56 protein-coding genes (2 of these 56 running past the window's edge) are annotated in these 56581 nt (G+C 68.7%); 17 read left to right on the top strand and 39 right to left on the bottom strand.

The features are described 5' to 3' along the window. The 3 genes in view from ncot_RS08375 to ncot_RS08365 are tightly spaced (at most 4 nt apart) and all read right to left on the bottom strand, a layout consistent with a single transcriptional unit that may run on beyond the window. Nucleotides 1-874, bottom strand: partial view of an MCE family protein gene (locus ncot_RS08375; protein ID WP_168617201.1) — the 5' portion only. Its footprint begins 470 nt before the window's first position; 874 of the gene's 1344 nt are visible here — the first part of the coding sequence; its start codon is at nt 872-874; the stop codon falls past the left edge of the window. Between the two features lie 4 nt (nt 875-878). After that, on the bottom strand, nt 879-1718 hold the full coding sequence (locus tag ncot_RS08370) for an ABC transporter permease (protein WP_168617200.1): 840 nt from the start codon (nt 1716-1718) through the stop codon (nt 879-881). Beyond that, complete coding sequence (locus ncot_RS08365) at nt 1718-2440, bottom strand: ABC transporter permease (protein ID WP_168619242.1); 723 nt, start codon at nt 2438-2440, stop codon at nt 1718-1720. Before ncot_RS08365 ends, ncot_RS08370 begins: the two co-directional genes overlap by 1 nt. Nucleotides 2441-2708: 268 nt before the next feature. Between ncot_RS08365 and ncot_RS08360 the strand changes: the two genes are divergently transcribed. Continuing rightward, complete coding sequence (locus ncot_RS08360; RefSeq protein ID WP_168617199.1) at nt 2709-3251, top strand: DUF1707 domain-containing protein; 543 nt, start codon at nt 2709-2711, stop codon at nt 3249-3251. Between the two features lie 23 nt (nt 3252-3274). Here the strand turns inward: ncot_RS08360 and ncot_RS08355 are convergent, their stop codons facing one another. The 3 genes from ncot_RS08355 to uvrB are packed head-to-tail and all read right to left on the bottom strand — an operon-like array spanning nt 3275 to nt 6245. Then, a complete protein-coding gene (locus ncot_RS08355; RefSeq protein WP_168617198.1) occupies nt 3275-3697 on the bottom strand; it encodes a DivIVA domain-containing protein in 423 nt (140 codons plus the stop codon). Further along, nucleotides 3694-4065: an MmcQ/YjbR family DNA-binding protein gene (locus ncot_RS08350; RefSeq protein WP_168617197.1), complete on the bottom strand. Its 372-nt coding sequence runs from the start codon at nt 4063-4065 to the stop codon at nt 3694-3696. The genes ncot_RS08355 and ncot_RS08350 overlap by 4 nt, the downstream gene beginning before the upstream one ends. A gap of 56 nt (nt 4066-4121) precedes the next feature. After that, nucleotides 4122-6245, bottom strand: a complete 2124-nt coding sequence (gene uvrB / locus ncot_RS08345) for an excinuclease ABC subunit UvrB (RefSeq protein WP_168617196.1) — start codon at nt 6243-6245, stop codon at nt 4122-4124. Between the two features lie 63 nt (nt 6246-6308). Between uvrB and ncot_RS08340 the strand changes: the two genes are divergently transcribed. Genes ncot_RS08340 through ncot_RS08330 form a run of 3 tightly spaced genes read left to right on the top strand, consistent with a single transcriptional unit; the run spans nt 6309 to nt 9023 of the window. After that, a complete protein-coding gene (locus ncot_RS08340) occupies nt 6309-7568 on the top strand; it encodes a phospholipase D-like domain-containing protein (RefSeq protein ID WP_168617195.1) in 1260 nt (419 codons plus the stop codon). A 16-nt stretch (nt 7569-7584) separates the two neighbouring features. Continuing rightward, the gene (locus ncot_RS08335; RefSeq protein ID WP_168617194.1) at nt 7585-8472 is read left to right on the top strand and encodes an SDR family oxidoreductase; all 888 of its coding nucleotides are present in this window, start codon (nt 7585-7587) and stop codon (nt 8470-8472) included. Next, the gene (locus tag ncot_RS08330) at nt 8469-9023 is read left to right on the top strand and encodes a carboxymuconolactone decarboxylase family protein (RefSeq protein ID WP_168617193.1); all 555 of its coding nucleotides are present in this window, start codon (nt 8469-8471) and stop codon (nt 9021-9023) included. Before ncot_RS08335 ends, ncot_RS08330 begins: the two co-directional genes overlap by 4 nt. Before the next feature lie 60 nt (nt 9024-9083). Here ncot_RS08330 and ncot_RS08325 read toward each other — a convergent pair whose 3' ends face one another. The 9 genes from ncot_RS08325 to ncot_RS08285 all read right to left on the bottom strand — a co-directional run bounded on the left by ncot_RS08325 (nt 9084) and on the right by ncot_RS08285 (nt 17966). Beyond that, nucleotides 9084-10184 (bottom strand): MlaD family protein, encoded by a 1101-nt coding sequence (locus ncot_RS08325; protein WP_168617192.1) that lies wholly within the window; start codon nt 10182-10184, stop codon nt 9084-9086. After that, complete coding sequence (locus tag ncot_RS08320) at nt 10181-11173, bottom strand: MCE family protein (protein WP_168617191.1); 993 nt, start codon at nt 11171-11173, stop codon at nt 10181-10183. The genes ncot_RS08325 and ncot_RS08320 overlap by 4 nt, the downstream gene beginning before the upstream one ends. Beyond that, nucleotides 11170-12255, bottom strand: a complete 1086-nt coding sequence (locus tag ncot_RS08315; protein WP_168617190.1) for an MCE family protein — start codon at nt 12253-12255, stop codon at nt 11170-11172. The genes ncot_RS08320 and ncot_RS08315 overlap by 4 nt, the downstream gene beginning before the upstream one ends. Then, nucleotides 12255-13229: an MCE family protein gene (locus ncot_RS08310; protein WP_168617189.1), complete on the bottom strand. Its 975-nt coding sequence runs from the start codon at nt 13227-13229 to the stop codon at nt 12255-12257. The genes ncot_RS08315 and ncot_RS08310 overlap by 1 nt, the downstream gene beginning before the upstream one ends. Beyond that, on the bottom strand, nt 13226-14251 hold the full coding sequence (locus tag ncot_RS08305) for an MlaD family protein (RefSeq protein WP_168617188.1): 1026 nt from the start codon (nt 14249-14251) through the stop codon (nt 13226-13228). Before ncot_RS08305 ends, ncot_RS08310 begins: the two co-directional genes overlap by 4 nt. A gap of 11 nt (nt 14252-14262) precedes the next feature. Further along, the gene (locus ncot_RS08300; protein ID WP_168617187.1) at nt 14263-15240 is read right to left on the bottom strand and encodes an MCE family protein; all 978 of its coding nucleotides are present in this window, start codon (nt 15238-15240) and stop codon (nt 14263-14265) included. A gap of 47 nt (nt 15241-15287) precedes the next feature. After that, nucleotides 15288-16103, bottom strand: coding sequence for an ABC transporter permease (locus ncot_RS08295; RefSeq protein WP_168617186.1), 816 nt, complete (start codon nt 16101-16103; stop codon nt 15288-15290). Between the two features lie 3 nt (nt 16104-16106). Then, complete coding sequence (locus ncot_RS08290; protein WP_168617185.1) at nt 16107-16952, bottom strand: ABC transporter permease; 846 nt, start codon at nt 16950-16952, stop codon at nt 16107-16109. 111 nt (nt 16953-17063) lie between these two features. Next, nucleotides 17064-17966, bottom strand: a complete 903-nt coding sequence (locus ncot_RS08285; protein ID WP_168617184.1) for a DNA-3-methyladenine glycosylase 2 family protein — start codon at nt 17964-17966, stop codon at nt 17064-17066. A gap of 122 nt (nt 17967-18088) precedes the next feature. Between ncot_RS08285 and ncot_RS08280 the strand changes: the two genes are divergently transcribed. After that, nucleotides 18089-18781 carry a TetR/AcrR family transcriptional regulator gene (locus ncot_RS08280; RefSeq protein WP_168617183.1) on the top strand — a complete coding sequence of 231 codons (693 nt, stop codon included), beginning with the start codon at nt 18089-18091 and terminating at the stop codon, nt 18779-18781. 127 nt (nt 18782-18908) lie between these two features. On the opposite strand, the gene ncot_RS08275 is transcribed toward ncot_RS08280, so the two are convergent. Next, nucleotides 18909-20207 (bottom strand): acetyl-CoA C-acetyltransferase, encoded by a 1299-nt coding sequence (locus ncot_RS08275; RefSeq protein WP_168617182.1) that lies wholly within the window; start codon nt 20205-20207, stop codon nt 18909-18911. A gap of 178 nt (nt 20208-20385) precedes the next feature. Here ncot_RS08275 and ncot_RS08270 point away from each other — a divergent pair, with 178 nt between their 5' ends. Both ncot_RS08270 and ncot_RS08265 read left to right on the top strand, forming a co-directional pair. After that, entirely contained in the window at nt 20386-21714 is a 1329-nt protein-coding gene (locus tag ncot_RS08270) for a 3-oxoacyl-ACP reductase (RefSeq protein WP_168617181.1), read from the top strand. A gap of 1 nt (nt 21715) precedes the next feature. Next, the gene (locus ncot_RS08265) at nt 21716-22597 is read left to right on the top strand and encodes a MaoC/PaaZ C-terminal domain-containing protein (protein WP_168617180.1); all 882 of its coding nucleotides are present in this window, start codon (nt 21716-21718) and stop codon (nt 22595-22597) included. A gap of 113 nt (nt 22598-22710) precedes the next feature. Here ncot_RS08265 and ncot_RS08260 read toward each other — a convergent pair whose 3' ends face one another. The 3 genes from ncot_RS08260 to ncot_RS08250 all read right to left on the bottom strand — a co-directional run bounded on the left by ncot_RS08260 (nt 22711) and on the right by ncot_RS08250 (nt 25855). Then, nucleotides 22711-23934 carry a peptidoglycan DD-metalloendopeptidase family protein gene (locus tag ncot_RS08260; protein WP_168617179.1) on the bottom strand — a complete coding sequence of 408 codons (1224 nt, stop codon included), beginning with the start codon at nt 23932-23934 and terminating at the stop codon, nt 22711-22713. 135 nt (nt 23935-24069) lie between these two features. Beyond that, on the bottom strand, nt 24070-24930 hold the full coding sequence (locus ncot_RS08255) for an acyl-CoA thioesterase II (protein WP_168617178.1): 861 nt from the start codon (nt 24928-24930) through the stop codon (nt 24070-24072). A gap of 13 nt (nt 24931-24943) precedes the next feature. Next, nucleotides 24944-25855 (bottom strand): PAC2 family protein, encoded by a 912-nt coding sequence (locus ncot_RS08250; protein ID WP_168617177.1) that lies wholly within the window; start codon nt 25853-25855, stop codon nt 24944-24946. Nucleotides 25856-26056: 201 nt separating this feature from the next. On the opposite strand from ncot_RS08250, the gene ncot_RS08245 reads away from it, so the two are divergent. Next, nucleotides 26057-26800 carry a L,D-transpeptidase family protein gene (locus ncot_RS08245; RefSeq protein WP_168617176.1) on the top strand — a complete coding sequence of 248 codons (744 nt, stop codon included), beginning with the start codon at nt 26057-26059 and terminating at the stop codon, nt 26798-26800. A gap of 136 nt (nt 26801-26936) precedes the next feature. On the opposite strand, the gene ncot_RS08240 is transcribed toward ncot_RS08245, so the two are convergent. From ncot_RS08240 to ncot_RS08210, 7 genes are all read right to left on the bottom strand, one after another. Further along, nucleotides 26937-28085, bottom strand: coding sequence for a hypothetical protein (locus ncot_RS08240; protein ID WP_168617175.1), 1149 nt, complete (start codon nt 28083-28085; stop codon nt 26937-26939). A gap of 100 nt (nt 28086-28185) precedes the next feature. Then, nucleotides 28186-30090, bottom strand: a complete 1905-nt coding sequence (gene dxs, locus ncot_RS08235) for a 1-deoxy-D-xylulose-5-phosphate synthase (protein WP_168617174.1) — start codon at nt 30088-30090, stop codon at nt 28186-28188. Between the two features lie 123 nt (nt 30091-30213). Then, nucleotides 30214-31137 (bottom strand): SMP-30/gluconolactonase/LRE family protein, encoded by a 924-nt coding sequence (locus tag ncot_RS08230; RefSeq protein WP_168617173.1) that lies wholly within the window; start codon nt 31135-31137, stop codon nt 30214-30216. After that, entirely contained in the window at nt 31134-31580 is a 447-nt protein-coding gene (locus tag ncot_RS08225; RefSeq protein WP_168617172.1) for an NUDIX domain-containing protein, read from the bottom strand. Before ncot_RS08225 ends, ncot_RS08230 begins: the two co-directional genes overlap by 4 nt. Before the next feature lie 159 nt (nt 31581-31739). After that, nucleotides 31740-32111 carry a hypothetical protein gene (locus ncot_RS08220; protein WP_168617171.1) on the bottom strand — a complete coding sequence of 124 codons (372 nt, stop codon included), beginning with the start codon at nt 32109-32111 and terminating at the stop codon, nt 31740-31742. Between the two features lie 38 nt (nt 32112-32149). After that, nucleotides 32150-32773, bottom strand: a complete 624-nt coding sequence (locus ncot_RS08215; protein ID WP_168617170.1) for a DUF3105 domain-containing protein — start codon at nt 32771-32773, stop codon at nt 32150-32152. Then, nucleotides 32770-33075 (bottom strand): thiamine-binding protein, encoded by a 306-nt coding sequence (locus ncot_RS08210; RefSeq protein WP_168617169.1) that lies wholly within the window; start codon nt 33073-33075, stop codon nt 32770-32772. The genes ncot_RS08215 and ncot_RS08210 overlap by 4 nt, the downstream gene beginning before the upstream one ends. Nucleotides 33076-33238: 163 nt before the next feature. Between ncot_RS08210 and ncot_RS08205 the strand changes: the two genes are divergently transcribed. Further along, nucleotides 33239-33475, top strand: a complete 237-nt coding sequence (locus ncot_RS08205; RefSeq protein ID WP_168617168.1) for a hypothetical protein — start codon at nt 33239-33241, stop codon at nt 33473-33475. 5 nt (nt 33476-33480) lie between these two features. Next, a complete protein-coding gene (locus ncot_RS08200) occupies nt 33481-34431 on the top strand; it encodes a hypothetical protein (protein ID WP_206065242.1) in 951 nt (316 codons plus the stop codon). 159 nt (nt 34432-34590) lie between these two features. Here ncot_RS08200 and ncot_RS08195 read toward each other — a convergent pair whose 3' ends face one another. The 4 genes from ncot_RS08195 to ncot_RS08180 form a co-directional block, all read right to left on the bottom strand. Then, nucleotides 34591-37422 carry an aconitate hydratase gene (locus ncot_RS08195; protein ID WP_168617166.1) on the bottom strand — a complete coding sequence of 944 codons (2832 nt, stop codon included), beginning with the start codon at nt 37420-37422 and terminating at the stop codon, nt 34591-34593. A gap of 228 nt (nt 37423-37650) precedes the next feature. After that, the gene (locus tag ncot_RS08190) at nt 37651-38814 is read right to left on the bottom strand and encodes an acetyl-CoA C-acetyltransferase (protein ID WP_168617165.1); all 1164 of its coding nucleotides are present in this window, start codon (nt 38812-38814) and stop codon (nt 37651-37653) included. 39 nt (nt 38815-38853) lie between these two features. Further along, entirely contained in the window at nt 38854-39651 is a 798-nt protein-coding gene (locus ncot_RS08185; RefSeq protein WP_168617164.1) for an SDR family oxidoreductase, read from the bottom strand. Beyond that, complete coding sequence (locus tag ncot_RS08180; protein WP_168617163.1) at nt 39648-40829, bottom strand: acyl-CoA dehydrogenase family protein; 1182 nt, start codon at nt 40827-40829, stop codon at nt 39648-39650. The genes ncot_RS08185 and ncot_RS08180 overlap by 4 nt, the downstream gene beginning before the upstream one ends. A gap of 122 nt (nt 40830-40951) precedes the next feature. Here ncot_RS08180 and ncot_RS08175 point away from each other — a divergent pair, with 122 nt between their 5' ends. Genes ncot_RS08175 through ncot_RS08160 form a run of 4 tightly spaced genes read left to right on the top strand, consistent with a single transcriptional unit; the run spans nt 40952 to nt 45076 of the window. Next, a complete protein-coding gene (locus ncot_RS08175) occupies nt 40952-41833 on the top strand; it encodes an enoyl-CoA hydratase (protein ID WP_168617162.1) in 882 nt (293 codons plus the stop codon). After that, a complete protein-coding gene (locus tag ncot_RS08170; RefSeq protein ID WP_168617161.1) occupies nt 41830-42996 on the top strand; it encodes an acyl-CoA dehydrogenase family protein in 1167 nt (388 codons plus the stop codon). The genes ncot_RS08175 and ncot_RS08170 overlap by 4 nt, the downstream gene beginning before the upstream one ends. Before the next feature lie 2 nt (nt 42997-42998). Further along, nucleotides 42999-43997 carry an acyl-CoA dehydrogenase family protein gene (locus tag ncot_RS08165; RefSeq protein ID WP_168617160.1) on the top strand — a complete coding sequence of 333 codons (999 nt, stop codon included), beginning with the start codon at nt 42999-43001 and terminating at the stop codon, nt 43995-43997. Continuing rightward, nucleotides 43982-45076: an acyl-CoA dehydrogenase family protein gene (locus ncot_RS08160; RefSeq protein ID WP_168617159.1), complete on the top strand. Its 1095-nt coding sequence runs from the start codon at nt 43982-43984 to the stop codon at nt 45074-45076. The genes ncot_RS08165 and ncot_RS08160 overlap by 16 nt, the downstream gene beginning before the upstream one ends. 53 nt (nt 45077-45129) lie before the next feature. On the opposite strand, the gene ncot_RS08155 is transcribed toward ncot_RS08160, so the two are convergent. Beyond that, nucleotides 45130-45756, bottom strand: coding sequence for a TetR/AcrR family transcriptional regulator (locus ncot_RS08155; protein ID WP_168617158.1), 627 nt, complete (start codon nt 45754-45756; stop codon nt 45130-45132). A 116-nt stretch (nt 45757-45872) separates the two neighbouring features. Between ncot_RS08155 and ncot_RS08150 the strand changes: the two genes are divergently transcribed. Beyond that, nucleotides 45873-47465 carry an AMP-binding protein gene (locus ncot_RS08150; protein WP_168617157.1) on the top strand — a complete coding sequence of 531 codons (1593 nt, stop codon included), beginning with the start codon at nt 45873-45875 and terminating at the stop codon, nt 47463-47465. A gap of 24 nt (nt 47466-47489) precedes the next feature. Here the strand turns inward: ncot_RS08150 and ncot_RS08145 are convergent, their stop codons facing one another. Then, nucleotides 47490-48440 (bottom strand): formylglycine-generating enzyme family protein, encoded by a 951-nt coding sequence (locus ncot_RS08145; protein ID WP_277345795.1) that lies wholly within the window; start codon nt 48438-48440, stop codon nt 47490-47492. A gap of 255 nt (nt 48441-48695) precedes the next feature. Here ncot_RS08145 and ncot_RS08140 point away from each other — a divergent pair, with 255 nt between their 5' ends. Together ncot_RS08140 and ncot_RS08135 are read left to right on the top strand one after the other, a co-directional pair. Next, nucleotides 48696-49676, top strand: a complete 981-nt coding sequence (locus tag ncot_RS08140; RefSeq protein WP_206065240.1) for a zinc-binding dehydrogenase — start codon at nt 48696-48698, stop codon at nt 49674-49676. Continuing rightward, on the top strand, nt 49673-50863 hold the full coding sequence (locus ncot_RS08135) for an alpha-hydroxy acid oxidase (protein ID WP_168617155.1): 1191 nt from the start codon (nt 49673-49675) through the stop codon (nt 50861-50863). Before ncot_RS08140 ends, ncot_RS08135 begins: the two co-directional genes overlap by 4 nt. On the opposite strand, the gene ncot_RS08130 is transcribed toward ncot_RS08135, so the two are convergent. The 7 genes from ncot_RS08130 to ncot_RS08100 all read right to left on the bottom strand — a co-directional run. Continuing rightward, the gene (locus tag ncot_RS08130) at nt 50856-51452 is read right to left on the bottom strand and encodes a TetR/AcrR family transcriptional regulator (RefSeq protein ID WP_168617154.1); all 597 of its coding nucleotides are present in this window, start codon (nt 51450-51452) and stop codon (nt 50856-50858) included. The genes ncot_RS08135 and ncot_RS08130 overlap by 8 nt on opposite strands. Before the next feature lie 132 nt (nt 51453-51584). Beyond that, nucleotides 51585-52988: an MFS transporter gene (locus ncot_RS08125; RefSeq protein WP_168617153.1), complete on the bottom strand. Its 1404-nt coding sequence runs from the start codon at nt 52986-52988 to the stop codon at nt 51585-51587. Continuing rightward, a complete protein-coding gene (locus tag ncot_RS08120) occupies nt 52985-54640 on the bottom strand; it encodes a thiamine pyrophosphate-binding protein (protein WP_168617152.1) in 1656 nt (551 codons plus the stop codon). Before ncot_RS08120 ends, ncot_RS08125 begins: the two co-directional genes overlap by 4 nt. Nucleotides 54641-54753: 113 nt before the next feature. After that, complete coding sequence (locus ncot_RS08115; protein WP_168617151.1) at nt 54754-55368, bottom strand: transferase hexapeptide repeat family protein; 615 nt, start codon at nt 55366-55368, stop codon at nt 54754-54756. After that, the gene (locus ncot_RS08110) at nt 55365-55787 is read right to left on the bottom strand and encodes a MaoC/PaaZ C-terminal domain-containing protein (RefSeq protein ID WP_206065238.1); all 423 of its coding nucleotides are present in this window, start codon (nt 55785-55787) and stop codon (nt 55365-55367) included. The genes ncot_RS08115 and ncot_RS08110 overlap by 4 nt, the downstream gene beginning before the upstream one ends. Next, nucleotides 55784-56233 (bottom strand): MaoC family dehydratase N-terminal domain-containing protein, encoded by a 450-nt coding sequence (locus tag ncot_RS08105; RefSeq protein WP_168617150.1) that lies wholly within the window; start codon nt 56231-56233, stop codon nt 55784-55786. The genes ncot_RS08110 and ncot_RS08105 overlap by 4 nt, the downstream gene beginning before the upstream one ends. Nucleotides 56234-56286: 53 nt before the next feature. After that, a protein-coding gene (locus ncot_RS08100; RefSeq protein ID WP_168617149.1) for an SDR family oxidoreductase crosses the window boundary here: on the bottom strand, nt 56287-56581 show its 3' portion. It continues 485 nt past the right edge of the window; the window shows 295 of its 780 coding nt (coding positions 486-780); its start codon lies off the right edge, out of view — the gene reads right to left on this strand; its stop codon occupies nt 56287-56289.

The following is a 56581-nucleotide window of genomic DNA, read 5'->3' as shown; positions in this document are numbered from 1 at the left end:
GCGAGTAGACGGCGAGGAGGTTGAGGATCGGCTCCGTCAGCTCGGTGACACGGATCAGGTCCGCCTCGTTGTCCCTGAGGATCCTGGTGGTGGTGTCGGCCAGCCCGGTGACGTCGGCGAAGAACGTCCCGAGGTCCTTCCTGTTCTCCAGCACCGTCTTGCTGGTGACCGTCGCGTTGCGGAGCACGTCGATCAGGTCCGGCGCCGCGATCGAGTAGGTCTGGGCGACGTCCGCCAGCAGGATCAGGTCCTGGCGCAACGTCGGCAGGTGGCTGTCGATGGCCTCGAGGTAGCTCCCGAGCTTGTCCATCGTCTCGCCGATCTCCTCACCGCGGCCGCTCAGTGCGGTGGACAGGGCACTGAGCGTGGCATTGAGGTCGGAGGGACGCACCGACCGCAGCAGCGGGAAGAGGTTGGACAGGATGCGGCTCAGCTCGACATTGGTCTCGACCCGGTCCGAGGTGATCACGTCTCCGTCCGACAATGCCTCCTGCGCCGGGGCGTCCGGGTCCACGAACGAGATGAACTTCTGGCCGAACAGCGTGGTCGGCAGGATCTCGACCGAGACGTTGGACGGAATCCTGCGCGCTGCTTCGGGCTTGAGCCCGACCTTGATCGAGGCCTGCTCGCCGTCCTGCTCGATCGAGCGGACCTGCCCCACGAGAACGCCGTGCACGCGCACGTCGCCGAACTTGGCCAGCTGCAACCCAGCACGGTCGGCCTTGATGGTGATCATCGTGACCGGTTCGAAGACCTTCTGGTAGACCGCGATCGAGGTGCCGATGAAGGTCGCGATCAGGGTCAGGAAGACGACGCCGAAGAGCATCAGGCGTCGGTGCTCCGCGGCGTTGCCGTGGTGAAGGTTGACCAGCACAGTGCTACCCCGTGATCCTCACCGTGGTGGTCGATCCCCAGATCGCGAAGCTCAGGAAGAAGTCCGCCACGACGATCCAGACGATGGAGGTCCGGATCGCCCGGCCCACGGCAAGGCCCACCCCTGCGGGGCCACCGGATGCGGTGTAGCCGTAGTAGCAGTGGATGAGGATGACCGAGACCGCCAGGAACAACAGCTTGAAGAACGACCACAGCATGTCGATCGGTGGGAGGAACTGGATGAAGTAGTGGTCGTAGGTGCCCGACGACTGGCCGTACATCAACGTGGTGATCAGGCGCGGGGAGAGGTAGGACGCGGACAGCGCCACGATGTAGAGCGGGATGACGGCGATGAACGCGGCGATCATCCGCGTGGTGACCAGGAACGGGAGCGAGGGCACCCCCATCACCTCGAGGGCGTCGATCTCCTCGGAGATGCGCATCGCACCCAGGCGGGCGGTGTAGCCGCAGCCCACGGTGGCGGCGAGCGCGATCGAGGAGACGAGCGGCGCCACTTCACGGGTGTTGAAGTAGGCCGAGATGAACGCACTGAACTTCGCCACGCCGATCTGGCTGAGCGACGCGTAGCCCTGGATCCCGACCTCGGTGCCGGCGAAGAAGGCCAGGAACGCAATCACCCCGACCGTGCCTGCGATGACCGACAGACCACCCGCTCCGAAGGTGACCTCAGCCAAGGTGTTCCAGATCTCCCGGCGGTAGCGGCGGACCGCCCGAGGCGACCAGCTGAGCGCCTTCACGTAGAACAGGAACTGGTCGCCGTACTGCTCGAGGCTGTCGCGGCGACCCCTCACGAAGGAGGATCCCAGGGAAGTCAGTGTCGCCATCACAACCCCGGCGGCGGAATGATCTGGAAGTAGATGGCAGTGATGATCGCGTTCATGAAGAACAGCAACATGAAGGCGATGATCACGGACTCGTTGACGGCGCGTCCGACACCGCTGGGGCCGCCCCCTGCGTTGAGTCCCTTGTGGGCGCCGACCACGGCGGCGAGCCAACCGAACACCGCAGCCTTGATCATCGCGATCCACAGGTCAGGCAGCGACGCCAACGCCGTGAACGACGACAGGAACGCTCCCGCAGACCCACCCTGGATGACGACGGTGAAGAAGTAGCCGCCACCGATGCCGGCGGAGATGACCAGCCCGTTGATCATCAACGCCACGAAGACCGTGGCACACACGCGAGGAGCCACCAGGCGCTCGAGGGGGTCGATGCCGAGAACCTCCATGGCATCGATCTCCTCGCGGATCTTGCGGGCACCCATGTCGGAGCAGATCGCGGATCCGGCGGCTCCGGCGATGATCAGGGCGGCGGCGATCGGTGCCGCCTCGCGGACGACCGCCAGCACTGCCGTGGCCCCGGCGAAGGACTGGGCGCCGAGCTGGCCCGTGAGGTTGCCGACCTGGAGCGAGATCACCGCACCGAACGGGATCGAGACCAGGATCGTGGGCATCAGCGTGACACTGGTGATGAACCAGGCCTGCTCGATGAACTCCCGGAGCTGGAACTTGCGGGTGAAGATGATCTTGGTGACCTGGACGACCATGGCGGTGATCTCACCGGGGCCACGGACCACGGACACAGCAGAGAACCCCACCGCTCCACCTCCCGGTCCCGATTGATCGCAGCACGACTACTTGTCCGACACATCTCTTCCGCGACACCACGTCCACGGCGCTCGGCAATATTAGAACGTGTTCTCATTCTGGGCAATCCCCCTGATCACCCGCGTGAGACCTGTAACGATTCCGAGGACGATTGGTGACGGCACCTCCCGACTCCCCCGCATGGCGCGAGCCACATAGTCTGGTCGCATGGCCGCCATCTGGGACGAGTTCGAGCACGATCCCCGACGCGCTGAGAATTCCGCGCTGAGGGCCGGGGACAGGGAACGCGACGTGATCCGGCGCGCCCTGGGGGACGCCTATGCCGACGGCCGTCTCGACCGAGAAGAGTTCGACACCCGCATCGACCAGGTGTCGACCGCCCGGACACTGGGCGACCTGCCGGACCTCGTGAAGGACCTGGTGCCCGTCACTGCGACGAGCACCACGGCCGCCACGCGCAGGGACCAGGCGGTGAACGCCTACGCGAAGGACCGCAAGGATGCCTTGTGGACGTTCCTCTCCGTCTCGCTCCTGTGCTGGGTGATCTGGGTCGCGACGAGCTTCGGTGACGGCGGGTTCGACCCGTACTTCCCGTGGCCGCTCTTCCCCATGCTCGGAACCGGCATCAACGTGGGACGGATGGTCTTCATGCGCAACGAGATCATCGCCCAGGAGGTCAGGTCGCTCGAGAAGAAGGAGCGCAAGGCCCTCGAGAGGGATGCCCGGGGCGAGCTGCGCCCGCCCGAGTGACCTGCCCCGCCGGGTGCCGTGACTCAGCGGCGGAAGAGGCGCCCGATCAGGCCGCGTTGCTCCTCGATCACGCCCGGCTCGACGGCCTGGGCCTCGGGGACCGGTTGCACAGGAACGGCCGAGTCCATCTCGGCCCCATCCGGCTCGGCGACCGGGGCGGACGGCACGGGCCCAGCGGTGGCATCGAGGGCCGGCAGGGCCTTCGAGTCGAGGACCACGTGGTCCAGGAAGCGGTCGACCTCGTGCGCCTGGTAGCCCTCTCGGAAACGCACCGTCGAGAAGCGCACCATGTCCACCAGCGGCTCAACCGGCCGTCCTTGCCGAAGGGCAACGACCAGGGCGTCGAGGAAGTCGTCGACGTGGGTCATGTCGTAGCTGCTGCGGGTGCGCACCGGCGTGAAGATGGCCGCGTTGATCTTCTCGATCAGCTCCTCGCGATCGGTCACTGGTCAGTCTCCTCTGCAGTGGGACGCAACTTCTTCGGCAGCTTCGACACCACTGTGGCATATGAGTCCTCCACGGCAGCCACCAACTCGTCGTCGGGAATGGCGCCACGGAACTGCAGGTCGTTCCAGCCGGAACGACCGATGTAGCGCATCGCCGACGCGTCGCCGGGATATCGCTGCAGCCACTCGTCGGCCACGTCCCGGTCGGCGCCGCACTTGACGCCGACACCCGATTCACCGAGGAAGGCGAAGATCTTGCCCCGCTCCCCCGGGCCGACCTTGATCACCGGGTGGTCGTGACCCCAGGGGTTGTCGGGCCAGGCTCCCGGCAGTGACAGTGCGAACTCCTGCATCTGCTCCACGTCCATGCGCCCAACCTATGCGCACGGGGACCCGGCCTCCACTCGTCACCTTGGGCGTCTGGTCACTTCGTCGCCTCCATCATTTGGCGGAGCTCCTTCTTGAGGTCGGAGATCTCGTCGCGCAGTCGGGCAGCCACCTCGAACTGCAGCTCGGCGGCCGCGTTCTTCATCTGGTCGGTCAACGCCTGGATCAGCTCCGCCAGGTCGGCGGACGGGATCCCCGAGGTGTCGGGCGCCTCGTCGTGGATCTTGGACAGCGCCGGTGTCGGTGATGCCTTGGGCTTCACCCCGCCCGCGCGTCCCTTCTGCCCCACGTCGGCCCAGGTCTGCAACAGCTCCTGGGTGTTCTCGTCCTCACGGGCCAGCATGTCGGTGATGTCGGCGATCTTCTTGCGCAGCGGCTGGGGGTCGAGGCCCCGCTCGGTGTTGTAGGCGATCTGCTTCTCGCGGCGGCGGTTGGTCTCGTCGATCGCCCGCTCCATCGACGCGGTGATCTTGTCGGCATACATGTAGACCTGCCCGGAGACGTTGCGGGCTGCACGGCCGATGGTCTGGATGAGCGACTTGTCGGAGCGCAGGAAGCCCTCCTTGTCGGCATCGAGGATCGCCACCAGCGACACCTCGGGAAGGTCGAGTCCCTCGCGGAGCAGGTTGATGCCGACGAGCACGTCGTACTCCCCCATCCGCAGCTCCCGCAGCAGCTCGATGCGTCGCAGCGTGTCGACCTCGCTGTGCAGGTAGCGGGTGCGGATGCCGGCGTCGAGGAGGTAGTCGGTGAGGTCCTCGGACATCTTCTTCGTCAGGGTGGTGACCAGCACCCGCTCGTTCTTCTCGGCACGCTCGCGGATCTCGTGGATCAGGTCGTCGATCTGGCCCTTGGTCGGCTTGACCACGACTTCGGGGTCGACCAGGCCGGTCGGCCGGATGATCTGCTCGACCACGTCGCCCTGCACCTTGTCGAGCTCGTAGTTGCCGGGCGTCGCCGAGAGGTAGATCGTCTGGCCGATCCGCTCCAGGAACTCCTCCCACCGCAGCGGGCGGTTGTCCATGGCGCTCGGCAGCCGGAATCCGTGCTCGACCAGGTTGCGCTTGCGCGACATGTCGCCTTCGTACATCCCGCCGATCTGGGGCACCGCGACGTGGGACTCGTCGACGACGAGCAGGAAGTCCTCGGGGAAGTAGTCGAGCAAGGTGTTCGGCGCACTGCCGGGCGAGCGGCCGTCCATGTGCATGGAGTAGTTCTCGATGCCCGAGCAGGAACCCACCTGGCGCATCATCTCGATGTCGTACGTCGTGCGCATGCGCAGGCGCTGCGCCTCGAGCAGCTTGCCCTGCCGCTCGAAGGTGGCCAGCTGCTCGACGAGCTCGGCCTCGATGCCGTTGATCGCCCGCTCCATGCGCTCCGGGCCGGCCACGTAGTGGGTGGCCGGGAAGACGTAGAGCTCCTGGTCGTCGGTGATCACCTCCCCGGTGATCGGGTGCAGGGTCATCAGCCGCTCGATCTCGTCGCCGAAGAACTCGACGCGGACCGCGAGCTCCTCGTAGACCGGGAAGATCTCGAGCGTGTCACCGCGCACCCGGAAGGTGCCCCGGGTGAAGGCGAGGTCGTTGCGGGTGTACTGGATCGAGACGAGCTGGCGCAGGATCGCGTCACGGTCGTGCTCCTCCCCCACGCGCAGGCGCACCATGCGGTCGACATACTCCTGGGGGGTGCCGAGGCCGTAGATGCAGGACACCGTGGACACCACGATGACGTCGCGACGCGTCAGCAACGAGTTGGTGGCGGAGTGGCGCAGCCGCTCGACCTCCTCGTTGATCGAGGAGTCCTTCTCGATGTAGGTGTCGGTCTGCGGCACGTAGGCCTCAGGTTGGTAGTAGTCGTAGTAGCTGACGAAGTACTCGACGGCATTGTTGGGGAAGAGCCCGCGCAGCTCGTTGGCGAACTGCGCGGCAAGTGTCTTGTTGGGCTGGAGCACCAGCACCGGCCGCTGCACCTGCTCGGCCACCCAGGCCACCGTTGCCGTCTTGCCGGTGCCGGTGGCACCGAGCAGCACGATGTCGTCGACACCGTCGTTGATCCGCGACGAGATCTCCTTGATCGCCGCGGGTTGGTCACCTGCGGGTTGGTAGTCGGAGACCACGTCGAAGGGGGCCACCCGGCGCTCGAGATCGGTCACTGGTCGCATGCTGTCCAGACTAACCACCGACACTGACGACGAATCCGTGCACCGAGCCGATACATTGACGCCGTGCCCCGAACAGCCCCTGGCCGGGACCGGCTATTCACCTACGCGCGGCGTGCCCTCCTGTGCTTCTTCGGGATCCCGACCCTGTTCGCGCTGGGCCTCACGCTCGTCGACTCCTACCGGCGGCGCAACAAGAAGCCGAAGCCCTTCCCGACGACCCGGCCCACGACGGTCGCGGTCGGCGACGGCAAGGTCACCACCTACACCTTCGGCCAGGACCTCTACGACGACATGCTCGACGCCATCGAGGGTGCCGAGCGCCAGATCCTCTTCGAGACCTACATCTGGAAGGGCGACGAGGTCGGTGAGCGGTTCAAGCGTGCACTGACCGCGGCCGCCGAGCGCGGCGTCGACGTGCACATCATCTATGACGGATTCGCCAACATCGTGGTGAACCCCGCGTTCAAGCACTTCCACCCCGAGCTGAAGGTGCTCCGCTTCCCGATCTACACAGCGGGCCTGAGGTTCTTCGACCTGAGCCGCTACGGCCGGGACCACCGCAAGATCCTCGTCGTGGACGACGAGGTCGGTTTCGTCGGCGGCTACAACGTGGGCTCCCCCTACGCCACCGAGTGGCGTGACACGCACTGCCGCATCACCGGTCCCGGGGTCTGGGACCTCAAGCGTGCCTTCGCCGACTTCTGGAACCTCCACCGCCGCAAGCGCTTCCGCGCCAGCGAGCGCCCCCTGCTGCTCGAGACCGCCTCCCAGTGGGAACCTCGGATCAGGTTCCAGCGCAACGTCCCCCGGCTGTGGATGTTCCCGATCCGCGCCATGTATCTCGAGGCCATCAACCGGGCCACGGACAAGATCTGGCTGACCCACGCCTACTTCATCCCCGACCAGGACTTCGTCGACGCGATCGTCGCCGCCGCACGTCGAGGGGTCGACGTACGCCTGCTGGTCCCGGCCAAGTCGAACCACATCGTCGCCGACTGGATCTCCCGCGGCTACTTCAGCCAGCTGCTCAACGCCAGGGTCCGGATCTTCCGGTTCAAGGACGCCATGGTGCACGCCAAGACCGCGACCATCGACGGCAACTGGTCGACCGTCGGCACCGCCAACATCGACCGCCTCAGCATGACCGGCAACTACGAGGTCAACGTCGAGATCATCGACCCCGGCATGGCCCGGGCGATGGAGAAGATCTTCGAGGTCGACCTCTCCAACTCCGCCGAGCTGACCCGCGACGAGTGGGACTCCCGCGACATCTACCGACGCTTCACCGAAGCCGTGCTCACCCCGCTCCGGCCCCTGCTGTGACCATCTGAGGAGACCCATGTTCCGCCGACCGTTCGACGATCTCTCCGGCGCGCGCGTGTTCATCACCGGAGCGGCCAGCGGCATCGGTCGGGCCTGCGCCGAGCTCGCGGCCGCCGAGGGTGCGTCCGTGTTCCTCACCGACCGGAACGCCGAGGCTCTCGACACGGTCGCAGCGCAGGTCAGGACCAGTGGTGGACGGGTCCCGTTCGTCGAGGCCGCCGACATCAGCGACCACTCCGCAGTCAAGGAGATGGCCGCACGCCTCACCCGCGAGCACGGCGCCATGGACGTGGTGATGAACGTCGCCGGCATCTCCTCCTGGGGCACGGTCCAGTCCCTCGAGCACGAGCAGTGGCGCAAGATGATCGACGTCAACCTGATGGGCCCGATCCACGTCATCGAAGAGCTCGTGCCGCCGATGATCGAGGCCGGGCGGCCCGGCCACCTCGTCAACGTCTCCTCGGCCGCCGGCATCATCGGCATGCCCTGGCACGCGGCCTACTCCGCCAGCAAGTTCGGTCTGCGGGGTGTCTCGGAGGTGCTCCGCTTCGATCTCCGCCGACACCGGATCGGAGTGAGCCTGGTCTGCCCCGGAGGCGTGGACACCGGCCTCACCGAGACCATCGACATCGCCGGCGTGGACAAGGCGACTCCCGCCTTCGAGAAGGCCCACAAACGCTTCCGCTCACGCGCGGTCAGCCCGGATGCCGCAGCGGAGGCGATCCTCGACGGTGTACGCCGCAACAAGTACTGGGTCTACACCTCCAACGACATCCGGCTCATCCACTTCCTGCAGCGTCACTGCTCCCCGGCGTACGTCCTCGCGATGCGGGCGATGAACTACGGCGCCAACAGGGCGCTCCCCGCCGTCGGCCGGGCCCGGCGGACAGGCGGGCAGGCATGACCGACCCGGTCGACGACGAGACTCCTCGGCTCTCCCCCGGCGGCGTCCGTGAGGTCGGTCCGTTCATCTGGGCCTTCTCCCGTCTCGCCGGCCGCGTGTCCGGGACCGAGCCGCCGGCGGTGTTCCTGACCCTGGGCCGCAACCGCCGGCTGTTCTGGGGATGGCTGCACTTCGCCGGGCGGCTGATGCCCGGCGGCCGGCTGGCGAGGCGGGAGACCGAGCTGGTCATCCTGCGTGTCGCCGCCGACGCCGGCTCGACCTACGAGTGGAGCCAGCACGAGGGCCTGGGCTGCAAGGCCGGGTTGGGCACCTCGGAGATCGAGGCCATCGCCGGAAGGGCCGAGCACACCTGGTCCGAGCGTGACGCCGTGCTGCTCGATGCCACGGACGAGCTGCTCCGCGACGCGGACCTCAGCGACGCGACCTGGCGCAGGGTCCGCGAACACCTCGACGAGCGCACCACCCTGGAGCTGCTGATGCTGGTCGGCCACTACCGCATGCTCGCCACCACGCTCCGGGTCCTGCGGGTCCGTCCCGACCGCCGCCGCTGAAGCCACGCCTCCACCGCGACGAGTCGGGGTGGAGCGCGGTCGACCAGGACCGGCGGCAGCTCAGCGGCTCAGTGGGCCGGGCGCGTGGTTGGCTCCACGCCAGGGGTACTGGCCGCACTGACCGTTGAGGTGCAGGTCACGCCCCCCGGTCCCCTCCAGCGGGCTGTTGCGGGGAGTTCCGTAGTCACACGTGTCGGTCTCCTCGAGGCTCGCCGTCACGTTCATGTAGCCGTTGTACATCACGCTCGCGAAGCGGCCGAGACCGTACGGCGTCATCGACAGCGTGGCCTGGAGGTGCGGCCCGTGCAGGGCCAGGAACCTGGTCAACGGGTTCACGCTCTTCAGCAGGCCCGGCAGCCGGTGGTCGACCCCGTCGATCAGGACCATGACATCTGCCAGGTCCCCGGGCATCCGCGACAGGATGCCGCGCAGTTGCGGGTTCCAGCTGACGAACCACGTGCCGACCGTGGCCGCCGAGGCCGCCCAGTCGACCAGGAGCTGCCGGTTGTCCGCAAAGATCTCGAGACTGGTCCTGCCCTGCTGGAGGACGCGTTCGGCGGTGGGCCACGTCTCGTCCACGGTCTGGAGCAGGGTCTCGGCGTTGTCGAGCAGCGAGCGCAGGTCGTCCCCGCTGCCCGCGAAGGCGGTGTTGACCTCGCGCAGCACGGTGCGCACCTTGTCGGGGTCGATCTGACGCATGGCAGCCTGCAGGCCGCTGACCATCTTGGCGAGGGAGACCGGAAGGTCCTCCGCCGTGGCCCTGATCGTGTCACCGTCCTCGAGGTAGGGCCCGCCGCTGCGCGTGGGCCGCAGGTCGACGTACTGCTCACCGACCGGGGAGAGCGAACGCACCTTGGCGACGAGGTCCTTCGGGACCTTGACCCCGGAGCGCAGTCGGACGGTGACCTTCACGCCGGTCCCGTCGAGGACGATGGACTCGACGGTACCGACCTCGACGCCGCGGTAGCTGGCGGAGGACCCCTCGAAGAGTCCGCCCGTCCGCGGCATGGTCACGTTGATCTCGTCGCGGTCCTGGCCGATCGGTGCCTGGAGGATCCAGCTGAACATCAGGACCAGGCACAGCACGCAGATGCCGGCAAGGATGACGGCACCGACGATCAGCTTCCTCAGCGACGCGGTGGCGGCGCTCTTGTTCTTCACCGGACCACCCCCGTGCGGGCTGCGGAGCGCGGCAACCCGAAGTCGGCGCTCAGGCGCAGGACGAGGGACAGGTTGAGGTACTCGGTGGGGACGGCACGATCGATCAGGCCGGAGAGCCGGGTGGCCTTGATCAGCATCGCCTTGGCCTGGGTGCTGTTGGTCGACAAGGTGTCGAGCACCGGCCCGATCTCCTCGGCTGTGGCCGTGACGTCGCCCTTCGTGGCCGAGACGAGCGCATCCACGTTCTCACTCATGCCCTGGAGCTCCTGGAGCAGCTCGGTCACCTCGCCACTGTTGCGGCGGATCACCTCGGACACGGGGCCGACCAGCCGGATGGCCCGGTTGATCTTGCCCTCACGCTCGTTGAGCAGCGTCGACGTGCGGGCCAGGGACGAGAGGAACTCGTCGATGTCGGCCTTGCTCGCGTTGAGCGTGTGGATCAGCGACCCGGAGTTGTTGATGAAGTCCTTGACCGTGCCCTTGCGGCCGTCCAGGGCCGTGTTCACCTCGGCGACGATCGTCTTGATCTGGCTGAGGCTGCCACCGTTGATCAGCAGCGAGGCTGCCGCCAGCCCGTCCTCGACCGTGGGAGCCGTGCGGGTCTGCGCGGACTGGACCACGGCCCCCGACGTGAGCAGCTTCTTCCGGTCTCCGCGAATCACCTCGACGAAGAGCTCACCCAGGGCGGTGGTGGGGCGCAGTCGGAACACGGTGTCGCTCGGCAGCTTCGTCTTGCCGTCCATGTTGAGCAGCACCTTGGCCTCGAAGTTCTCGGTGGTGATCTCCTCGACCCTCCCGACGGTCGCACCGTCGATCTTGACCGCGGCACCGTTGGCCAGGTTGAGCGCGTCGGGGAAGAACACCGTCACGTCATAGGGGTCCTCGACACCGGTCGAGACGGGGATGTTCTCGGCGTTGAGCACGGAGCAGCCGGAGGCGAGAAGCACTGCCGACAGCAGCAGTGACACGAGACGCACGGGTGACTTCACTGCTTCTTCCCCCCAGAGGTCAGCACGTCCAGGATCTCTCCGAGGTTCTGGGCTCCGACCAGGTCTCGGCACACCGCGTCCCCGAGGGGGCCGAGGGGCGCGCAGAGGGCATGCACCAGCTCCGTGCCTGGAAGCAGGTCCAGGACCGGGAGCCGGACGTCCAGGCGCTTCTTGTCGTTGATGGCCCGGCCCAGGTTCTCCATCGCGACCGGCATGACCTCGAGAAACTCACCGAGCGATCCCTTGTGCTTGAGGATGCGCTCCGAGAGGTCGGTGATGTTGCTGACCGCGCTGGTCATGTCGCCCTTGTGGTGCTTGACGAAGATCGCCAGCAGGTTGATCGTCTCGCTGAGGCTGTCCACGGCCGTCTGGAGGTTGATCCGTTCGTCACGGACCAGGTTCGTGGTCGCGGAGACGTTCCGGATGAACCGGCGGGCCAGCTTGTCGTTGTCGGCGATGGCGGCGGTGAGCGTGTCCAGGCTGTCGAGCGTCTCCGCGAAGTCGTCGCTGTGCTCGGCGAACGCACCGGTGCCGTCGACCAGGTTGTCGAGCGTGCGACGGACGACCTTGCCGTTGCCGTCGAGGGAGGCGGCGGTCCGGTCCAGCAGGCGACGCAAGGGCTTGCTGTTCTCGCCGTTGCCGTTGAGGCCCTCCGACAGCGTGTCGATGGCAGCCAGCACCTCGTCCCACTCGACGGGCGTGCGGGTCCGGCGCTGCTCGATCACGGCGCCGGACTTCATCGTCGCACCGCCCTTGTAGACGGGAGTGAGCTCGACGTAGCGGTCCGTGGCCATGGACCGCGAGACGACCACGGCCCCGGCGTCGGCCGGGATCTTCACGTCGGGGTCGACCTCCAGGGTCAAGGACACGTGATCACCCCGGGGCTCGATCTCGGTCACCGAGCCCACCGAGACGCCCAGGACGCCCACGTCGTTGCCCACGAACAGGCCGGCGCTGTTGGCCAGCTCCACGGTGATCGTGGTCTTCCCGCTGTCGAACGGCCCGCAACCGGTGAGCCCGACCAGCAGTGCCAGGAGCATCGCCAGCAGGCGAGCGACGTGTCCGGTGGAGATACGCGTCATCAGCAGGCTCCTTCCACGGAACACCGCAGGTTGTCCGGGGTGCCGCCGGGCATGTACTGGTCGAGCCAGGGACCGGCGCCAGTGGCGTTGGCGAAGTAGCGAGCCGTGGGGCCGAGCATCTCGGCCACCTCTCCGAGCTTCGCGTGATTCCTGGTGAGCAGCGTGATGGTGCTGTTGAGGTTGTCGAGCATCGGGCCGATCTCGTCCCGGTTCTCCTTCATGAGGCCGGTCAGCTGGGTGCCGATCGCGCGGAGGTCGGAGAGGAGGTCGTGGATGGCGGTACGCCGCGACACGATCTCGCTCATCAAGGTGTTGGCCTGCTTCATCAGGACCGTGATGTCGTCGCTGTTCCCGGCCAGCTGCTTGCTGAACTTGCTGGTCGACTCGAGGAGGGTGCCGAGGTCGTCGGAGCGCTTGGCGAACATCTCGGAGACCTCGGAGATGCCCTTCAGCGCCGGCAGGAACTCCTCACTCGACTCGTCCATCGTCCTGGCGACCGTGTTCAACGCCTTGCGGATGGTGTCCACGTCGAGCTTCTGGGAGAGGTCGCCGGTCTCGTTGATCACGTCCTGCAGGTTGAACGGGACGCGCGTGTGGTCCAGCGCGATGTTCTGGTCCGCCAGCTCTCCCCCACCCGCGGGCGAGACGAGCAGGAAGTGGGTGCCGAGCAGCGTTGCGACCTTCACCTCCGCGGTGGTCTCCTTCCCGAGGTCGAGGTCCTTGTCGACAGTGAACTCGACCCGGACGTGCTCGCCGTCGAGGTCGATCTTGCGCACCTCGCCCACACCCACACCGGCCACCTGGACCTCTTCGCCCACGCGCAGTCCGGCCGTGTGCTCGAGCTCCGCGGTGTAGGTGTCCTGGCCGAAGGGGAAGATGGTGGTCGCCATGATCAGCGCAGCGATCACGGCCACCACTGCAGCGCCCATCAGGCCGATGCGACGGTAGTTCTCGGGGGTCTTCGTGATGTTCATCGGCAGGCCTCCGAGTGGGGCTTGTCCTTGTTGCCCAGCCACGTGGTGTCCGCGCCGAACAGCTTGAAGCCCAGGCTGCAGTTGTAGACCGACAGGTGGCTGCCGTAGGACAGCGACCGGACGAAGGCCCCGACCAGCTTCGGGAGGGAGTCGAAGGACCTCTCGATGACGGGCGTGCCCCGCGCGATCGTGGCTCCGAGGCGCCGCAACGAGCGGATGTCCCGCTCGAGCGTCGGGCGCAGGTCGTTGACCAGCTCGGTGGTCGAGTCGAGGTTGGTGCCGATGGTGTCGAGGGCTCCGAAGAAGTCACCGCTGCCCTTGTTGAGCTCCGTGACGAGCTTGCGCAGCTCGACCAACGCGGTGTCGAACTCATCGGAGTTGCTGGCCAGGTTGTCGATCACCGGCGTGAGGTTGTCGACCACCTCGCCGAACACCTCGTCCTTGTCGGCGAGGAAGGAGGTGAGCTCGGCGGTCTCCCCCAGGAGTCGCTCCACGCTGCCGGCCTCGCCGTTGAGGACCGAGACGATGTTGGCGGCCAGGGTGTTGAGGTCCTTGGGCGAGAGCACGTTGAAGAGTGGCTCGAAGCCGTTCAGCAGTGCGGTGAGGTCGAAACCCGGTCGGGTGTTGGCGAGGTCGATCTCGTCACCGTCCGCGAGAAGCTCCCCGGGCTTGGACCCGGGCGTGAGCGCGAGATACTTCTGTCCGAGCAGGTTCTGGTAGCGCATCACCACCTTGGTCGTGTCACTGACCTTCTGCGTGTCGTCGACGGAGAACGTGACCTTGGCGAGGTGGGCACCCGCACGCCCGGGGTCCTGCACCGTCTCGACACCCTCGACCCGACCGACCTTCACACCGGAGATGCGGACGTCGTCCCCGGTCCGCAGCCCGCTCACGTTGCTGAAGATCGCGTGCAGCGTCTTGGTCTCACCGTCGACCTTGTTGGTCATCGTGTTGTGGAGCGCCACGAACAGCAGGATCGCGACGAGACCGAAGACGCCGAACTTGATGGCGATCAACTTCATCAGGACATCCCTCAGCAGCCCCGGCCACGCAGGCCGTTGTAGGAGGGGCAGTCACCGGGGCCGTACCCCGTTGCGGGCGTCAGTCGCAGGTCTGCGTCGATGCGCATGAAAGGCCCGAACTCGAACGCCTCTCCACCGTTGTCGGCCAGGGCGATCACCGCGGCGAACGTGCGCGGGATGTCGCCGCGGCTCAGATAGAGGGCGTGCACCACACGGCGCAGGTCGGGCAGGCCCGCAGTGAGGAGGTCCTTGTTGTCGGTGACGACCTTGTCGACCGAGCCGCTCAGGTCACCCAACCCGGTGAGCACCGAGCGGAACTCCCTCTCCATGTCGATCATGGTCTGGCCCGCAGCCATCACGCCGTCGAGTGCGGTGAACAGGTTGGGCGTGATCTGCGAGAACATCGACATCACGATCGTGGCGAGTCGGATGTCCTGACGGATCAGCGGCATCGAGGGCTCGATGCGGGCCACCGCCCGGTTCGCGGTCTCGATCATCTCTCCGAGGTTGTCGCCCTTGCCGTCCAGGGTGCTGGCAAAGGTGTCGAGCATGGTGGCCAGCTCGGCGGGGCCGAGAGCCTCGACGAGCTCCTGGGTGTCCTCGAGCAGGTCACCCAGCTCGATGGTCTCGGCCGACGCGTCCTGCTCGAGGGAGACGTCGGAGGTGACGTGCCCCCGGGGACGCTCAGGACGCAGCAGCTCGACGTACGCGGCTCCGAAGATGCTCACCGGCAGGACCCGGACGGTCACGTTGCCGGGGACCTTCTCGGCCTGCTCCGGGTCGAACTGGATGCCGATGTCCACCCCCTCGGGCGCCGGCTCGATGGAGTCCACCGAGCCGACGACGATGCCGTCGAGCTTGACCTCGGCTCCGGTCTCGAGGGCACCACCAGCGGTGTCGAGGTTGACCGAGGCCGGCACGGTGTCGTCGAACGTGCCGAAGGACTTGGCCAGCAGCAGCCCGACCACCACGACGAGCACGAGGAGCATGGCTCCTCCCCTGACGGCTTGGGTGCGTGCCGACGTCGCGGCCGCCATCAGCCGGCCACCCGGAAACCGGGGTCGGAGCCCCAGAACGCCAACGTCAGCAGCATGTCGACCAGGACCACCACCACGATGCTGCAGCGGATGGCGCGGCCGGTCGCCTCACCGACTCCCTGGGGGCCGCTCCCGGCCCGGAATCCGAACCAGCAGTGGATCAGGGCCACCATCATCGCGAAGACCAGGATCTTCACGATGGACAGGAACACGTCGCGGCCGTCGATGAAGGAGTAGAAGTAGTGCTCGTAGGTGCCTCGGGACTGGCCGAAGATGAACACCACCGAGGCCTCCGACGCGGCGTACGCGCCGAGGAGACCGATCAGGTAGAGAGGCAGGATTGCGAACATGCACGCCAGCACGCGCGTGGTGACCAGGTAGCGCATCGGATTGACCGCCATCACCTCGAGGGCGTCGATCTCCTCCGAGATGCGCATCGAGCCGATCTGGGCGGTGAAGCGACATCCCACCTGTCCCCCGAGCGCGAGGGCCGCGACCAGTGGCGCCAGCTCACGGGTGTTGACGCCCGCGCTGACGAAGCCGGTCAGGGGCGCCAGGCCCATGATCTCGAGGCCGTTGAAGCCTTCGATGCCCAGCGACGTGCCGGCTGAGAGAGACAGCAGGACCATCACGCCGACCGTGCCGCCACCCACCAGCAGCGCACCGGACCCCCAGCTGATGTCGGCCAGCTGGCGCAGCACTTCCTTGTAGTAGTTCTGCAGCGTGAACCGGGCTCCACGGAACGTGGTCCACGAGAACCAGACGAAGTCGTTGAACCTGACCAGCGCACTCTGCACGCCTGTGTTGACGGCCATCTCTCACGCGATCCTTGCCGGCGCGAGCATCACGTAGGCCTGGGTCAGGGCCACGTTGACCATGGCCAGGGCGATGACCGAGATGACCACGGACTCGTTCACCGCGTCGGCGACGCCCTTGGCCCCACCGCTGGCGGTGAGACCCTTGTGGCAGGCCACGATCGTGGCGATGAAGCCGAAGATCAGCGCCTTGCCGCTGGCCAGGAACAGGTCGCTGGGTTGGGCGAACGAGACGAAGGCAGCGATGTAGGTGCCGGAGCTGACCTGCCCACCCCCGACGTTGAGGATGTAGCCGGTCACGATCGACGTCGAGGCGACCACGATGTTGAGGAAGAAGGCGACGACGAGCGCCGCGACCACCCGCGGCGCGACCAGTCGTTGCACCGGGTTGATGCCCATCACCTTGAGCGCGTCGACCTCCTCGCGAATCGTGCGAGCGCCGAGGTCGGAGGTGATCGCGGCGCCGACGGCACCGGCGATCATGATCGAGGTGACCAAGGGTGCGCCCTGGCGCAGCACGCCGATGCCGTTGACGGCGCCACTGAACGACTGGGCACCGATCTGCGCGGCCACCCCGCCGACCTGGATCGAGACGATGATGCCGAAGGGGATCGCGACCAGGATCGTGGGCAGGACCGAGACCCGGCTCATGAACCAGGCCTGCAGCAGGAACTCCGACCACGAGAACTTGCGCCGGACCATGTCCGTCGCTGCGCTCGCGACGGCTTCGATGGCGAGCACGATCATCGCACCGGCGGTCTCGATGCCCTTGCGGATGCGGCCACCCAGGTCGGTGACGATGCGAGCCGGAAGAGTGCTGGACGCCCAACCTCCTGCTTGCGATGCCATGCCACCTGCTCTCTCGCGTGGGTTCTGACGAATGTGCCAACTGGTGCCGCACAGGGAAGTTACGCCACCCAGGACACAGGTTCCACCGACGTCTCAGCACTTGACAAATCATCAGCCAGGTAAATGACCCCGGGGAGCCATGCGTGGCCCCCTGCGAGGACGACGGTGGCCGCCCAGGGACAGGAGGGCCTGCACCCGGTAGCGATGACCGGCCCACTCCTGGAGGATCTCGGCAAGCTCCGCGTCGTCCGCCGGCCGCCCCCGCAGCGCCCACCCGATGTCCTTGGCGACGTGGAAGTCACCGAAGCTCACCGCGTCGGGGTCCCCGTGCGCCCGGACCCGCGTCTCCGCACTGGTCCAGATCCCGATTCCCGGGAGCGAACGCAGCCTGCGGTCGGCCTCGTCGTGCGTCACTGCGGTGGTCCGTTCCAGGGACGCCGCCACTCGCGCGGCGGTCACGACCGCTCGCGAACGAGCGCCGTCGACCCTCATCCGCAACCACTCCCAGGACGGGATGGCGGCCAGCACCTCGGGCGTCGGCTGCAACCAGAGGTCGTCGTGCGGCCCCGGCGCCCGCTCGCCATGTCCACGCACCAACCGCCGAAAGCCCAGGAATGCCTCCTGGCCCGTCACCTTCTGCTCCAGCACGGCAGGCACCAGGGCCTCCATCACCAGCCCGGTGCGCCCGATCCGCCAGTGCGGGTTGCGCCGAAGCGCGTCCTCCAGCACCGGGTGCCGCGCCTCGAAGCCGTCCCAGTCGTCATCGGCGCCCAGCATCGTCGGCACCCTGTCGAGCAACCATTCGGCGCCCGGGCCCCACGCCTGTGCCAGCACCGTCGCCTCGGCCGCGCGCGCCTCGACCCTCAGCGCGCCGGGACCGAGCGGCGTACGCACACCACGCCAGTGGGCACCCGCAGGATCGATGCGGTACGACGGATCCCCCGGTCCCCGGCGTGCCACCGCGAGGATCTGGCCGGCCGGGCACGGCCAGTCGGGACGCCATTCACGCTGCACGCCTCCAACCTATCGTCGAGCACCCCCACCACCCGACCGTGCGCCTGTCACAGAGTGCCGAGGGGAGACAGGTGTCAACATGCTGTGCGACACGCAGTTACAGCATTGGCTAGACTCACCCCATGAGCAAGGGACGAAGCCAGGCAACCGAATCCCGGCGTGCCGCCGCAGCCACGCGGCGCCGCCAGCGCGAGACCGAGATCCTGGCCGCCACCCGGGCCCTGTTCGACGAGCGCGGGGTCCGCGACGTGAACATCGACGAGATCGCCAGGAACGTCGGCACCAACCGTGCGATCCTCTATCGCCACTTCTCGGGCAAGGAGGAGCTGTTCGCGCTGACCCTGGTCAGCTATCTCGACGAGCTCCGGGAGCGCATGCACGCCGTGGTCGCCACCGGTGGCACCCCTCGCGAGCGGGTCGCGGGCATGGTCGAGGCCTTCGTGGACTTCGGGATCGAGTTCCCAGCCTTCGTGGACTGTGCCCAGACGCTGATGCGTCGTCCCGGGCCCGAGCTGCTCGAAGAGATCAGCGAGTCAGCCCTCTTCCGTCTCGGCCGGGGCATCGCCCGCTGCCTGGCCATGCTCAGCGACGCCCTCGACGAGGGCGTCGCCGCCGGCACGTTCGAGGTCGAGGACACCAACCTCCTCGCGAACCACATGTATGCCACCGGGCTGGGTGCCCTCCAGCTGGCTCGGGTCGGCATGCTGATCAAGGAGCTCGCGCCGGGCATTCCGACCATCGCCCCGGTCTCCGTCGCGCAGGTGCGCCGGTACGTCGTCGACACCAGCCTCGCCCTGGCCACCGGCCCCGCCTGACCCACGCCGAGTCGGCACGTGTTGACGCACAAACACGCCGAGCCGGCACGTGTTGACGCACAAACACGCCGAGTCGGCACGCGTTGACGCAACGGGCGTCAACTCGTGCCGACTCGGCAGGAGTGGATCAGGGGCGCTCGAGGATCGCCACGACGCCCTGGCCGCCCGCGGCGCAGATCGAGATCAGGCCACGGCCCCCCGTGCCCGTCGACTCAGCCTTCTGGGCCAGCTCCTTGGCCAGCGCCGCCACGATGCGGCCACCGGTGGCCGCGAACGGGTGGGCAGCCGCCAGCGAGGAGCCGTTGACGTTGAGCTTGTCGCGGTCGATGGCCCCCAGCGGCTCGTCCCGGCCCAGGCGCTCCTTGCAGAAGACCGGGTCCTCCCATGCCTTGAGCGTGGAGAGCACCTGCGAGGCGAAGGCTTCGTGGATCTCGTAGTAGTCGAAGTCCTGCAGGGTCAGGCCCTCGCGCTCGAGCATCTGGGACACGGCGTACGCCGGAGCCATCAGCAGGCCCTCGTCGCCACCGACGTAGTCGACGGCAGCCGTCTCGTAGGCCGTGAGGTAGGCGAGCACCGGGAGGTCGTGCTCCGCGGCCCACTCCTCCGAGGCGAGCAGCACGACCGAGGCACCGTCGCTGAGGGGGGTGGAGTTGCCTGCGGTCATCGTCGCCGCGTCGCCCTTGCCGAAGACCGGCTTGAGCTTGGCGAGCTTCTCGACGGTGGAGTCGGGCCGCAGGTTGTTGTCGCGCTCGACGCCCCGGAACGGCGTGATCAGGTCGTCCTGGAAGCCAGCCTCGTAGGAGGCGGCGAGCTTCTGGTGCGAAGCCGCGGCGAGCTCGTCCTGGGCCTCGCGGGTGATGCCCCACTCCAAGGCGGTCAACGCCTGGTGGTCTCCCATGGAGAGCCCGGTGCGCGGCTCGCCGTTCTGGGGGATGGCGAGCGAGATGTCGGACGGGCGGATCTTGGCCAGCGCGGCGAGACGGCCCTTGGCGTCCTTGGCCTGGTTGACCTTGATCAGCTTCTTGCGCAGCTTGTCACCGACCGCGAGGGGGGCGTCGGACGTGGTGTCGGAACCACCCGCGACACCCACGTCGATCTGGCCGAGGGCGATCTTGTTGGCCACCTGGATGGCCGCCTGGAGGCCGGTGCCGCACGCCTGCTGGATGTCGGTCGCAGGGGTGCGCGGTGACAGCTTGGAGCCGAGCACGACCTCGCGGGCCAGGTTGAAGTCGGCGCTGTGCTTGAGGACGGCACCAGCGACGAACTCGCCGAGCTGCTCACCCTCGAGACCGAAGCGGTCGACCAGCCCGTCGAGCGCCGCCGTGAGCATCTCCTGGTTGGAGGCATCGCTGTAGACGGTGTTCGAGCGGGCGAAGGGAATGCGGTTGCCACCGATGACGGCGACGCGGCGGGACTTGGCCTGCATGAGTCACTCCTGAGTTGATTCGGGTCTGCATATCCTTGCCGGTGACGGCCCCAGAGGGAAAGCAATGAGTCAGAGATCACGAAAAGTGGACTCTCAGTTACACCTCTAGTTACATACGATGGCACCAGCCCTACGTCGGGCCCCAACCGACCCCAACGTCGAGAAGGACACAGAACCCATGAGCGACCGTTACCAAGCCTTCACCAAGTCCCCCATCGGCAAGCTGTTGGTCAAGAACCTCGGACTGCCGAACCCGGTCGCCCTCGACCGCTGGACCGAGGGTGCGCCCCTCGTCGACGGCACCGTGGTCGTGGGTGGCGAGGGACGCCTGGACCTGACCACCGCACTCGACGGTCTCGGCATCTCCAGCACCACCGAGGCAGCCGAGGGCCAGAAGTACAAGGGCCTGGTCTTCGACGCCACCGGCCTCACCTCCTCGTCCGACCTGATTGCGCTGCAGGAGTTCTTCACCCCGTTGCTGCGCAGCCTCGAGTCCTGCGCGCGCGTCGTCGTGCTCGGCACCGCTCCCGAGCTGCTGGAGGGCGGCGAGCGGGTGGCCCAGCGCGCACTCGAGGGATTCACGCGCTCGCTCGGGAAGGAGATCGGCAAGGGGTCCACCGTCCAGCTCGTCTACGTGGCGCCGGGCGCCGAGCGGGCCATCGACTCCACGCTGGCCTTCCTCCTCTCCCCCAAGTCCGCCTACGTCTCCGGGCAGGTCGTCCGGATCGGCACCCAGGGCGAGAAGAAGGCCGTGGAGCTGAAGGACTGGGAACGTCCGTTGGCCGGCAAGATCGCCATCGTGACCGGCGCCAGCCGCGGCATCGGGGAGCAGATCGCCCGGGTCCTGCACCGCGACGGCGCCACCGTGCTCGGCATCGATGTCCCCCAGGCCGCCAGCGAGCTGCAGTCGGTCATGAAGGAGCTCAACGGCGACAGCCTCACCCTCGACATCACCCACGCCGACGCTCCGCAGCGCATCGCGCACCACGTCAAGGAGAACCACGGCGGCGTCGACATCGTCGTGCACAACGCCGGCATCACCCGGGACAAGAAGCTCGCGAACATGGGCGAGGACCGCTGGTCCTCCGTCATCGCTGTCAACCTGACCGCTCCCGAGCTGATCACCCGCGAGCTGCTCGCGCAGGGTGCGATCAACAAGAACGGTCGCATCATCGGCGTCGCCTCGATCGCGGGCATCGCCGGCAACGTGGGCCAGACCAACTACGCAGCGTCCAAGGCCGGAGTCATCGGCTTCGTCGACTCGCTCGCCGGCGAGCTCGAGGACGGCATCACCATCAACGCTGTGGCCCCCGGCTTCATCGTCACCGCGATGACGGCCGCGGTGCCCTTCGCCACCCGCGAGGTCGGCCAGCGTCTCAACGCGATGAGCCAGGGTGGTCTGCCGGTCGATGTCGCCGAGACGATCGCCTGGTACGCCAACCCCGCATCCACCGCGGTGAACGGCAACGTGGTCCGCGTCTGCGGCCAGATGATGCTGGGCGCCTGACATGGCCGGCGAAGTGCGCACCATCACTGGATCCGGCGGGGGGCTCGGCGGCATCCTCAAGGCCGCCCTGCCCACCGTTCCCGGCGTCAACCAGCTGCCCGGGGTGAAGAAGACCGGGCGCGAGCTGCCCGACCTCACCGTCCAGCGCCGTGACGTGCCCGTCACCCGCGAGGGCGTCGCGGCGTACGCCGGGGTGTGCGGGTTCCCGCAGAAGGACACCGCGCCACTCACCTACCTGCACATGGTGGCCTTCCCCCTGCACATGGCGATCATGTCGGACTCCGCGTTCCCGTTCCCGGCCATCGGCACGGTGCACCTGGAGAACAGCATCACCCAGCACCGTCCCGTGGCCATCGGCGAGACCGTGTCCGCGCGGGCGCGCGCCGAGAACCTCCGGGTGCACAGCAAGGGCCGCGCCTACGACATGAACGTCACCGTCGAGGCCGACGGCGAGACGATCTGGGAGAGCACCTCGACCTACCTGCGCATCGGGAAGGGCGACAAGGAGAACGGCGAGCGCGGCACGGAGTTCAACCCCGTGTCCCACGGGGCGGCCCGCTGGCGACTTCCCTCAGACCTGGGCCGGCGCTATGCCGCGGTCTCGGGCGACAGCAACCCGATCCACCTTCACCCGTTGACCGCCAAGGCATTCGGCTTCCCCCGGCACATCGCGCACGGCATGTGGACCAAGGCCCGTGCGGTCGCTGCGATCGAGAACCGCCTGCCCGATACCGTCCGGGTGGAGGTCGGTTTCAAGAAGCCGATCTTCCTGCCCGGCACGGTGGTCTTCGGCGCCACGGAGTCGGAGACCGGGTTCGACTTCGCAGTCACCAGCCCGAAGTCGGGCGCACCCCACGTCCTGGGACGCACCACGTCCCTGTGACCTTCTGGTGCTGACCCGAGTCGGCACGAACTGGCCAGCCGAGGTCAGGTCGTGCCGACTGGGCCTTCCCGGGCTTGCGACCCGGATCGGCAACACGCGGGAGAGCGACCGGCTCAGCGCCGACGACCGAACTTGACCGTTGAGATCGAGAGCGCACGCGCGGCGGTCGGCTCGGTCGCCCTGCGCATGGCGAACTTCGCCGTCGCCGGGGACCAGACACCCAGGTCCGTGCGCCCGTTGCCGTCCCAGTCACCCGTCACCGGCAGGTCGCCGGGCTGGCCGTAGGTGATGGTGCCCAGCCAGACCGTGCCCTCGTCGTCGACCTTGCGCAACGTGAACCTGGCCGTGGCTTGGTCGAAGACTCCGACGTCGGTGCGTCCGTCGCCGTCCCAGTCACCCGTCACCGGCAGGTCGTCCTTGCCACCCAGGCTGATCTTGGTCTTCGCCCCCGCGGCCGACCGGAGGATGAACTTGCCCTTGCGCGCCCGCCAGAGGCCGACCTCCCACCTGCCGTTGCCGTCCCAGTCCCCTGCGACGGGCTGGTCGGGTGGCGTGCCGAAGACGAAGCTGGTCACCTCACCCTTGAACTTGAGCGAGAAGGTGGTCGTGGCCGCCGTGTACACGCCGGGGTTGGCCCCACCCCTGCCGTCCCAGTCCCCCACCACCGGTTGGTCCGTGGCGGTTCCGAGTCGCTTGACCAGGACCGGCTTGTCGGGACGCATGATCCGGAACTTGGCCAGGGTGGCCCGGCGGAAGACCGTGGGCTCGGCGATCCCGTCGCCCGTCCAGTCCTCGGCGAGCGGGACGTCCACGCAGTTCTGGGACTTCGGCGAGCTTCCGAAGACGAAGCTCGTGCCGTGCAGGTAGGGAAACACCACCGTGCGCGACTTGCGTTCCTCGAAGTGCAGGTGGGCGCCCGTGGAGTTGCCGCTGGAGCCGACGTTGCCGATCTGCATGCCCTGGTCGACCCGCTGGCCGACCGAGACGGAGACCACGCTGAGGTGGGCATAGAGCGAGTCCTCACCGTTCCCGTGGTCGATGACGACCGACTTGCCGTAGCCACCGGTGGAGACCTTGTTCGCGGTGGTCACCACACCGGGAGCACTGGCCACCACGGGCGCACCCATGTCGTCGGCGCGGTTCCAGTCGATCGCCTTGCTGCTGGGGCTGTGGTTGGCCCGGGTGCTCCCGGTCCAGGTCTGGCCGCACGGGAACGGCATCTCGTAGTCAGCGGCGGGCGCGCTCCGGCGGGCCGCGGACTGGGCCGGGGCCAGGGTGAGACAGCTCAGCAGGACTGTCCCGAGCGCCACGGACGTGGCGGTGTGTCGCACATGCATTTCTGGTGACCTTCCAGGACAGGAAGTGGCCGATCACAGAGGTCACATGAGCAACACCGGATTCATCCAGCCACGAGGGTTCGCAAAAGATAACAACAGTCCCGCGTGTCTGTCACGAACTACATCGTTGTCATGCTATGAGCGCTGGCGGATCAGGCCCTCCTGGGCCACCGTGGCCACCAGGTCCCCGGACTGGGAGAACACCCTGGCCAGCACCAACCCACGCCCCCCGGACGCGGACGGAGAGCTCTGGTCGTAGAGCCACCAGTCGTCCGCCCGGAAAGGCTTGTGGAACCAGATCGTGTGGTCGAGCGAGGCCACCTGCATGCCCGGTGACGCGATGCTCCGGTCGTGCGGCACCAGCGCCGCACCGATCAGGGTCATGTCACTCGCATAGGTGAAGGCAGCCTGCTGGCCGAGGGAGTCGTCCGGCAGCTCCCCGGCCACCCTGACCCACAGCTGGGCCCGGGCGGGACGACCGGGATCCTCCGCCACACCGCCCGTCCTCGAGTTGCCGAGGTAACGCACGTCAAGGGCGGACCACTCACGCTCCCACTCCCCCAGTCCGCCCTCTGCTGGCCGACCGAACAGCTCGGACATGGAGATCGCCTGCTCCGGGCCGGCCACCTCCGGCATCGCGTCGTGGTGCTCGAGGCCGACCTCGTCCACCTGGAAGTTGACCGACATCAGGTAGATCGGACGGCCGTGCTGGCGAGCGATCACCCGGCGCGTGGCGAACGAACGACCGTCGCGCAGGTTCTCCACGTCGTAGACGATCGGGACGGCGGTGTCCCCGGGACGCAGGAAGTAGGAGTGCAACGAGTGCGCCCTGAACTCGTCGCCCGCAGTGCGATCGGCAGCGATCAGGGCCTGGGCGGCCACCTGGCCACCGAACACCCGCTGCAGCTTGGTGTCGGGCTGACGCCCCCGGAACAAGTTGGTGTCGATGGTCTCGATGTCGAGGAGCTCGACGAGCTCTTCCGCAGACTTGGGCACGGGGCAGTCCTTCTCAGGGATGGGTGTCGGGGCCGTCGAGGCCGGCCAGGAACTGCTCGAACTGCTCACCGATCTCGTCACCGGTGGGGATCTCGCCGTCCTCGGCAAGCAGGCTGCGGCCGGCCTCCTCGGAGCGGGCGAACGCGTCGTACTGCTGCTCGAGCCCCCGGACGATCTCGCCCACCTCCGGGTTGTCCTCGAGGTACGTCGCGATCTCGCGGTCCTTCGCCTCCGCGGCCACCTTCAGGCCATCGAGGTGGAACGAGAGGCCCGTCGACTCCTCGACACCCTCCAGGAGCCGGAGCGCAGCCAACGGGTGGTCGAACTGTGCGAGGTAGTGGGGAACGTGCGCGACGTAGCCGGTCATGTCGTGGGCGTGGTCCTTGAGTCGCACCTCGAGCAGCGCCTGCGCGGAGGCCGGCACACGGATCTCCCCCAGCCACGGGTTGCGGCGCAGCATCAGCTCAGTGCGGTTGGCGTGCTGGGTCACCGCCAGCGGCCGGGAGTGCGGGGCCGCCATCGGCACCGAGCCCATCGCCACCACGAGGTCCACGTCGAAGCGCTCGACCACCTCTCGGACGGCCTCGGCGAACCCCTCCCAACGGGTGTCGGGCTCCGGCCCACTGAGCAGCAGGTAGGGCTGCTCGACCTCGTCATGCATCAGGCGTACGACCAGGCGCGGGGCGTCGTACTCCTCGTAGTGGTCGCGCACGAAGGAGATCACCGGGCGGCGGGCGCGATAGTCGTGGAAGACGTCGACGTCGAAGGTGGCCACCACCGGGCCGACACCGTGCGAGGTCAGGTGGTCGACAGCGACCGTGGCCGCGTTGCCGGCGTCCAGGAACCCGTGCAGGGCCAGGACCAGGGGCACGGAGCGCCCCGGCTCGAGACCGGGCACCTCGTCGACGACGTGTACGTACTTCACGGATTTCCTTCCCACACAGGTGACTGCCCATGAGCCTAGTGCGAGAAGCAGCACCGGAGGGCGTCCTGGTGCTGCAACGGACTCGGGGGGCGCGACATTCCCGAGTGATCCGCGTGGGATCGCAACCTTCTGGCTCGGGCGTGCGTCTCAAGGGTGTCAGGTGGATCGCCTGCCACCCCTCACGCGTTCCGGGAGACCACGATGAAGTTCCTCGCCCCGTTCTTCACGCTCGCCGTCGTCCTCGGACTGGTCGCGCTCGTGCCGTCACCGGCGACCGCCTCGACGCAACCGTCCAGCGCTCGTGCCACGAACGCTTCCCGCGTCGTGGCCGGCACCGGCACCGCTCGCCTGCAGAAGCAGCTCAACTCCTTGGGTTGCAACGCCGGCCCCGTCGACGGAGTCGCCGGCAGCTGGACCAAGTCAGCGGTGATCCGGTTCCAGTCACGCCACGGCCTGGCCCAGACCGGGACCGCGGGCCGGGTCACCAAGCGGCGGCTGTACGCCGACAGCGCCCGACGCTGCGACTCCCGTCCCGTGCCCGCCCGGTCCGGTGCCGGACGGCGCATCGTGATCAGCCAGGCACAGAACTGGGTGTGGTTGGTCGACGCCCGAGGCCGGACCGTGGCCCAGGGCGGCATGGTCGACAATCCCGGAGAGCTGAGTCGCGGCAGCTACGCCACCGGTTCCTACTGCGGCCGCGCTGCCCGGGTCAGGCTGAACCGCAGCGGATCTGTCTGGTTGGACAACTTCATCCGGTTCGCGCCCTGTGGCTTCGGCTTCCACCAGGTCCCCCGTTCGATGGCCACCGGCAACCAGATCCACCCCAACTGGTTCCTGGGCACCAACTTCGCCCAGTCACACGGCTGCATCCGGCTCAGCCGGGCGATGTCACTCAGGCTCTGGGACTTCACCGCGTCAGCACGCACCACGGTGCGCGTCGTCTGAGACGACCTGACCAGGGCCCGCCGTCACCGAGCCCGGGTCCCTGCGCGGTTGCGTGGTCCCGTGGCGCGAGAACCACCCCAGCCTGCGGACAGCTCCGGCCGGTCGGCGCCCCGCCGGCCGGTCGGCGCCCCGCCGATCAGCCGAAGGTGCCGAGCATCTTCTCCCCTGCACCCCTGGCCAGCTGTGCCGAGTCGATCCCCAGCGTTGCGACGAGGACGTCGTCCTGGTCGTCCGATCCCGTCCCCTCACCCTTGCGCAGTGCATCGAAGAGCCGCCACAGGGCCGTCTCACCGAAGGTCGAGGCCACGTACTCACAGGCGTACCAGGAGATGCCGTAGTTCGCCGCCGACGCGCTGCCGTTGAAGGTCGCGTCCGCGGGCAGCCCGTCGAGACCCGCACGGGCTGCCTCGACCGCGTCCCGGGAGATCATCCGCTCGTGGGCCGGGATGGGCTGCACCGAGACGTACTCAGCCAGCCCCTCCGAGAACCAGGTCGGCACCGTGTCATCACGGGAGCCGAGCGCGACATGGGTGAGCTCGTGGCGGATCAACCGGTCCCGGGTGGCGTCGTTGCGATAGATCATCCGTGGGTGCAGCAGGAACCGGGTCGAGGCCACCGCACCGGATCCGGGGCCGGCCCGCACCGGGAAGGCCACCCCGTCGAGGTGGTTCGGGTCACCACCGGGGAGATTGTCGAGCTCCGAGAGCACGGTCAGGTCGGTCAGGGCGTAGACCACGACCGTGCCCGACCACTTCATCGGGACCTCATGGCTGACGTCCGCGATGCCATCCTCGACCGCCGGGATGATCTGGTAGGCAGCATCGATGCTCTGCGGGTCGAAGATGCCCAGCACGTGCTCGCTGGACTCCACCTCGATCGGCCCGAGGTCCCACGGTGCCGGGTCGATGTCGTGCTTCTCCTCGAAGGCGGGATCACGGACCGACACCAGGCGCAGCTGCCCGTTCCCGGACTGTCGGAACGCGTAGCGTGCCTCGGACTCCACCGGAACCTTGTCGAACCCGTCGAGCTGCAGGCTCACGTAGACCCGGGCCTCGACGCGTCCCCGGCCCCGGGCCTCGACACCGCCGTCGGGGACGTCGTACCGGAAGGTTGCCAGCGGCAGCTCGCGCAGGTTCTGGAAGTACTGCTCCTGCCAGCGGACGAAGGCCTTGTCACGACGGGCCACGTCGGCCAGGAACGCCGTACGGTTCCCGTCCTGAACAGCTGCGGCACGCCGCGCGAGCAGGTCCTCGACCTTCGTGACGACGTCGCCGGCCCGGTCCACCGGACCCTGCGGATGGTTGTCTCCCCCGAGTGAGCACCCGGTCAGCCCTGCCAGCAGGACGACCAGGATGAGCAGCTGCGCAGCTCCCTCCCGAACTGCGCTACTGGCCCCGGTCCGCATCGATCAACGCCCTGCCATCGGTGACCGCGGTGATGTCCTCGACGATGCTGAGGGCGAGCGCCTGCGGGGTGAGTCCGATCCGCTCGAGGATCGCCGTGCGCTTGGCGTGCTCGAGGAACTCCTGGGGAATCCCTCGAACCCGGCACGGGGTGTCGACACCGGCCTCACCGAGGGTCTGCGACAGCACGGATCCGCAGCCACCGACCACGCCGTTGTCCTCCACGCTCACCACGAGGCGGTGCTGGCGGGCGAGCTCGACGATCGCGGGGTCGACGGGCTTGACCCAGCGGGGGTCGACGACCGTCGCTCCGATTCCTTGGGCATCGAGGCGTTCGGCCACGTCGACCGCGGTCGTGCACATCGAGCCGACCGCCACGATGAGCACGTCGGCCTTGCCCGTGCGGGTGAGGACGTCGGCCCCACCGGCCTTGCCGAGCGCCGGCACGTCCTCGGGGGGCGGGCCCTTGGGGAACCGCACCACCGTGGGTGCGTCGTCGACCTCGATGGCCTCGTTGAGCAGCTCGACCAGACGGGTCCGGTCGCGCGGGGCCGCCAGCCGCAGGCCCGGGACGACCTGCAGGATCGACATGTCCCACATGCCGTTGTGGCTGGCACCGTCGTCGCCGGTCACCCCGGAACGGTCGAGCACGAACGTGACCCCGCACTTGTGCAGGGCGACGTCCATCAGCACCTGGTCGAAGGCGCGGTTGAGGAACGTGGCATAGAGTGCCACCACGGGGTGCATCCCACCCATGGCGAGGCCAGCTGCCGACGTGGCTGCGTGCTGCTCGGCGATCCCGACGTCGAAGGTGCGCTCCGGGAACTCCTCGGCGAACCGGTGCAGCCCGACCGGGTGCATCATCGCTGCGGTGATCGCCACGACATCGTCGCGGCGTCGACCGATCTCGACGATCTCGTCGGCGAAGTGGTCGGTCCAGATGGGCGCCTTCGGCTTCTCGATGCCGGTCTGCACGTCGAAGGGGCCGGGCGCGTGGAACTGGTCGGCCTCGTGCCGCACCGCAGGGTCGTAGCCGTGGCCCTTGCGGGTGATCGCGTGCACGATCACGGGACCGTTGAACCGCTTGGCGTGCGCGAGTGCCTGCTCGACGGCAGCTCGGTCGTGGCCGTCGACCGGGCCGACGTACTTCAGGCCGAGGTCCTCGAAGAGCCCCTGGGGCGCGAGGGCGTCCTTCATCCCCTTCTTCATCGCGTGCAGGGCGTCGTACGCCGCGGGGCCGACCCCGGGGACCGCGTTGAGGCGTCGCTTGACCTGCTCGAGGATCGCTTCGTAGCGCGGGTTCGTGCGCAGGGACGTGAGCGCCGTCGCCAGCCCACCGATGGTGGGCGTGTAGGACCGCTCGTTGTCGTTGACCACGATGACGAGGCGGCTGTCGTGGGCGATCGCGATGTTGTTGAGCGCCTCCCACGCCATCCCACCGGTGAGCGCCCCGTCACCGATGACGGCGACCACGTGGCGGTCCTCGCCCCTGATCCGGTAGGCCTTCGCCAAGCCGTCGGCATAGGAGAGCGAGGTGGAGGCGTGGGAGTTCTCGACCAGGTCGTGCTCCGACTCCGCCTGGCTCGGGTAGCCGCTGAGGCCACCCTCCTTGCGAAGCGTGCCGAAAGCCGGTGCGCGGCCGGTGACGAGCTTGTGCACGTAGGACTGGTGGCCGGTGTCGAAGACCACCTTGTCGTGGGGACTGTCGAAGACCCGGTGGATGGCCAGGGTCAGCTCCACCACGCCGAGGTTCGGACCGAGGTGGCCGGTGTTGGTGGCCACGGTCCGGATCAGCAGGTCACGGATCTCCGCAGCCAGCTCGGTGAGCTGGTCGGCGCTGAGGTCACGCAGGTCACGCGGGGTCGAGATCGACTCCAGGTAGCCCATGCGGGGGGTCCTCCGTCTGTCGGCGAATCGGTAGGCGGCACCCCGTTGCCCGGGAGCCACCAGACGAGTCTAGACGTCATGGTGTCGAGGTGTGAGCCGGTCGCTGTGGCTGCCGGCCGCGCCTCAGAGATCCACGTGGGCGATCGCGGGCTCGTGCAGGCTGCCGAGCCAGACCCGTCCCTCGTGCTCACGCACCCCGGTCACCATGTGGAAGTCGGGCGCGTCCAGGTCCAGGTCGTGCACCAACGCACCGGAGTCGTCGTACGCCTGCACCCGGACGGTGCGCTTGACCTGCGGCTGCAACGGCTCGGGGACCTTCGTCGCCGCTCGCCGCAGCCACATCGGCGCGGACTGGATCCTCTCCACGAACGCATCCCTCGGCGAGGCGATGGTGACCCAGATCAGGCCGTCACTGCCGCGGGCGACGTTGTCGGGATAGCCGGGGAGGTCGCGTGCCAGGAAGTCACGCTGGCCGGCCCGCTCGCCGCTCAACCACTGGCGTACGACGGTGCGCGCGCCGGTCTCGGCGACCGCGACGAACGACTCGTCGGAGGCCAGGGCAACACCGTTGGCGAAGGCAAGGTCGTCGAGGACGACCCGCAACGATCCGTCCGTGTCCAGGTGGAGCAGTCGTCCCGTGCGGGTGTTCTGCACGAAGTCGTCCTTCCAACGCTCCACGCCGAAGTGCAACGAGCTGTCGGAGAACCAGATGTCGCCGTTGGTGGCGACGGCGGCGTTGTTGCAGAACGCGAACGGGACCCCGTCGACCGAGTCGGCCAGGGTCTCCAACGAACCGCTGCGCGGGTCGATCGCGAGCAGCCCGGCATGGGCGTCGCAGACCAGCAACCGCCCGTCGTGGAGCAGCTCGATCCCGAGCGGACGCCCCCCTGTCTCGGCCACCCGCGTGATGCGGCGACCGTCGTGGGAGACACGGAAGATCATTCCGTCCTCGGTGCCGGTGAACACCGCTCCCTCGTCAGGTCCACCCGTGGCGACGACCACGTCCTCCGCCCCCGGCCCGGGGACTCCGATGACGGTGACGCTCATGACAGCTCCTTCGCTTCCTCGATGAGACGGACACAGTCGCTGGAACCGAGGAACGCGGGGAGCGACAACCCCGTCGCCGCGGTCAGCGGAAGCCCGGCGGCGACAGCAGGGTCCACGAAGACGATCTGTCGGCCCTCGTGGCACTCGACGTCAGCATCCGACAACGCCGTGGCGCCCACGAACAGGTGCATCACGTCGTCGCTGTCGTATGCCGTGTGGTGCACGCCGACCTTCCTCCACAGCTCCACCGAGCCCTCGGCCAGCTCGACCCCGGTCTCCTCGGCGAACTCACGGTGGGCGCCCTCCAACGGGGTCTCGCCCTCCTCGAGGTGGCCACCGGGGTAGCCCCAGCACTCGGGGTCGATGACGGGATGCTCGTCGCGCTCCTGCATCAGGATCCATCCGCGACGATCGACGAGCAGGACACTCGAGAACTGGTGCATGCAGGCGAGGCTACTGGTCGGGTGGGTTGTGTCCCCGCAGGGCTGACCCGGTCGTGAAGCCCGACCGACATGCAGTTCGACACACAGACAGCCCAGCGCAGGCGTGGCAGCCGGGGACAACAGGGTCACCTGCATGTCGGTCGGTCACCCAAGGGTGCGCTACAGCCGGGCCACGTGGCGACGACCGCGCAACGCCTCCTCGACCAGCACCACCTCGCGACGCACCCGCAGCAGCCGCGACTGCTCGCGGTGCCACGTCTGCACCGCCTCCTCCACGACATCCGGGTCGGCCACCTCGCGCAGCTCGGCACGCGCCTCGCTCAGTCCGCGGTCGCAGGCGAGCTGGGCGCCCGCGACGTGGAGCACGGCGAAGCGAGCCAGCACCACCACATGGCGACGCAGGGTCGGGTAGGAGCGGTACTCGGGCGGACAGACGTCGAGCAGCCACTTCTCCGCAGTCGACTCCCAGTCGGGAGCATCAGGCGGACGGACCCCTTCGGGCCAGCCCGGCGGGGCGAAGACGACGGACATCCCACCATGGTACGCCTCATCGAACAGTTGTTCGACTCTCAGGCGCTGGTCCCCGAGTCCTCGTACTTCGTCACGCCACCGTGGCAGCTGGCCATCGGTTCCGGAGCGGTCTCGCCGTGGCCGTAGGTGTCGATGAACAGCGCCAGGCGCGGATCGTCGGCGCCGTCGAGGGCCAGCTGGGTGTTCCACACCGTCACCACCACCGGCGCCTCCTGGTCGTCGTACGGCGACAGGATGCCCTCGTCGGGCAGCGCCTCCGTGAGGGTGTCGACGTCGTCGCCGCTGAGGTCGGACCGGTAGGTGATCCAGACGGTGCCGTGCTCGAGGGCGTGCACCGCGTTCTCCTCACGGACCGGGCGGTCGTAGACGCCACACTCGGCCCAGACCGGGTCGTGCTTGCCACCCACCGGCGGCGACTGCTGGTAGTCGACCTCCTCGGCGACATGGACGAGTGCGGACGTCTCGTACGTCTTGACCCCGGAGAGGTTCGCTGAGTCCCGGTCGAACTCGGGGTCGTCGACGCCGTTCGCTGCTCCCATCACCGCGGTGATGTCCTCCGGCCTCTCGGCACCGTCGTCGCTGACCGCCAGCGGCACCAGGAGGGCGCCACCCACCACGACCGTGGCGACGATGAGGGCGATCAGCAGCCGGACCGCATTCATCGAAGCCCTTCCAGGGCCTGCTCGAGTCGCTCGACCTTGGCCGTGATCTGTCCGTCGAACCCGGGCCGGATGTCGGCCTTGAGGACCAGCCCCACGCGGGGCGAGACCTCGCTCACCACCTCGACCGCAGCCTTGACTACCCCCATGACTTCGTCCCAGTCGCCCTCGATGGTGGTGAACATGGAGTTGGTCTCGTGCGGCAGGCCGGAGTCGCGCACGACGCGTACGGCGGCGGCAACAGCCGCCGACACGGAACCGGTCTCGTCACTGGCGGTGGGAGAGATGCTGAAGGCCACGATCATGGCCGTCAACCTACCCACTTCGCGCGGACCCACACCTGTGGGTCACGGCTGGGTGGCGTCGGCCTGCGCCCAGCAGCGGTGTGACACCGACAGTGACATCCCGCGGCCCAGGTCGTTGAACGGCTAACGTGAGCGGGCCCTGCTCACCGACGAGAGGAACCCGATGGCATCGACCCCTGTGTCCGCACTCGCCGAACGCCTGGACGTCCCAGTCGGCTCGGTTGCAGGCCTCGAGGCCTGCAGCGCGGAGGAGCTGACCCACCTCGACTCCCTCGTGGAGGCTGCCTTCGTCAGGGAGCAGGAAGCCGTCGAGGCAGGGCTGAAGGCCACCCTGCAGGCCGTCCCGCGCCCGTTGCGCGGACGGGCCAAGTCCCTGCTCTTTCCCGGCGGTGACGCATGACCACGGTGGCCAATCGCGTCGAGATCCTCAAGCTGGCCGAGGTGCTCGGGGTCGATGAGGACGAGCTCTCGTCGCTTGCCCCGGTTCCGGCCGACGACATCAGGACCGTGCGCACTGCTGTCGGCGAGCAGATCTTTGCCCAGCACGAGACCCGGTTCCGTCGCATCGCCAAGCTGGCGGGCAGCGTCCCGGCGCCGTTGAGCGCCAAGATCGCCCAGATGGCCCTGTCTCCGCTGCTCGGCGCGCGCGTGGCCGCAGTGATGGAGCCCTCCATCGCCGTGAAGCTGGCCGGCAGCCTGGCCACGGACTACCTGGCCGACCTCAGTGTCGCCCTCGACCCGGTGCGCGCAGAGGCGATCATCGCCAGGATCCCCGACCGGATGATCCAGGAGGTCGGCGCACTGCTGGTGGAACGCCGGGAGTACTTCGCCCTGGGTCGTTTCGTCTCGGTCATCGAGCCCGACGCTGCCCTCGAGGTGGTCCGCGACGCGTCCGGGCGCGACCTGCTGCAGGTTGCCCTCTTCGCCGATGACCTCGAGGCCCTCGACGCACTCGTGAAGCGCATCGACGACGAGCGACTGGTCGATGCCATCCGGGCAGCCCAGGAGGAGGCCCTCTACGACGACGCGGTGACCTTGGTCGTCTCGGTCTCCCCCGACAGCCGTGAGCGGCTCGTCCCCCTGATCGCCGCCCTCGACGCGTCCGGCGTCGACGCCTTCGCCGAGTCCATCCATCGCTTCGACGCGTGGCACGCTGCGCTGCCGGCCTTGGCGAACCTCGATGCCGAGGTATTGGCGTCCGTCGCGAACAGTGACGCCACGTTGGCCGACGGCATGCTGCCGAGGATGATCGAGGTGGCGCGCGAGCTGTCGCTCGACGACCTCGTTGACCGACTCCCGCAGGTCCTCGACGCGGCCCACGTCAAGGCTGCCGGCAAGGCCCTGGCCGCGCACTGACCGTCGCCTGCGGCCCTCGACGCCGCCCGCTCTCCCCCGGGCTCGGCCCGCGGGACGAGCCCGGACGACCTGCCGTCGACGGGCAGGACAGGAAATGGCGAGCGGCCCGCCACCCCGAGGGTGACGGGCCGCTCCAGCCCATGGTTGGGAGCCGTGCGATCAGGCGTTGCGCAGGTTGCGCAGCACGTACTGCATGATGCCGCCGTTGCGGTAGTAGTTCGCCTCACCGGGGGTGTCGATGCGGACCACGGCATCGAACTCGATGTCGTCTGCCTTGACCTTGACCGTCTTCGGCGTCGGGCCGTCGTTCATCGCGGTGACACCGGTGACCGAGAAGGTCTCCTCGCCGGTCAGGCCCAGCGACTCGGCGTCCTGACCCTCGGGGAACTGCAGTGGGAGCACACCCATCATCAGCAGGTTCGAGCGGTGGATCCGCTCGTAGGACGCCGCGATGACGGCCTTGACGCCGAGCAGCGCGGTGCCCTTGGCGGCCCAGTCGCGCGAGGAGCCCGAGCCGTACTCCTTGCCGGCCATGACGACCAGCGGAACGCCGGCCTCGATGTACTTCTCGGACGCCTCGAAGACCGTGGTCACCGGGGTGTCCTCGGCCAGCAGGTCGCGGGTGAAGCCACCCTCGGTGCCGGGCGCCATCTGGTTGCGCAGACGGATGTTGGCGAAGGTGCCACGGATCATCACTTCGTGGTTTCCACGACGCGAGCCGTAGGAGTTGAAGTCGCGGTTGGAGACCCCGTGCTCGGAGAGGTACTTGCCCGCGGGCGAGTCCTTCTTGATGGCACCGGCCGGACTGATGTGGTCGGTGGTGACCGAGTCGCCGAGCTTCAGCAGCACGCGGGCACCTTCGATGTCCTCGACCGGCTCCGGCTCGGCGGGCATGCCGTCGAAGTAGGGCGCCTTGCGGACGTAGGTGGAGTCGGTGTCCCACTCGAAGATGTTGCCCTCGGGGGTCTGCAGCGCCTGCCAGCGCTCGTCACCCGAGAACACGTCGTCATAGCTGTCGAACATGTCAGAGGTCAACGCCGAGGCGATGATCTCCTCCACCTCGGTCGGCGAGGGCCAGATATCCTTGAGGAACACGTCGTTGCCGTCGGTGTCCTTGCCGAGGGAGTCGTTGAACAGGTCGACGTCCATCGAGCCGGCCAGCGCGTAGGCGACGACCAACGGCGGGGAGGCCAGGTAGTTCATCTTGATGTCGGGGTTGATCCGACCCTCGAAGTTGCGGTTGCCCGAGAGCACCGAGACGACGGCGAGGTCGTTGTCGTTGACCGCGGCCGACACCTCGGGGATCAGCGGGCCCGAGTTGCCGATGCAGGTGGTGCAGCCGTAGCCGACGAGGTTGAACCCGAGCTTGTCGAGGTACGGCGTGAGGCCCGACTTCTCGTAGTAGTCGGAGACGACCTTCGATCCCGGCGCGAGCGTGGTCTTGACCCACGGCTTGCGCTGCAGGCCCTTCTCCACGGCCTTCTTGGCCAGCAGGGCGGCACCGATCATGACGGACGGGTTGGAGGTGTTCGTGCACGACGTGATGGCAGCGATCGTGACCGCACCGTGGTCGAGCTCGAACTCGGTGCCGTCGGCCAGCTTGACGTGCGCCGGGTTGGCCGCACGTCCGCCGTCCTTCGGGGCGCAGGACATGTAGTCGCGGGCCGGGGTCTGACCGTGTACGCCGTCGTGGGCGGCGGGCGCGTCGGAGGCCGGGAAGGACTCGTCGAGTGCTTCGTCGTAGGCCCCGGCGATGGTCGGCGCCTCGTGGTCGACATACGCCTTGAGCGCACCGCGGAACGACTGCTTCGCGTCGGTGACCTGGATGCGGTCCTGGGGACGCTTCGGTCCGGCGATCGAGGGAACCACGGTCGACACGTCGAGCTCGAGGCGCTCGGAGTAGCGCGGCTCCGCAGCCGGGTCGTGCCACATGCCCTGTTCCTTGGCGTAGGCCTCGACCAGCGCGATCTGCTCCTCGCTGCGACCGGTCAGGCGCAGGTAGGTGACGGTCTCCTCGTCGATCGGGAAGACCGCGATCGTGGAACCGAACTCCGGGCTCATGTTGCCGATCGTGGCGCGGTTGGCCAGCGGCAGCGCGGAGACGCCGGGGCCGTAGAACTCGACGAACTTGCCGACCACACCGTGCTCGCGGAGCATCTCGGTGATGGTGAGCACGAGGTCGGTGGCGGTGGTGCCCTCGGGCAGGTCGCCGGAGAGCTTGAAGCCGACCACGCGCGGGATCAACATGGAGACCGGCTGGCCGAGCATCGCTGCCTCGGCCTCGATGCCACCCACGCCCCAGCCGACGACGCCGAGGCCGTTGACCATCGTGGTGTGCGAGTCGGTGCCGACACAGGTGTCGGGGTAGACCTGCGTGACGCCAGCCCCGGAATCAGACTGAGTGTCGCGCGTGAACGCGACGCGGGCCAGGTGCTCGATGTTGACCTGGTGGACGATGCCGGTGCCGGGCGGGACGACCTTGAAGTCGTCGAAGGCGCCCTGGCCCCAGCGCAGGAACTGGTAACGCTCCTTGTTGCGCTCGTACTCGATCTCGACGTTCTTCTCGAAGGCCTCGGGGGTGCCGAAGACGTCCGCGATGACGGAGTGGTCGATGACCATCTCGGCCGGTGCCAGCGGGTTGATCTTGCTCGGGTCACCACCGAGGTCGGCCATCGCCTCACGCATCGTGGCGAGGTCGACGACGCACGGAACGCCGGTGAAGTCCTGCATGATCACGCGGGCAGGCGTGAACTGGATCTCCTTGGAGGGCTCGGCGTCGGCATCCCAGCCGGCGAGCGCCTTGATGTCATCTGCCGTGATGTCCGCACCGTCCTCGGTGCGCAGCAGGTTCTCGAGCAGCACCTTCAGCGAGAAGGGAAGCGACTCGACGTCGAGGCCCTCTCCGGTCACCGCATCGAGACGGAACATCTCGTAGGACTTACCGTTCACGTCCAGGGTGCTCTTGGCACCGAAGCTGTCCTGACTGGCCATCAGTCGCATCTCCTCAAGTCTCGGGTCGCTCGGTGCCCATCTTGCCGTCGTACGTCGATGCCTGGAAAGAAAGGGTTGCCTAAGTACGCCGGGGCACGCGCTTGCGATTATCTCTCGACATCAAGATACATGACATCAAGTCAAAGCCGAAGCCGGACCCCGCCCATGAATCCATCCGTGCGGATCCGCAGGTCCGCCGGCTCCGGGAATCGCCAGTGCCCGCTGGGGTCACAGGCGTTCGATGATGGTGACGTTGGCCTGGCCGCCGCCCTCACACATCGTCTGCAGGCCGTAGCGGCCGCCGGTGCGCTCCAGCTCGTTGAGCAGGGTGCTCATCAGACGGGTACCGGTGGCACCGATCGGGTGACCCAGCGCGATGCCCCCGCCGTTGACGTTCACCTTCTCCAGCGGCGCACCGGTCTCCTTGGACCAGGCCAGAACGACGGACGCGAACGCCTCGTTGCACTCGAAGAGGTCGATGTCATCGATGGACATGCCGGCCTTGGCCAGCGCGTGCTCGGTCGCGGTGATCGGGCCCGTCAGCATCCAGATGGGGTCGTCGCCACGCACCGACAGGTGGTGGATGCGGGCCCGCGGGGTCAGGTCGTGATCCTTGACCGCCTGCTCCGAGGCGATCAACATCGCCGCAGACGCGTCGCAGATCTGAGAGGACACACCGGCAGTGATGCGACCGCCGGGCTGCAGCGGCTGGAGACCGGCCATCTTCTCCAGCGACGTGTCTCGCGGGCACTGGTCATCGGCGAACACGGAACCGTCGGCCAGGGTGACCGGTGCGATCTCGTTGTGGAACCGACCCTCGGCAATGGCGGCCTTCGCCTTCTCGTGGGAGGAGAGCGCGAACTGCTCCATCTCCTCGCGACTGATGTCCCACTTCTCCGCGATCATCTCGGCCGAGTTGAACTGCGAGACCTCGACGTCGCCGTACCGCGCCACCCAGCCGGGCGACTGGGCGAAGGGCGTGGTGAAGCCGTACTGGTCGGCCACGAGCATGGCTGCTGAGATCGGGATCGCGCTCATGTTCTGCAGGCCGCCAGCCACCACGAGGTCCTGGGTCCCCGACATGACGCCCTGGGCAGCGAAGTGCACCGCCTGCTGCGACGAGCCGCACTGGCGGTCGATCGTGACACCCGGGACGTGATCGGGCAGTCCGGCGACCAACCAGGCCGTGCGGGCCACGTCGCCGGCCTGCGAGCCGATCGTGTCGCAGCACCCCATGATCACGTCGTCGACCGCGCCGGGATCGACACCGGTACGACGCATGAGTGCGGCAATCGAGTGCGCGCCGAGATCCGCCGAGTGCATGTCGGTCAGCGCGCCACCGCGCTTGCCGACCGGTGTGCGGACTGCGTCGATGATGTAGGCCTCGGTCACGGTTTCCTCCGGTGGTCGAATCGATGTGGGTGACGCGGATCAGGCGTGCTGGCTGCTGACGGAGACGACCTCGCCGGTCATGTACGACGAGTAGTCGCTGGCCAGGAAGACCATGACGTTGGCGATCTCCCATGGCTCGGCGGCGCGGCCGAAGGCCTCCTTGCCCTTCAGCTCGGCCAGCAGCTCGTCGGTGGTCACCTTGGCCAGGAACGGGTGCATGGCGAGGCTCGGAGAGACGGCGTTGATGCGGATGCCGTGCTCTGCGACGTCGATCGCCGCGCAACGGGTCAGTGCCATCACGCCGGCCTTGGCGGCTGCGTAGTGGGCCTGGCCGTCCTGGGCACGCCATCCGATGACCGACGCGTTGTTGATGATCACGCCACGCCTGCCGGCCTCGACCATGCGGTTCGATGCTGCGCGAACGCAGCGGAACGTGCCGGTCAGCGTGACGTCGAGGACCTTGCCCCACTGGTCGTCGGTCATCTCGAGGATCGACGCCGTGCCGCCGAGACCGGCGTTGTTGATCATCACGTCGACGCCGCCGAAGGGCTCCGCGGCGTCGAGCAGTGCCGTGACGTCGTCCTCAACGGTGACGTCGCAGACCACCGAGGTGACGCGGTCGGCGCCGAACTCCTCGCCCAACGCGTCCACGGCCTCCTTGAGCCGACGCTCGTGGGTGTCACCGAGCACCACGGCCTTGGCACCCTCCTCGAGGCACTTGCGGACGACGGCCGCGCCGATGCCCGCTCCCGCGGCGGCGGTCACGATCACCGTGCGGTCGACGAGCAGGCCGTGGCCCGGGACGTAGGTGGGGGCTGGCTGTTCGGGACGAGTCATCCTCGGGGCTCCTTGGGTAGGCCGAGCACACGCTCGGCGATGATGTTGCGTTGGATCTCGTCGGAGCCGCCGTAGATGGTGTCGGCCCGACTGAAGAGGTAGAGGCTCTGTTCTTGGTCGAGTTCGTAGGGACCTTCGGCGACGGTCAGGCCGCTGGCACCGCGTACCTCCATCGCGAGGTCACCCAGGTCGCGGTGCCACCTGGCCCACATCAGCTTGGAGACCGAGGCCTCCGGGCCCTGCGACCCGGAGTCGTAGGAGCTGAGCGTGCGCAGCGCGTGGGTGCGCATCACCTCGAGCCCCATGCGGGCCCGGGCGATCCGGTCCGCGATCACCGGATCGTCCCACGTGCCGTTGGCGCGCGCGATCTCCTCGACGCCCTCGAGCTCGCGGGCGAAGCCGATCTGCTGCGCGATCGTGGAGACACCGCGCTCGAAGCCGAGCGTGGCCATGGCCACCCGCCACCCGTCACCGGGGGCACCGACGACCAGGTCGGCGGAGGTGCGGGCGCCGTCGAAGAAGACCTCGTTGAACTCCGAGGTGCCGGTCAACTGGAGGATGGGCTCGACGCGCACCCCGGGTTGGTCGAGCGGTACGAGCAGGTAGCTGAGCCCCGCGTGGCGCTGGGAGCCGGGCTCGGTCCGGGCGACCACGAAGCACCAGTCGGAGTTGTGGGCCAGGGAGGTCCAGATCTTCTGTCCGTCGATCACCCACTCGTCACCCTCGAGGCGGGCCCGGGTGCGTACGCCGGCGAGGTCCGAGCCGGCGCCGGGCTCGGAGTAGCCCTGGCACCACAGCTCAGTGGCGGCGACGATGCCGGGCAGGAAGCGGGCGCGCTGCTCGTCGGTGCCGAGTGCGATGAGGGTGGGCCCGAGGAGCTCCTCGCCGAGGTGGTTCACACCGGCCGGTGCATCGGCACGCGCGTACTCCTCGTGGAAGATCACCTGCTGGAAGAGGCTCAGGCCCCGGCCGCCGTGCTCGACAGGCCAACCGAGGCAGGTCCATCCCGCCTTGGCCATGTGCTGGTTCCACGCGACGCGCTCGTCGTACGACTCGTGCTCACGGCCGGAGCCACCACGGCCCCTGATCGCGGCGAAGTCACCGACGAGGTTGTCGGCGAGCCACTGGCGAACCTCGTCGCGGAACTCTTCGTCCGCGGCGGAGTAGGTCAGGTCCACGTCAGGTCTCCTTCCGGTGCGGGATGGCGGGCGGTGCCACTGGGACTCACCATACCTGACCAAGCACTTGTTTGGTATCGTCGTCCCAGTTCCCCACCGCAGAGGTGAAGCTGAGGAGAGACATGCCCCACGACGAGTCGCCCGCCGCCAACGGCGCGGTGGTCACCTATGAGCGGCGCGGGCCCGTGGCCGTGGTGACGCTGAACCGCCCCGACTACGCGAACGCGCAGAACTCCGCGATGACCTATGCCCTCGACGCGGCGTTCGTGCGCGCGGTCGATGACGATGCCGTCAAGGTGATCGTGCTGGCTGGCAACGGCAAGCACTTCTGTGGCGGTCACGACATCGGCACCCCCGACCGCGACATCGACCAGAGCTTCCCCCGCGAGGCGGTCATACACTGGGACCACGTCGACAAGCAGGGCGTCGAGTCCCGCTTCGCGCGCGAGTCCGAGGTGTATCTGGGGATGTGCCGCCGTTGGCGCGAGATTCCGAAGCCGGTCATCGCGATGGTCCACGGTGCCTGCATCGCCGGTGGCCTGATGCTGGCGTGGTCGTGCGACTTCATCGTCGCCTCCGAGGACGCCTACTTCGCCGATCCCGTGGTGCGCATGGGCATTCCCGGTGTCGAGTACTTCGCGCACCCCTGGGTGACGAACCCGCGCGCCGCCAAGGAGCTCCTGTTCACCGGTGATCGCTTCTCCGCACAGCGCGCTCATGAGCTCGGCATGGTCAATCGCGTGGTGGCCCGCGCCGACCTCGAACGCACCGTTCTCGACCTGGCCGAAAGGATCGCAACGATGCCCCGCCTGGGACTCGCCCTGACCAAGAAGGCCGTGAACCAGGCCGAAGACCTGATGGGGCTGCGAGCCGGCATGGACTCCGTCTTCGGCCTCCACCACGCCGCCCACGCGCACAACGTCGAGGTGGGCCGCGACTCGCTGGCCGACCTCGACGGCCGAGCGATGGCGGCCGCGAACAAGAACGGAGCAGTCACCGAATGAGCCTCGACTTCACCGAGCACGAAGAGGCCTTCCGCGCCGAGGCGCGCACCTGGCTGGCGGAGAACTCCCCCGGCCGTCTGCCCTCCATGGACACCACCGAAGGTGCCGCGGCCCACCGTGTCTGGGAGCAGCAGCTCGCCTCGGGCCGCTGGTCGGTCGTCGCCTGGCCGCAGGAGTTCGGCGGCCGCGAGGCGACGCTGACCGAGTGGGTGATCTTCGAGGAGGAGTACTACCTCTCCGGAGCCCCCACCCGCATCACGCAGAACGGCATCTCGCTGCTGGCGCCGATCATCTTCGAGCACGGCACCCCCGAACAGCAGCAGCGCTACCTGCCCACCATGGCCGATGGCACCGACGTGTGGGCGCAGGCCTGGTCCGAGCCCGAGGCCGGCAGCGACCTCGCCGGCATCCGCAGCACTGCGACGCGCGACGACTCCCGCGGCGGCTGGGTGCTCAACGGCCAGAAGACCTGGAGCTCGCGCGCACCGTTCGCAGACCGGGGCTTCGGCCTGTTCCGCAGCGACCCGACCGCCGAGCGGCACCGCGGCCTGACCTACTTCCTCTTCCCACTCACCGCCGACGGCATCACGGTGCGGCCGATCCCCCAGCTGGACGGCGACCCGGGCTTCGCGGAGATCTTCTTCGACGACGTCTTCGTGCCCGACGCCGACGTGCTGGGCGGTGCGGGTGACGGCTGGCGGGTGGCGATGAGCACCGCCGGCAACGAGCGCGGACTGTCCCTGCGCGCGCCCGGCCGCTTCATGGCCGCCGCCGACCAACTGGTCGACCTCTGGCGGGAGAGGGGCGATGAGGCTCCCACGATGCGCGACGCCGTCGTCGACGCCTGGATCGGTGCTCGCGCCTACCAGTTCTACACGTGGGGCACCGTCGACCGCCTCCAGGACGGCGGCGACATGGGTGCGGCCGGAAGCGTGAACAAGCTGTTCTGGTCCGACCTCGACGTCGGCCTCCACGAGACCGGCCTCGCCCTGCTCGGGGCAGAGCAGGAACTGCGTGGCGAGGACGCACCTCACGGCGGCCGCTGGATGGACGACTACCTGTTCTCCCTTGCCGGCCCGATCTACGCAGGCACCAACGAGATCCAGCGCAACATCGTTGCCGAGCGCATCCTCGGGCTCCCCCGAGGCGAGAAGAGGTCCTGACCATGAGGTTCGCAATCTCCGCCGAGCAACGCTCCTTCGGCCAGGCCCTGACCGGCCTGCTCACTGCCGCCGACGTCCCCGCGGCCACCCGGGCCTGGGCAGCCGGCGACGACGCCCCCGGCCTGCGCCTGTGGGGCCAGCTCGCCGAGCTCGGCGTCACCGCCCTCGTCGTGCCCGAGGAGTCCGGCGGCATCGACGGCACCCCGCTCGACCTGGCGGTCGCCTTCGAGTGCCTCGGCCACCACGGGGTCCCCGGTCCGTGGATCGAGTCCGTGGCACTCGCCCCGTCCCTGCTGGCCGGCACCAAGCACCACGAGCTCCTGGCCGATCTCGCGGACGGGACGGCACGGGTCACGATCGCCGCTGCACCGCTGACGCCGTACGCCCTCGATGCCGGGTCGGCCACCCACGCCTTCGTCCTCGACGGTGACGCACTCTCAGCGGCACGGGCGACGAGCGAGCTGACCTCAGTGGACCGCTCACGTCGTCTCCACGTCGTCGAGGCCGACGGCCCGAGCGAGATCCTGGCCGACACTGCTGTCGCACGCGGCCTCGACCTGGCCGCCCTGGCCTGCTCGGCCAGCCTGGTCGGCGCCGGCGAGAGGCTGCTGCGCGACTCGGTCACCTACGTGGGCCAGCGGCGCCAGTTCGGCCGGGTGATCGGTGAGTACCAGGCACTCAAGCACGCGCTCGCCGACGTGCGCGTCGCCCTCGACTTCGCACGCCCACTCGTGCACGGCGCGGCTCGCGGGCTCGAGAGCGGCGGCGACGACGCAACGCGTGACGTGTCCGCCGCGAAGGTGGCCGCCACGGACGCGGCCACCCTCGCCGCCCGCACGGCCTTGCAGGTGCACGGCGCGATCGGCTACACCATGGAACACGACCTGAGCATCTGGATCCTGCGCGTTCGCGCGCTGGCGGGCGCGTGGGGCACCACGTCCCACCACCGCGGTCGGGTGCTCGACCACCTGATGAGGAGCGCAGCGTGCACTTCGGACTGAGCGAGGAGCAGCAGGAGTTGGCCGGTGCCGTGCGCACCCTCGTGGAGCGTCGCGCCGGGCAGGTCGACCTGCGCAGCGCCACCCAGGCTGAACGGGGCTACGACGAAGCCCTCTGGCAGACGCTGTGCGGCCAGATCGGCGTCGCCGCGCTGGCCGTTCCCGAGGAGTACGGCGGCGCCGGGTTCTCCAGCTTCGAGACGCACGTCGTGCTCGAGACGCTGGGCCACTCGCTGACCCCCACTCCCCTGCTCGGGTCGGGCGTCCTGGCGACCCGGGCCGTGCTGCTGGCCGGCACCCCCGACGACTGCGCACGATTGCTGCCTCCTCTGGCCGAGGGCACCCAGGTGGCCGCGCTGGCCTGGGCCGACACCTCGGGTCACTGGCGCCTCGACGGTTCGGACGTGCGCGCCACCAGGGATGGCAACAGCTGGCGCCTCGACGGCGTGGCGACGTTGGTGCACGACGCACGAGCAGCCGACCTGCTGCTCGTCGTGGCGAGCACGGACGAGGGCGCGCGACTCTTCCGGGCCGACCTGTCGTCGGGGGTCGAGCGTTCGGCCACCCCGGCGCTCGACCTGACCCTGCAGCTCGACAGGGTCACCTTCCGCAGCGCCCCGGCGGCACCGGTCGGCGATGTCCTGGGCGAGCAGCTGGCGACCCTGCACGCGGAAGCAGCCGTGGCCGTCACCGCGTTGCAGGTGGGTGGTGCCCAAGGTGCCCTCGACCGCACCGTCGCGCACCTGAAGGAGCGTGAGCAGTTCGGCCGGCCCCTGGGTTCGTTCCAGGCACTCAAGCACCGCGTGGCCGACCTGCTGGTCGCCGTCGAGACCTCCCGATCGATCTCGTGGTCAGCCGCCTGGGCCTCCGCGCAGGGAGACGTCGACGTCGTCCGCCGGGCCGCTCTCGCCAAGGCCTGGTGCTCCGAGTCGTTCTCGACGGTCGCCGCCGAGATGGTGCAGCTGCACGGTGGCATCGCCATCACCTGGGAGCACGACGCCCACCTCTACTTCAAGCGTGCGCACGCCACCGGTGAGCTCTTCGGCTCCGCGCGCGAACACCGCCGCCTGCTCACGGCATGACGGTGCCGCCCCGGGCGGGGCTGCCACTCGACGCAAGCCCCGTCATCCGGGGCTCAGTCGGCCAGCAGCCCGTCGTGCAGCATCGCGAGGTACTGCTCGGCGACCTTGTCGTGGCGCAGCTTGCCGCGTGGGTTGTACCACCGCACCGACGACCACACCCCGTCGCGGATGAACCGATAGATGATGCCGCTCTCGAGGTCGCTCCGGAAGTCGCCGGACTCGCGGCCCGTGACGAGGACCTGCAACCAGATGCGTTCGATCTTGCGACTGGTCCCGGCCACGACCTCGAACTCCGGCTGGGACATCAGGAGGTTCGACTCGTTCTGGTAGAGCGCGACGGCGTGAGGCCGCGAGTCGATCGCCACGAAGCTCGCCCGCACCAGTTCGTCGAGGGTCTCGCGTGCCGTGCCGGACTCGTCGACGATGGTGCGGAACGTGTCGTGCAGGCCACTCAGGAACTCCCCGAGGACTTCGTTGAGCATTGCCTCCTTGGAGTCGAAGTGGTGATAGAGACTCCCGGACAGGATGCCGGCGGCGTCGGCGATGTCGCGCACGGTCGTCTGGGAGAACCCGCGCCTGGCGAACAGCTCGGCCGCCAGGGCAAGCAGCTCGGTACGGCGCGCCGAGCCCCGGCCGTTGCCGACCGGGCGGCTGGCCTTCTCGTTGCTTCGTGTCGCCATCGACAGATCCCTTCTCATGGGGAGGCGGTGCGGGACCGGCCCCCGTGCCCGCGGCCCTCGAGGCCGCGTTACCTGGCTAGGATACCTAACAAGCACTTGTTCAGTAAGGAGTTGGCATGTCTCACCTGACCGTGCCCGCACTGATCGACGGCAGCGCCCAGCGTTTCGGCGACTCCCCGGCGGTCGTCGACGGCGAGCACACACTCAGCTACGCCGATCTGGCGACCGAGTCGCGGCGGGTGGCGCGCGCCTACCTGGCGGCCGGCGTACGGCCGGGCGAGCGAGTGGCGATCTGGGCACCCAACCGGATCGAATACGTCCTCGCCCTGCTGGGTGCCCAGGTGATGGGGGCCTCCGTGGTTCCGCTCAACACCCGCTACCGCGGCCGTGAGGCACGTGTGGTGCTCGAGCGCGCCCGGGCCAGCGCCCTGGTCCTGGTCAACGGGTTCCTCGGGGCCGACTACTACGCGATGCTGACCGAGTCGGGTGCGGACGACGCCCGCCCCGGTGACGGGCCCCTTGCGGGTCTCCCCCACCTGCACACGGTGGTCGACCTCGGCACGGCGGAGCACGAAGGCGTCGTCGGCTGGGACGAGTTCCTCGCCGGCGCCGAGTCCGTCAGCGCGGAGACCCTGGCCGAGGCGGAAGCCACGATCACGTCCGAGACCGTCGCCGACATCCTCTTCACCTCCGGCACCACCGGCCTGCCGAAGGGCGTCATGAGCGCCCACCGCCAGACCATCGGCGTGGCCGAGGTCTGGGCCTCCGGTGCCTCCCTGACGGACGCCGATCGCTACGCGATCGTCAATCCGTTCTTCCACAGCTTCGGCTACAAGGCCGGCATCATGGCGTGTCTCGTCGCAGGCACCACGATCTATCCGGTGCGCACCTTCGACCCTCCGGAGCTGATGGCCTTCATCGAGCACGAGCGGATCACCGTGCTGCCCGGGGCCCCCACGATCTTCCTCACCCTGATCAACCACCCGCGGCTGGGCGAGTTCGACCTCTCGTCGTTGCGGTTCTCCATCGCCGGCGCGGCCTCGGTGCCCGAGACCCTCTTCCAGGAGATGCTCGACGTGCTCGGCTTCGACCAGGTGGCCCAGGCGTACGGGTTGACCGAGTGCGTGGTCGCGACCCAGTCGCGTCGCGGCGAGGACCCGCTTCACGTCGCTGAGACCACCGGTCCTGCGTGCCCTGGCATTGAGGTGCGCACCGTCGACGCCGAGGGCAACGACGTGCCGGTCGGGGCGGACGGCGAGATCCTGCTGCGCGGCGACAACGTCATGCTCGGCTACTTCGAGGACGAGGCCGCAACGGCGGAGGCCATCGATCCGGACGGCTGGTTGCACACCGGCGACGTGGGCCGACTCGACGAGCACGGCTGCCTCAAGATCACCGACCGCATCAAGGACATGTTCACGGTCGGCGGCTTCAACGTCTATCCCGCCGAGATCGAGGGCGTCCTCACCAGCCACGCCGACGTCGTGGAGTGCGCGGTGATCGGCATCCCCGACGAGCGCATGGGTGCCGTCGGCCGGGCGTACGTCGTGCTCCGAACCGGTGCCGCGATCGACGAGGCGGAGCTGACGGCGTACTGCAGGACGCGCCTGGCCAACTTCAAGGTCCCCCGCGAGATCGTCGCGATCACGGAATTCCCGCGCAACGCCAGCGGCAAGGTCCTCAAGCGGGACCTGCGCGACTTGGCCTGACCCGCGCCCAGCGCGACCTGCGGGTCAGTCCGCGTCGTTGGCGCAGCGGAATCCCATGTTGCCGCTGGCGGAGTCGGGGGTGTTGCTGGAGCGCGCCGACACCCGGTAGCGGTTGCAGTAGGAGTCGTGGCACAGGTAGGAGCCACCCCGCATCACCCGGGCCGCGCCGGCCTCGGGGCCCTGCGGGTCGGCTGCGGGGCTGACCGCGTAGTAGCCGGGATCGAACCAGTCGGCACACCACTCCCAGACGTTGCCGGCCATCTGCCACAGTCCGTGACCGTTGGGCCGGTAGGTCTTGACCGGCGCAGTGGCGAGGTGGCCGTCGTCCTCCGTGTTGGCGCGGGGGAAGTCGCCCTGCCAGATGTTGCACTGCCAGCGTCCTCGCGGAGTGAGCTGGTCGCCCCACGCGAAACGGGCGCCCTCCTGGCCGCCTCGGGCGGCGTACTCCCACTCGGCCTCGGTGGGCAGGCGCTTGCCGGCCCAGGCGGCGTACGCGGACGCATCGTTCCACGTCACGTGCACCACGGGGTGGTTCTGCCGGTCCTGGATGCTCGAGCCGGGTCCACCCGGGTGCCGCCACGACGCACCCTTGACCGCCCACCACCACGGTGCCTCGGCCACCTCCTGGAGCACGTCGGAGCGCTCGCCACGGAAGGCCAGGTGGAAGACCGCGGAGACGCCGAGCTCTTCGGCCTCGGTGACATGGCCGGTGGCCTTGCAGAAGGCCGCGAAGGCGGCGTTGGTGACCGCGGTGGCATCCATCCAGAAGGACTTGAGGCGCACCCGGTGCACCGGGACCTCGCCGTCGGCGGCGTACCCCTCGTCGAACGGGTCGCCCATCGCGAAGTCGCCGGCGGGGATCCGCACCTGGCCGCGCGTGCTCCGCGGACGAGTCAGGTCGGACGACGGGGCCCGGCCGCCGGCCGGGGCGTCGGCGGGCCGGGACGGCGCACAGCAGGGCGAGGGTTCATTCACGGTGACGAGTCTGGCCCTGTCCCTCCCCTGTCCAGGACGCGGGTTCAACCAGTGGGACATCACGCCGGGCAGGACGTGGGGATCTCGCGGTACCGGTGAGCGGGAAGGTCTCCCGCGCTGGGGTGATCCGCGGAGAGACTGACCGGGCAGATCCTCCACGACAGGAGACCCGATGAGCGCGCAGATGAACCGTCCCGACGTCCGAGCAGCCGAACCGAACTGGCCGGTGACGCTCCCCGATCACCTGGGGCGCTGATGGCGACCATGTGGGCCCAGCAGCTGGTCCGTCCGAGGGAGTTCGTCGAGGTGGCGACGACACGGCCGGACGCCGACGACCTGGTCGATGGCGAAGTCCTCCTCCGGCTGCGCGCCGGAGCAATCTGCGGTAGCGACCTGCCCGTCTTCAACGGTCTGCTCACCCTCAAGCAACGCGACGAACCCGGTGTCGAGAACCCACCCGGCTCCCCCATGCACGAGGTGGTCGGCGAAGTCATCGCCACGCGCGACCCCCGTCACGCGGTCGGGGACCAGGTCGTCGGGTGGGGCTCACGCCTCAACGCCCTCTCGGAGCTCACGATCAGCCTCGGTGACGCCCTCAACTCGTTCGACCCGCGGCTGAGCCCCGAGAGGGCCGTGATGCTGCAGCCTCTGGCCTGTGTGCTCCACGCCGTCGAGCAGATCCCGGGCGTGGCGGGCGCACGGGCCGCCGTGCTCGGCCAGGGACCGATGGGGTTGCTGTTCAACCACGCGCTGCGTTCGGCGGGCGCCCGATCGGTGATCGGCGTGGACCGACTGGACCGTCGCGATCTCGGTGCCCGGATGGGCGCCGACGACGTCGCGCACCTCCACACGAGTCGGTGGGTCGGTCAGCTGTCCGACGCGGATCGGCCCGAGGTCGTGGTCGAGGCGATCGGGCACAACGTGTCCACGCTCGACCATGCACTGGAGGCGGCAGAACGCGGTGGTCGGATCTTCTACTTCGGCATCCCGGACGACGCCTACTATCCCGTCAACATGCAGCGACTGCTGCGCAAGAACCTCTCGCTGATGTCCGGTGTCACGCTGCAGCGACGCGTCATGCTCGAGAAGGCATCCCGCTACCTGGCTGCACACCCGGACCTCGTGGAAGCGTTCGTCACCCACACCTTCGACGTCGACCAGGCCCAGCAGGGCTTCGAGCTCGCCACCGCGCCGACCCCGCAGACCGCGAAGATCACCTTGAAGGTGGCGTCGTGAGTGGCGGACTGCGCTACGCGCTCTCCTCGCGCAGCGGTGGGCCCATCACGATCGAGGACTACCGCCAACGTGCCCGTCGCGCCCTCCCGGGCATGGTGTGGGCCTTCGTCGACGGCGGCGCCGAGTCGGGTCTCACACAGCGGGCCAACCAGAGCGCCTTCGACGCATGGAGCCTGCGCTCGCGCGTGCTGACGGGCCACACCGGAACGAGTCTCAGCACGAAGGTCGGCAACGTCGACCTCTCCCTGCCCGTGTTCCTCTCCCCCACCGGGATGACCGGCCTCGTGCACTGGCAGGGCGAACGCGCCGCCGCACGCGCCGCCGAGGCAGCGGGAACCCGTGCGGTGATCAGCACCGCCTCGAGCTGGACACTCGAGGAGGTGGCCGAGGCCACCTCGGAGAACCACTTCTTCCAGCTCTACCCGTGGACCAGCCAGAAGACCGGGCAGCCCCTCTCGAAGGCCTTCATCGACCGGGCTCGGCACGCCGACTGTGCCGCCCTCTTTGTCACCGTCGATGTCCCCGTCGCGGGCAACCGGTGGGCCGAACGCAAGCGTGGCATGGGAATTCCCCCCACTCTGACGCCGGCTCGTGCCCTCAGTGCCGCCGTCCGCCCACGCTGGGCCTACGGCTTCCTCCGGCACCAGCGCATCACCTCACGCATGCTGGTCGACGAGCGCGGCACGAAGGCTGCCGTCGCATCTGCCCGTGCCCAGCAGACCTTGCTCCGACCCGACCTGGCGTGGGAGGACTTCGCCCGCATCCGCGACCTGTGGGACGGGCCCGTCTATCTCAAGGGAGTCCTGGAGGCGGATGACGCCCAGCGGGCCGTCGAGCTCGGCGCCGACGGCGTGCTCGTCTCCAACCACGGCGGCCGCCAGCTCGACGGCGCCCCCGCGGCTCTCGACGCCCTGCCTGCCGTGGTGGAGCGGGTCGGCGGCCGGGTTCCGGTCTACCTCGACGGCGGCGTACGTCGTGGCACGGACGTCGTGAAGGCCCTCGCGCTCGGAGCCACCGCGGTCGGCATCGGCCGGCCCTACGTCTACGGCCTCGCCGCCCGCGGGCAGGAAGGGGTCGAGCACGTGCTGGAGATCTTCCGCGAGGAGATCGTGCGGACCCTCACCCTGATGGGCGTGGCCGACGTGGCGAACCTCGACCACACGCACGTGCAGCGGGCCCTCAGCTGAGTCGGGATCCCGCCACGGTGAAGCCGTCGAGGAAGATTCGGGCGGTGTCCTCGGCGAGGTCCTCGATGCTGTAGACCTCGCTGGGGTGGTACCACCGCGAGGCCAGGAACACCGCGTCGCGCAGGAAGCGGTGGAAGACGCGCGGGTTGACGTCAGCCCGGAACACGCCACTCCGGACCCCCGTGTCGATCACTTCGGCCCACGCCACTTGCACGGCGGCGGCCAGGTCGCGCACCGAGTTGAACCGGTCGCTGCCCTCGAAGTACTTGCGGTTGGCCTGGTAGATCTCACTGGCGTGCTCGTGCTCCTGCACCACCTGGAGCGAGGCCAGCACCAGCTCGTGGAGCTGCGCCCTCGGGTCGGAGTGCGGCAGGACCGCCGCGGTGTAGCGCTTCGTCAGCGCTTCCAGGTACTCGACGACGATCGCCTCGACCATCGCGTCCTTCGAGTCGAAGTGGTGGTAGAGGCTGCCGGACAGGATGCCGACCCCGTCGGCGATGTCACGGACCGTGCTGGCGTTGATGCCCTTCTCCGCGAACAGCGTGGCGGCCGATTCCAGGATCCTGGATCTGCGATCAGTGGGCGGCACGTGTGTGACCTTCTCTGGGGGTTGATTCCGGCTGCGACGTAGCGTACCGAGCGATGGGCAAATCCTTGGGAACCGACGACGTGGCGGGCGCGTGACGCCGGGTTGCGGCGCTCAGGGCCAGCTCGGGGCTGCTCACGCGGCCTCCGCGAGCTCGAGCGCAATCACCGATCGCGCAAGCACCAGCCCCAGCACGGCAGCCACGCCGGACACCGCAGACGACGCCAACGCTGCAACCGTGAAGCCAGTGGGCGTCAGGGCGCCGTCCGGGTCCGCGTGGAACTCCAGGATCGCGAGCACCAGGGCGCTGCCGGCCGAGAACCCGAGGTAGCGAAGGATCATGTTGAACGCCATGGCGCTGCCTGTCTCGGCCGCCGGCGTGAACCGCACGATCAACCTCGGCATCGCAGCGAACGCGCAGCCGCTGCCGAGGCCACCGATCACCATCGCCAGGACGCATCCCCACAGGCTCCCCCGCCAGCCGGCCAGGACCAGGGTGGCCACGAGGAACAGCGAGCAGCCGATGGGCAGCAACATGTCGGGGGCTACGAGTCGGTCGAGCCCCCGGGTGGTCCTGTTGCCGAGCACACTGGCGAGGGAGAACGGCACGAGCATCAGTCCGGCAACGGTGACCGAGTGGCCGAGACCGTAGCCCGTGGCAGCCGGGGCCTGCACCAGCAGCACCACCATGGTGATGAGCATGTACATTCCGCAGCCAGCCAGCAGCGCGGTGACGTTGGCCCCGAGCACGCCGTGCCTGGTCGCCAGGCGGAGGTCCACGAGAGGATCCGTGCGCGAGAGGGTCCAGCGGATCCAGGCGACCCAGGAGACCAGTGAGGCGAGCCCGACACCGAGCGCAACGGCGCCGGTCCAGTTGTGGGCCTGGCTGACGCTCAGCAGCAGACCTCCGGCACCACCGCCCAGGAGCACCGCCCCCACGAGATCGGTGGGCCGACGCTCGGTGGTGGGGTTGCCGGGGATCACGAGCACGGCCGCGATGAGGGTCAGTCCGGCGAGCCCGGCGCCTGCCCAGTACGCCGCCGAGACCCCGTGGTGCTCGACGATGAAGGAGGCCAGCGGATACCCCATGCCCGCTCCGGCCACGGTCGTGACCGACAACGTGGAGATGGCCGCGGGCCTCCTGTCCTCGGCCATGACCTCGCGGGCAACCGCGATGGCCAACGGGGTGAGGCTCAGCCCGACGCCTTGCAGCACGCGGCCCACCACCACAGCCCCGAAGCCGAGTGGTAGAGCGGCAAGCACCGCACCGAGGCACACGGCCGCAAGCCCGCACAGGATGACGGGCCGCCGGTAGCGCCCCCCTCCGAGTCGCCCGATCAGGGGCGAGATCACGGCTGCGGTGAGGAAGGTGACCGTCAGGACCCACTGTGCGCTCGACAACGAGACGCCCTCCTCCTGCGCGATACGCGGCACCAGAGGCGCGCCGAGACTGGCCACCACCGCGGTCGAGGAGGCAAGCAGCACGAGGGTCGGCAACAGCGCTCGTTGGCGCAGGGCCGGCGCCGTCGCGAGCGTCATGTCCCCCACGTCCGCCGAAGCGGGGCCAGCGCACCCATGTCGACGTGGAGCAGCGTCGGGCCGTCGTGGGCGAGGGCGGCCACGAACTCCGACTCGAACTCGTCAGGGCCTGCCACGCGGGCGGTGCGCGCCCCGAAGGCCGTGGCGACCGCGAAGAAGTCAGGGGTGGACAGGTCGAACCCACCGTTCGAGCCACCGCCGTTCAGGGCGTCGATGTCGCGCAGCATGCCGTAGCCGCCGTCGTCGAAGAGGCACACCACGATCCGGGCGTTCGACTGCACAGCGCTGGCCAGCTCCGCGATCCCGAGCATGAACCCGCCGTCGCCCTGGAGGAGCACGGTGTGGGAGGACGACGCAGTCGCCGCGCCGAGCGCCATCGCCATGCCCGGCCCTATGCCCGCGGCGGCGGAGCGGATCGACGTACGCGGCTCGACGATCGGCACCAGCCGATCCCCCCAGACGTACGCCGGCACGGTCGCGTCGCAGACGAGCACGCCGTCGGCGGGTCGGTGTCGCGCGATCGTTGCGCTGATGCGCAGGTGGTCCGGGCCAGCCTGCTGGGCGACCAGGTCGCGAGCGACACCCGCCGTCTCCTGGCCGGCCTTGAGGTGGCCACTGCGACTGGTGGCGACCTCCGGCGGGGGCTCGCTGAGCAGGTCCGTGAGGCCGGCCAGCCCGAGCCGCGCGTCCGCACACAGGCTGACGGCGGCGGGATAGCTCCGGCCGATGACTGTCGGATCGGTGTCGAGGTGGACGAGTGCCTCGGGAATGGGCAGCTGCCACTGCGCGGTCGGGTACATCTGGAACCGGGTGCCGACCGCGAGCATCACGTCACACGTGGCGAGGAAGTCGCGCATCGACCGCAACGTGGCGTAGGAGCCGATGCTCAGGCCGTCGAGCTCGTTGATCGCGCCACGCCCCTCCCGACTGGTCAGCACGGGTGCGTGCCAGCGCCGGGCGAGTTCGAGCAGCTCATCGGCCGCGCCAGAGCGGATCACACCACCGCCGGCCCAGATCACCGGACGCTCGGCGGAGGCGAGGAGCCGGGCCGCGTCATCGAGCCGGCCGGCATCGGGCGCACCACGTCGCAGCGGGACGCGTGCGCTCGCCACCAGGGCGGCAGCGTCGGGCGGAGGGACGATCGCGGTCTGGAGGTCGAGCGGCACCTCCAGCGCGACCGGGCGGGGTCGCCCGGTGCACGCCACCCGACGCAGTCGCAGCACCGTCTCGGCGAGATCGTCGGCGGACGTCGCGGTGACCACCTCGCGGCAGACCGTGGAGAGCATCGCCGCCTGGCTCTCCGCCTCGTGGACGTAACCACGTCCCCTGCCGAGGTGGGAGCTCTCGACCTGACTGGTGATCAGGAGGACGGGCGAGGACGCGAAGTGCGCTTCGTAGAGACCGCCCATGGTGTTGGCCGTGCCGGGCCCTCCACTGACCACGCCCACGGCGAGGGCGCCCGTCGTGCGGGCGTGGGCGTCGGCTGCATGGGCGACGCCCTGCTCGTGGCGGCAGCCGATCACCCGGATGCCGCCCCGGCGTTCGATGGCGTCGAGGATCGGCAGGTTGTGCGCACTCGGCACGCTGAAGACCGTGTCCACACCCACGGCTTCGAGTGCGGCCGCGATCGCGTCACTTCCGTTGCAGGTCATCGGTCCACCGGGTCTCTCGGGAGGTGTTCGTGCTTCCGTCCTGCCCACCCTGTCGCGACCCCGGAACGGAGCGGAGGCTGATCCCGGACAGCAGGACGCCAGCGCCTGGCTGACTAGGCGCCCTCGGCCCGGAGCTCGTGCAGCGGGGTGGACGTGTCCCGGCCCGTGCTGACCCGTTTGCGGTCAGGCTCCTCCTCGCGAAGTGGAGTGACCTCGTGGAGAGTGGCAAGGCTGCGCGCGGCCAGCTCGCGGTAGACGTGGGAACCGTTCGCCTTCCACGCCAGGGTCACCTCGTCGAGGCGACGGATGAGCTTGGCCGGGCTCCCTGCGATCAGCGACTCCTCCGCGTAGTCACCGCCGGCGCGGACGAAGCTGTGCGCCGCGACGAGCGACCGGGCGCCGATGCGGGTGCCGTCCATGACCACCGAGTTCATCCCGACCAGAACCCCCGGCTCGAGGTGGCAGCCGTGCAGCACGGCGCCGTGGCCGATGTGACTGCCCTCGTCCAGGATCGTGTCCTGGCCGGGGAAGACGTGGACGGTGCAGCTGTCCTGCACGTTGGAGCCGGTGCGCACCTCGATCCGGCCGTAGTCGCCCCGCAGGCTGGCGAACGGGCCGATGTAGCACTCCGGCCCGATGACGACATCGCCGATCAGGCAGGCCTGCGGGTGCACGAACGCGGTCTCGTGCACGACGGGGCTGACCCCGTCGATGGACCAGGCCGTCATGACGAGACCGGTACGACGAACGTGGCCCACGCGGTGATCGCAACACCACCGGTCTGCCTGGTGCAGGTCAGCTCGAGGTCGACCCGGCGCTCGTCACCCTCGACATACTCCTTGGTGACGGCGCCGGTGCAGGTGAGCACGTCGCCCGGCCAGACCTGCTCCTTGAATCGCACCCGGTAGGAGCGCACGTTCTCCGCGCCGAGCCATCCGGTGGCCCACGAGGCAAGCAGGCCGGCCTGGAACATGCCGACCGCGAAGGGAGTCGGGAAACCAGCGGCCGTGGCGAACTCCTCGTCGTGGTGGATCGGGTTCATGTCACCGGAGGCGCCCTGGTAGCGCACGAAGTCGGTGCGGGTCACCGGGCCGAAGACCAGTGGTTCCGGTGCCACCAGCGTGGAGCTCTCGATCGACGTACTCACTTGTCCTCCTCGGGTGCGCGACCGGTCTCGACCCCGGTCATCTTGGCCTCGGCGACCAGCGCGCCGGACTCGTCACGGAACTCGGTCACCATCTCGACGAACGTCATCGGCCCGCCACGCCGGCCCTGCTTCTCGAACATGTTCGTGATCGTGGACTGCGCGGTGAGCCGGGTGCCTGCGCTCGGCGGCGGCCCGAAGAAGGTGTACTCCTGCTCGGCGTGCAGACCGCGCTGCTGGTTCAGCTCGACGAGCTGCCAGGCGTTCGCGTCTCCGTCCTGCCAGAAGAACTGCGTGGTCAGGAAGGTCGGCGGCGACACCGGCTTGTCGCCCTCGAGATAGGCCGGGTCGGATGATCCGGTGGCCCGGGCGAACTCGCGGATCTTGCCGCGCTCGACATCGAGGGTGAACGGGGAGCCGGAGCGCCCCACTGCATCTGGGTTGGCCATGGTTTCTCCTGGAAGGTTTCGATCGCCGGGCGTCGCGAGCGACGTCCGACAGGTCAGGCGTGCTGGGCGCTCACGGAGATGACCTCGCCGGTCAGGTACGACGAGTAGTCGCTGGCGAGGAACACGATCACGTTGGCGATCTCGGAAGGTTCACCGGCGCGGCCGAGCGGCTGCTGGGCAGCGAGCTGGTCCATCACACCGGGGGGCATCTTCGCGGCGAGGTCGTCGTGGGCAACCAAGGTCGGTGCCACGGCGTTGATGCGGATACCCGCACTGGCGGCCTCCAAGGCCGACGCACGGGTCAGCGCCATCACGCCGGCCTTCGCGGCGGCATAGTGTGCCATGCCG

This window comes from Nocardioides sp. JQ2195 (genome assembly GCF_012272695.1).
In the GTDB taxonomy this organism is placed as follows: Bacteria; Actinomycetota; Actinomycetes; order Propionibacteriales; family Nocardioidaceae; genus Nocardioides.
Note: the sequence above shows the minus strand (reverse complement) of the source record. Positions and strands in the feature narration are given on the sequence as shown.

Coding starts and splice junctions, on each gene's coding strand:
- ncot_RS08335 (WP_168617194.1), top strand. CDS start 7,585: ATGTTCCGCCGACCGTTCGACGATCTCTCCGGCGCGCGCGTGTTCATC.
- ncot_RS08330 (WP_168617193.1), top strand. CDS start 8,469: ATGACCGACCCGGTCGACGACGAGACTCCTCGGCTCTCCCCCGGCGGC.
- ncot_RS08195 (WP_168617166.1), bottom strand. CDS start 37,422: ATGGCCAGTCAGGACAGCTTCGGTGCCAAGAGCACCCTGGACGTGAAC.
- ncot_RS08175 (WP_168617162.1), top strand. CDS start 40,952: ATGCCCCACGACGAGTCGCCCGCCGCCAACGGCGCGGTGGTCACCTAT.
- ncot_RS08120 (WP_168617152.1), bottom strand. CDS start 54,640: ATGACCTGCAACGGAAGTGACGCGATCGCGGCCGCACTCGAAGCCGTG.
- dxs (WP_168617174.1), bottom strand. CDS start 30,090: ATGGGCTACCTGGAGTCGATCTCGACCCCGCGTGACCTGCGTGACCTC.
- ncot_RS08205 (WP_168617168.1), top strand. CDS start 33,239: ATGGCATCGACCCCTGTGTCCGCACTCGCCGAACGCCTGGACGTCCCA.
- ncot_RS08140 (WP_206065240.1), top strand. CDS start 48,696: ATGGCGACCATGTGGGCCCAGCAGCTGGTCCGTCCGAGGGAGTTCGTC.
- ncot_RS08125 (WP_168617153.1), bottom strand. CDS start 52,988: ATGACGCTCGCGACGGCGCCGGCCCTGCGCCAACGAGCGCTGTTGCCG.
- ncot_RS08370 (WP_168617200.1), bottom strand. CDS start 1,718: ATGGCGACACTGACTTCCCTGGGATCCTCCTTCGTGAGGGGTCGCCGC.
- ncot_RS08165 (WP_168617160.1), top strand. CDS start 42,999: ATGAGGTTCGCAATCTCCGCCGAGCAACGCTCCTTCGGCCAGGCCCTG.
- ncot_RS08295 (WP_168617186.1), bottom strand. CDS start 16,103: ATGGCCGTCAACACAGGCGTGCAGAGTGCGCTGGTCAGGTTCAACGAC.
- ncot_RS08300 (WP_168617187.1), bottom strand. CDS start 15,240: ATGCTCCTCGTGCTCGTCGTGGTGGTCGGGCTGCTGCTGGCCAAGTCC.
- ncot_RS08265 (WP_168617180.1), top strand. CDS start 21,716: ATGGCCGGCGAAGTGCGCACCATCACTGGATCCGGCGGGGGGCTCGGC.
- ncot_RS08305 (WP_168617188.1), bottom strand. CDS start 14,251: ATGAAGTTGATCGCCATCAAGTTCGGCGTCTTCGGTCTCGTCGCGATC.
- ncot_RS08310 (WP_168617189.1), bottom strand. CDS start 13,229: ATGAACATCACGAAGACCCCCGAGAACTACCGTCGCATCGGCCTGATG.
- uvrB (WP_168617196.1), bottom strand. CDS start 6,245: ATGCGACCAGTGACCGATCTCGAGCGCCGGGTGGCCCCCTTCGACGTG.
- ncot_RS08365 (WP_168619242.1), bottom strand. CDS start 2,440: ATGGTCGTCCAGGTCACCAAGATCATCTTCACCCGCAAGTTCCAGCTC.
- ncot_RS08150 (WP_168617157.1), top strand. CDS start 45,873: ATGTCTCACCTGACCGTGCCCGCACTGATCGACGGCAGCGCCCAGCGT.
- ncot_RS08210 (WP_168617169.1), bottom strand. CDS start 33,075: ATGATCGTGGCCTTCAGCATCTCTCCCACCGCCAGTGACGAGACCGGT.
- ncot_RS08290 (WP_168617185.1), bottom strand. CDS start 16,952: ATGGCATCGCAAGCAGGAGGTTGGGCGTCCAGCACTCTTCCGGCTCGC.
- ncot_RS08230 (WP_168617173.1), bottom strand. CDS start 31,137: ATGAGCGTCACCGTCATCGGAGTCCCCGGGCCGGGGGCGGAGGACGTG.
- ncot_RS08360 (WP_168617199.1), top strand. CDS start 2,709: ATGGCCGCCATCTGGGACGAGTTCGAGCACGATCCCCGACGCGCTGAG.
- ncot_RS08215 (WP_168617170.1), bottom strand. CDS start 32,773: ATGAATGCGGTCCGGCTGCTGATCGCCCTCATCGTCGCCACGGTCGTG.
- ncot_RS08185 (WP_168617164.1), bottom strand. CDS start 39,651: ATGACTCGTCCCGAACAGCCAGCCCCCACCTACGTCCCGGGCCACGGC.
- ncot_RS08245 (WP_168617176.1), top strand. CDS start 26,057: ATGAAGTTCCTCGCCCCGTTCTTCACGCTCGCCGTCGTCCTCGGACTG.
- ncot_RS08315 (WP_168617190.1), bottom strand. CDS start 12,255: ATGACGCGTATCTCCACCGGACACGTCGCTCGCCTGCTGGCGATGCTC.
- ncot_RS08115 (WP_168617151.1), bottom strand. CDS start 55,368: ATGACGGCCTGGTCCATCGACGGGGTCAGCCCCGTCGTGCACGAGACC.
- ncot_RS08270 (WP_168617181.1), top strand. CDS start 20,386: ATGAGCGACCGTTACCAAGCCTTCACCAAGTCCCCCATCGGCAAGCTG.
- ncot_RS08155 (WP_168617158.1), bottom strand. CDS start 45,756: ATGGCGACACGAAGCAACGAGAAGGCCAGCCGCCCGGTCGGCAACGGC.
- ncot_RS08170 (WP_168617161.1), top strand. CDS start 41,830: ATGAGCCTCGACTTCACCGAGCACGAAGAGGCCTTCCGCGCCGAGGCG.
- ncot_RS08260 (WP_168617179.1), bottom strand. CDS start 23,934: ATGCATGTGCGACACACCGCCACGTCCGTGGCGCTCGGGACAGTCCTG.
- ncot_RS08225 (WP_168617172.1), bottom strand. CDS start 31,580: ATGCACCAGTTCTCGAGTGTCCTGCTCGTCGATCGTCGCGGATGGATC.
- ncot_RS08275 (WP_168617182.1), bottom strand. CDS start 20,207: ATGCAGGCCAAGTCCCGCCGCGTCGCCGTCATCGGTGGCAACCGCATT.
- ncot_RS08350 (WP_168617197.1), bottom strand. CDS start 4,065: ATGGACGTGGAGCAGATGCAGGAGTTCGCACTGTCACTGCCGGGAGCC.
- ncot_RS08105 (WP_168617150.1), bottom strand. CDS start 56,233: ATGGCCAACCCAGATGCAGTGGGGCGCTCCGGCTCCCCGTTCACCCTC.
- ncot_RS08280 (WP_168617183.1), top strand. CDS start 18,089: ATGAGCAAGGGACGAAGCCAGGCAACCGAATCCCGGCGTGCCGCCGCA.
- ncot_RS08220 (WP_168617171.1), bottom strand. CDS start 32,111: ATGTCCGTCGTCTTCGCCCCGCCGGGCTGGCCCGAAGGGGTCCGTCCG.